The sequence below is a fragment of the Candidatus Poriferisocius sp. genome (assembly GCF_965219775.1).
Classification (GTDB): Bacteria; Actinomycetota; Acidimicrobiia; order Acidimicrobiales; family Bin134; genus Poriferisocius.
Genome location: NZ_OZ244793.1, coordinates 1 through 57,671, shown reverse-complemented (window position 1 = coordinate 57,671; position 57,671 = coordinate 1). Strand labels below are relative to the sequence as shown.

The 57,671-nt window shown below is 69.3% G+C and carries 54 protein-coding genes and 1 pseudogene (1 of these 55 running past the window's edge); 7 read left to right on the top strand and 48 right to left on the bottom strand.

From position 1 onward, the window contains the following. The 3 genes in view from ACOQPQ_RS00275 to ACOQPQ_RS00265 are tightly spaced (at most 52 nt apart) and all read right to left on the bottom strand, a layout consistent with a single transcriptional unit that may run on beyond the window. Window positions 1-708, bottom strand: partial view of a magnesium transporter gene (locus ACOQPQ_RS00275; protein ID WP_420637454.1) — the 5' portion only. The gene continues 669 nt to the left of window position 1, outside the view; only the first 708 of its 1,377 coding nucleotides appear in the window; the start codon lies at window positions 706-708; its stop codon lies off the left edge, out of view. Further along, window positions 708-1,637, bottom strand: a complete 930-nt coding sequence (locus ACOQPQ_RS00270; protein ID WP_420637453.1) for an NAD(P)H-dependent flavin oxidoreductase — start codon at window positions 1,635-1,637, stop codon at window positions 708-710. Before ACOQPQ_RS00270 ends, ACOQPQ_RS00275 begins: the two co-directional genes overlap by 1 nt. 52 nt (window positions 1,638-1,689) lie before the next feature. Then, the gene (locus tag ACOQPQ_RS00265; RefSeq protein ID WP_420637452.1) at window positions 1,690-2,853 is read right to left on the bottom strand and encodes a hypothetical protein; all 1,164 of its coding nucleotides are present in this window, start codon (window positions 2,851-2,853) and stop codon (window positions 1,690-1,692) included. A 115-nt stretch (window positions 2,854-2,968) separates the two neighbouring features. On the opposite strand from ACOQPQ_RS00265, the gene ACOQPQ_RS00260 reads away from it, so the two are divergent. Beyond that, on the top strand, window positions 2,969-4,360 hold the full coding sequence (locus ACOQPQ_RS00260) for an aromatic ring-hydroxylating oxygenase subunit alpha (protein WP_420637451.1): 1,392 nt from the start codon (window positions 2,969-2,971) through the stop codon (window positions 4,358-4,360). Between the two features lie 67 nt (window positions 4,361-4,427). Here ACOQPQ_RS00260 and ACOQPQ_RS00255 read toward each other — a convergent pair whose 3' ends face one another. Further along, on the bottom strand, window positions 4,428-5,885 hold the full coding sequence (locus tag ACOQPQ_RS00255) for an AAA family ATPase (protein WP_420637450.1): 1,458 nt from the start codon (window positions 5,883-5,885) through the stop codon (window positions 4,428-4,430). A gap of 310 nt (window positions 5,886-6,195) precedes the next feature. Between ACOQPQ_RS00255 and ACOQPQ_RS00250 the strand changes: the two genes are divergently transcribed. Continuing rightward, entirely contained in the window at window positions 6,196-10,239 is a 4,044-nt protein-coding gene (locus ACOQPQ_RS00250) for an AAA domain-containing protein (RefSeq protein WP_420637449.1), read from the top strand. 33 nt (window positions 10,240-10,272) lie between these two features. Here the strand turns inward: ACOQPQ_RS00250 and ACOQPQ_RS00245 are convergent, their stop codons facing one another. From ACOQPQ_RS00245 to infC, 4 genes are read right to left on the bottom strand one after another with little or no spacing between them, the layout of a single operon-like run. Continuing rightward, window positions 10,273-10,992 carry a TrmH family RNA methyltransferase gene (locus tag ACOQPQ_RS00245; protein ID WP_420637448.1) on the bottom strand — a complete coding sequence of 240 codons (720 nt, stop codon included), beginning with the start codon at window positions 10,990-10,992 and terminating at the stop codon, window positions 10,273-10,275. A gap of 29 nt (window positions 10,993-11,021) precedes the next feature. Continuing rightward, window positions 11,022-11,444, bottom strand: a complete 423-nt coding sequence (gene rplT / locus ACOQPQ_RS00240; RefSeq protein ID WP_420637447.1) for a 50S ribosomal protein L20 — start codon at window positions 11,442-11,444, stop codon at window positions 11,022-11,024. A 30-nt stretch (window positions 11,445-11,474) separates the two neighbouring features. Continuing rightward, the gene (gene rpmI, locus ACOQPQ_RS00235; RefSeq protein WP_420637446.1) at window positions 11,475-11,669 is read right to left on the bottom strand and encodes a 50S ribosomal protein L35; all 195 of its coding nucleotides are present in this window, start codon (window positions 11,667-11,669) and stop codon (window positions 11,475-11,477) included. 16 nt (window positions 11,670-11,685) lie between these two features. Then, window positions 11,686-12,252, bottom strand: coding sequence for a translation initiation factor IF-3 (infC, locus tag ACOQPQ_RS00230; protein ID WP_420640328.1), 567 nt, complete (start codon window positions 12,250-12,252; stop codon window positions 11,686-11,688). Between the two features lie 250 nt (window positions 12,253-12,502). Here infC and ACOQPQ_RS00225 point away from each other — a divergent pair, with 250 nt between their 5' ends. After that, window positions 12,503-12,937: a DUF1844 domain-containing protein gene (locus ACOQPQ_RS00225; RefSeq protein ID WP_420637445.1), complete on the top strand. Its 435-nt coding sequence runs from the start codon at window positions 12,503-12,505 to the stop codon at window positions 12,935-12,937. On the opposite strand, the gene ACOQPQ_RS00220 is transcribed toward ACOQPQ_RS00225, so the two are convergent. The 7 genes from ACOQPQ_RS00220 to def form a co-directional block, all read right to left on the bottom strand. Further along, complete coding sequence (locus tag ACOQPQ_RS00220) at window positions 12,912-13,148, bottom strand: cold-shock protein (protein WP_420637444.1); 237 nt, start codon at window positions 13,146-13,148, stop codon at window positions 12,912-12,914. The genes ACOQPQ_RS00225 and ACOQPQ_RS00220 overlap by 26 nt on opposite strands. Next, window positions 13,145-14,020, bottom strand: a complete 876-nt coding sequence (hisG, locus tag ACOQPQ_RS00215) for an ATP phosphoribosyltransferase (protein WP_420637443.1) — start codon at window positions 14,018-14,020, stop codon at window positions 13,145-13,147. Before hisG ends, ACOQPQ_RS00220 begins: the two co-directional genes overlap by 4 nt. Window positions 14,021-14,057: 37 nt before the next feature. Next, on the bottom strand, window positions 14,058-15,077 hold the full coding sequence (gene ribD, locus ACOQPQ_RS00210) for a bifunctional diaminohydroxyphosphoribosylaminopyrimidine deaminase/5-amino-6-(5-phosphoribosylamino)uracil reductase RibD (protein WP_420637442.1): 1,020 nt from the start codon (window positions 15,075-15,077) through the stop codon (window positions 14,058-14,060). A 29-nt stretch (window positions 15,078-15,106) separates the two neighbouring features. Beyond that, a complete protein-coding gene (locus ACOQPQ_RS00205) occupies window positions 15,107-15,595 on the bottom strand; it encodes a MogA/MoaB family molybdenum cofactor biosynthesis protein (protein WP_420637441.1) in 489 nt (162 codons plus the stop codon). 74 nt (window positions 15,596-15,669) lie between these two features. Then, complete coding sequence (locus ACOQPQ_RS00200) at window positions 15,670-16,800, bottom strand: transcription antitermination factor NusB (protein ID WP_420637440.1); 1,131 nt, start codon at window positions 16,798-16,800, stop codon at window positions 15,670-15,672. Beyond that, on the bottom strand, window positions 16,797-17,678 hold the full coding sequence (locus ACOQPQ_RS00195; RefSeq protein ID WP_420637439.1) for a methionyl-tRNA formyltransferase: 882 nt from the start codon (window positions 17,676-17,678) through the stop codon (window positions 16,797-16,799). The genes ACOQPQ_RS00200 and ACOQPQ_RS00195 overlap by 4 nt, the downstream gene beginning before the upstream one ends. Then, a complete protein-coding gene (gene def / locus ACOQPQ_RS00190) occupies window positions 17,675-18,208 on the bottom strand; it encodes a peptide deformylase (RefSeq protein WP_420637438.1) in 534 nt (177 codons plus the stop codon). The genes ACOQPQ_RS00195 and def overlap by 4 nt, the downstream gene beginning before the upstream one ends. Window positions 18,209-18,353: 145 nt before the next feature. On the opposite strand from def, the gene ACOQPQ_RS00185 reads away from it, so the two are divergent. Next, the gene (locus ACOQPQ_RS00185) at window positions 18,354-18,986 is read left to right on the top strand and encodes a class I SAM-dependent methyltransferase (RefSeq protein WP_420637437.1); all 633 of its coding nucleotides are present in this window, start codon (window positions 18,354-18,356) and stop codon (window positions 18,984-18,986) included. A 45-nt stretch (window positions 18,987-19,031) separates the two neighbouring features. Further along, window positions 19,032-19,283: a hypothetical protein gene (locus tag ACOQPQ_RS00180; protein ID WP_420637436.1), complete on the top strand. Its 252-nt coding sequence runs from the start codon at window positions 19,032-19,034 to the stop codon at window positions 19,281-19,283. On the opposite strand, the gene ACOQPQ_RS00175 is transcribed toward ACOQPQ_RS00180, so the two are convergent. From ACOQPQ_RS00175 to ACOQPQ_RS00100, 16 genes are all read right to left on the bottom strand, one after another. Next, the gene (locus tag ACOQPQ_RS00175; protein WP_420637435.1) at window positions 19,280-20,992 is read right to left on the bottom strand and encodes a hypothetical protein; all 1,713 of its coding nucleotides are present in this window, start codon (window positions 20,990-20,992) and stop codon (window positions 19,280-19,282) included. The genes ACOQPQ_RS00180 and ACOQPQ_RS00175 overlap by 4 nt on opposite strands. Before the next feature lie 8 nt (window positions 20,993-21,000). Next, window positions 21,001-22,179, bottom strand: a complete 1,179-nt coding sequence (metK, locus tag ACOQPQ_RS00170; RefSeq protein ID WP_420637434.1) for a methionine adenosyltransferase — start codon at window positions 22,177-22,179, stop codon at window positions 21,001-21,003. Further along, window positions 22,176-23,471, bottom strand: coding sequence for a bifunctional phosphopantothenoylcysteine decarboxylase/phosphopantothenate synthase (locus ACOQPQ_RS00165; RefSeq protein ID WP_420637433.1), 1,296 nt, complete (start codon window positions 23,469-23,471; stop codon window positions 22,176-22,178). Before ACOQPQ_RS00165 ends, metK begins: the two co-directional genes overlap by 4 nt. A 7-nt stretch (window positions 23,472-23,478) precedes the next feature. Continuing rightward, the gene (gene rpoZ / locus ACOQPQ_RS00160) at window positions 23,479-23,844 is read right to left on the bottom strand and encodes a DNA-directed RNA polymerase subunit omega (RefSeq protein WP_420637432.1); all 366 of its coding nucleotides are present in this window, start codon (window positions 23,842-23,844) and stop codon (window positions 23,479-23,481) included. A 45-nt stretch (window positions 23,845-23,889) separates the two neighbouring features. Then, a complete protein-coding gene (locus ACOQPQ_RS00155) occupies window positions 23,890-24,453 on the bottom strand; it encodes a guanylate kinase (protein ID WP_420637431.1) in 564 nt (187 codons plus the stop codon). Window positions 24,454-24,470: 17 nt separating this feature from the next. Beyond that, window positions 24,471-24,788, bottom strand: a complete 318-nt coding sequence (gene mihF / locus ACOQPQ_RS00150) for an integration host factor, actinobacterial type (RefSeq protein ID WP_420637430.1) — start codon at window positions 24,786-24,788, stop codon at window positions 24,471-24,473. Window positions 24,789-24,919: 131 nt separating this feature from the next. After that, window positions 24,920-25,654, bottom strand: coding sequence for an orotidine-5'-phosphate decarboxylase (gene pyrF / locus ACOQPQ_RS00145; protein WP_420637429.1), 735 nt, complete (start codon window positions 25,652-25,654; stop codon window positions 24,920-24,922). Further along, the gene (locus ACOQPQ_RS00140; RefSeq protein WP_420637428.1) at window positions 25,647-26,585 is read right to left on the bottom strand and encodes a dihydroorotate dehydrogenase; all 939 of its coding nucleotides are present in this window, start codon (window positions 26,583-26,585) and stop codon (window positions 25,647-25,649) included. Before ACOQPQ_RS00140 ends, pyrF begins: the two co-directional genes overlap by 8 nt. 7 nt (window positions 26,586-26,592) lie before the next feature. Further along, complete coding sequence (gene carB, locus ACOQPQ_RS00135; RefSeq protein ID WP_420637427.1) at window positions 26,593-29,964, bottom strand: carbamoyl-phosphate synthase large subunit; 3,372 nt, start codon at window positions 29,962-29,964, stop codon at window positions 26,593-26,595. A gap of 29 nt (window positions 29,965-29,993) precedes the next feature. Continuing rightward, window positions 29,994-31,094 (bottom strand): glutamine-hydrolyzing carbamoyl-phosphate synthase small subunit, encoded by a 1,101-nt coding sequence (carA, locus tag ACOQPQ_RS00130; protein ID WP_420637426.1) that lies wholly within the window; start codon window positions 31,092-31,094, stop codon window positions 29,994-29,996. A 58-nt stretch (window positions 31,095-31,152) separates the two neighbouring features. Then, window positions 31,153-32,424, bottom strand: coding sequence for a dihydroorotase (locus tag ACOQPQ_RS00125; protein WP_420637425.1), 1,272 nt, complete (start codon window positions 32,422-32,424; stop codon window positions 31,153-31,155). Continuing rightward, window positions 32,421-33,350 (bottom strand): aspartate carbamoyltransferase catalytic subunit, encoded by a 930-nt coding sequence (locus ACOQPQ_RS00120; protein WP_420640327.1) that lies wholly within the window; start codon window positions 33,348-33,350, stop codon window positions 32,421-32,423. Before ACOQPQ_RS00120 ends, ACOQPQ_RS00125 begins: the two co-directional genes overlap by 4 nt. Window positions 33,351-33,430: 80 nt before the next feature. Then, a complete protein-coding gene (pyrR, locus tag ACOQPQ_RS00115) occupies window positions 33,431-33,997 on the bottom strand; it encodes a bifunctional pyr operon transcriptional regulator/uracil phosphoribosyltransferase PyrR (protein WP_420637424.1) in 567 nt (188 codons plus the stop codon). 101 nt (window positions 33,998-34,098) lie between these two features. Next, on the bottom strand, window positions 34,099-34,566 hold the full coding sequence (nusB, locus tag ACOQPQ_RS00110; protein ID WP_420637423.1) for a transcription antitermination factor NusB: 468 nt from the start codon (window positions 34,564-34,566) through the stop codon (window positions 34,099-34,101). A gap of 37 nt (window positions 34,567-34,603) precedes the next feature. Next, complete coding sequence (efp, locus tag ACOQPQ_RS00105; RefSeq protein ID WP_420637422.1) at window positions 34,604-35,167, bottom strand: elongation factor P; 564 nt, start codon at window positions 35,165-35,167, stop codon at window positions 34,604-34,606. Window positions 35,168-35,214: 47 nt separating this feature from the next. Next, complete coding sequence (locus ACOQPQ_RS00100; RefSeq protein WP_420637421.1) at window positions 35,215-35,550, bottom strand: hypothetical protein; 336 nt, start codon at window positions 35,548-35,550, stop codon at window positions 35,215-35,217. A gap of 49 nt (window positions 35,551-35,599) precedes the next feature. Between ACOQPQ_RS00100 and ACOQPQ_RS00095 the strand changes: the two genes are divergently transcribed. Further along, window positions 35,600-35,992 carry a hypothetical protein gene (locus tag ACOQPQ_RS00095; RefSeq protein ID WP_420637420.1) on the top strand — a complete coding sequence of 131 codons (393 nt, stop codon included), beginning with the start codon at window positions 35,600-35,602 and terminating at the stop codon, window positions 35,990-35,992. A gap of 103 nt (window positions 35,993-36,095) precedes the next feature. Here the strand turns inward: ACOQPQ_RS00095 and ACOQPQ_RS00090 are convergent, their stop codons facing one another. From ACOQPQ_RS00090 to ACOQPQ_RS00015, 16 genes and pseudogenes are all read right to left on the bottom strand, one after another. Then, window positions 36,096-37,256 (bottom strand): M24 family metallopeptidase, encoded by a 1,161-nt coding sequence (locus ACOQPQ_RS00090; RefSeq protein WP_420637419.1) that lies wholly within the window; start codon window positions 37,254-37,256, stop codon window positions 36,096-36,098. Beyond that, the gene (gene aroQ, locus ACOQPQ_RS00085; protein ID WP_420637418.1) at window positions 37,253-37,690 is read right to left on the bottom strand and encodes a type II 3-dehydroquinate dehydratase; all 438 of its coding nucleotides are present in this window, start codon (window positions 37,688-37,690) and stop codon (window positions 37,253-37,255) included. The genes ACOQPQ_RS00090 and aroQ overlap by 4 nt, the downstream gene beginning before the upstream one ends. A 63-nt stretch (window positions 37,691-37,753) precedes the next feature. Beyond that, window positions 37,754-38,863, bottom strand: coding sequence for a 3-dehydroquinate synthase family protein (locus tag ACOQPQ_RS00080; protein WP_420637417.1), 1,110 nt, complete (start codon window positions 38,861-38,863; stop codon window positions 37,754-37,756). After that, window positions 38,860-39,390 carry a shikimate kinase gene (locus tag ACOQPQ_RS00075; RefSeq protein ID WP_420637416.1) on the bottom strand — a complete coding sequence of 177 codons (531 nt, stop codon included), beginning with the start codon at window positions 39,388-39,390 and terminating at the stop codon, window positions 38,860-38,862. Before ACOQPQ_RS00075 ends, ACOQPQ_RS00080 begins: the two co-directional genes overlap by 4 nt. Before the next feature lie 103 nt (window positions 39,391-39,493). After that, window positions 39,494-40,192: a prepilin peptidase gene (locus tag ACOQPQ_RS00070; protein WP_420637415.1), complete on the bottom strand. Its 699-nt coding sequence runs from the start codon at window positions 40,190-40,192 to the stop codon at window positions 39,494-39,496. 64 nt (window positions 40,193-40,256) lie between these two features. After that, window positions 40,257-41,108, bottom strand: a complete 852-nt coding sequence (gene aroE / locus ACOQPQ_RS00065) for a shikimate dehydrogenase (RefSeq protein WP_420637414.1) — start codon at window positions 41,106-41,108, stop codon at window positions 40,257-40,259. Next, window positions 41,102-42,244 (bottom strand): endolytic transglycosylase MltG, encoded by a 1,143-nt coding sequence (gene mltG, locus ACOQPQ_RS00060; protein ID WP_420637413.1) that lies wholly within the window; start codon window positions 42,242-42,244, stop codon window positions 41,102-41,104. The genes aroE and mltG overlap by 7 nt, the downstream gene beginning before the upstream one ends. Further along, window positions 42,241-42,675, bottom strand: a complete 435-nt coding sequence (ruvX, locus tag ACOQPQ_RS00055; RefSeq protein ID WP_420637412.1) for a Holliday junction resolvase RuvX — start codon at window positions 42,673-42,675, stop codon at window positions 42,241-42,243. The genes mltG and ruvX overlap by 4 nt, the downstream gene beginning before the upstream one ends. Window positions 42,676-42,763: 88 nt before the next feature. Further along, window positions 42,764-45,340 carry an alanine--tRNA ligase gene (alaS, locus tag ACOQPQ_RS00050; RefSeq protein WP_420637411.1) on the bottom strand — a complete coding sequence of 859 codons (2,577 nt, stop codon included), beginning with the start codon at window positions 45,338-45,340 and terminating at the stop codon, window positions 42,764-42,766. Window positions 45,341-45,350: 10 nt separating this feature from the next. Further along, a complete protein-coding gene (locus ACOQPQ_RS00045; protein ID WP_420637410.1) occupies window positions 45,351-45,599 on the bottom strand; it encodes a hypothetical protein in 249 nt (82 codons plus the stop codon). Beyond that, a complete protein-coding gene (locus ACOQPQ_RS00040) occupies window positions 45,599-47,020 on the bottom strand; it encodes a replication-associated recombination protein A (RefSeq protein ID WP_420637409.1) in 1,422 nt (473 codons plus the stop codon). The genes ACOQPQ_RS00045 and ACOQPQ_RS00040 overlap by 1 nt, the downstream gene beginning before the upstream one ends. 33 nt (window positions 47,021-47,053) lie before the next feature. Continuing rightward, window positions 47,054-48,790, bottom strand: a complete 1,737-nt coding sequence (gene aspS / locus ACOQPQ_RS00035) for an aspartate--tRNA ligase (RefSeq protein WP_420637408.1) — start codon at window positions 48,788-48,790, stop codon at window positions 47,054-47,056. 47 nt (window positions 48,791-48,837) lie between these two features. Further along, on the bottom strand, window positions 48,838-48,996 hold the full coding sequence (locus ACOQPQ_RS00030) for a transposase (RefSeq protein ID WP_420637407.1): 159 nt from the start codon (window positions 48,994-48,996) through the stop codon (window positions 48,838-48,840). A gap of 110 nt (window positions 48,997-49,106) precedes the next feature. Further along, window positions 49,107-49,904, bottom strand: a complete 798-nt coding sequence (locus tag ACOQPQ_RS00025) for a hypothetical protein (protein ID WP_420637406.1) — start codon at window positions 49,902-49,904, stop codon at window positions 49,107-49,109. A gap of 693 nt (window positions 49,905-50,597) precedes the next feature. Then, window positions 50,598-51,875, bottom strand: coding sequence for a hypothetical protein (locus ACOQPQ_RS00020; RefSeq protein WP_420637405.1), 1,278 nt, complete (start codon window positions 51,873-51,875; stop codon window positions 50,598-50,600). Next, window positions 51,872-53,097: pseudogene (locus ACOQPQ_RS00015) on the bottom strand (IS256 family transposase). Before ACOQPQ_RS00015 ends, ACOQPQ_RS00020 begins: the two are co-directional and overlap by 4 nt. Before the next feature lie 217 nt (window positions 53,098-53,314). Between ACOQPQ_RS00015 and ACOQPQ_RS00010 the strand changes: the two are divergent. After that, window positions 53,315-53,983, top strand: coding sequence for a hypothetical protein (locus ACOQPQ_RS00010; RefSeq protein ID WP_420637404.1), 669 nt, complete (start codon window positions 53,315-53,317; stop codon window positions 53,981-53,983). Between the two features lie 323 nt (window positions 53,984-54,306). On the opposite strand, the gene ACOQPQ_RS00005 is transcribed toward ACOQPQ_RS00010, so the two are convergent. Further along, on the bottom strand, window positions 54,307-57,648 hold the full coding sequence (locus ACOQPQ_RS00005) for a fibronectin type III domain-containing protein (RefSeq protein WP_420637403.1): 3,342 nt from the start codon (window positions 57,646-57,648) through the stop codon (window positions 54,307-54,309). Window positions 57,649-57,671 lie beyond the last annotated feature (23 nt).

Genomic DNA, 57,671 nt, shown 5'->3' with positions numbered 1-57,671 from the left:
GGGCAGGGTCAACACGTCGCCCGCGGCGGTCACCATGGGGGCGGTCACGTTGTCGGGGTCGAGACCCCAGCGCACCGAACCGGTGGCCATGCCCAGGGCGACCAACAACACGAACACCGAGGCCAGCGTCCCGCCCACCACCGATATCACCAGGTAGTCGGCCACGCTGATGGCCCCCTCGATGCCGGTGGCCGACGCCACCACCGAGGCCAAGATGGCCAACACCAGCGACAACACCAGCGTCAAGGCCATGGAAGCCCTCACGTTTTGGCCCACCACGGTGGACGACCGCAGTGACAGGCGGAACGTGCCGGTGTGGATGGCGGTGCCGAGCCGGCTGCCCAACGCCCCGAAGATGTTGCCCCGCAACGCGATGGCCGCCGGCACCAACAGCAACAGCCCGGGCACGTCGGCCAGGCGCTCGTGGCTGCGACCCAACACCACCCCGGCCACCACACTGGTCACCGCCAGCACGCACAGGGCCCCCAGCGATTGGCCCACCCCCCGGGGGTCGGGACCCAGCAGTCGGATCCCCGCCGGTCCCAACCGGGCCAGTGGCGTCCGCCAAGCCGCCAACCGGGACAGGCCCAACCGGGACAGCGGCGTCCGGGGCAATCCCGTCCGGGGCAGCGACGCCCGCCAAGCCGCCAACCGGGACAGGCCCAACCGGGACGACCGGGTACGGGACTGCCCGGAGAGAGACCGCATCAGCCTGCGGCGGCCTCACCCAGTCGGCGCAGGCGCGCCTGGCAGTCCTCCCAGGCCTCCGCCAGAATGTCGGCCACCGGTCGAACCTGGTCGATGCGGCCCATCACCTGGCCGCCGAAGGGAACGGCCACGTCCATCCGCCCGCCGAAGTACTGCTCCATGAGCAGGTCGAGGCCGGGCATCTGCACCTGGTCGTGATGCTCCAGTTCGGCGGTGAGTTCGGTGCGCAGCGCCCGCATGCCGGGGCGGCCGAAACGGTTCAACAGCACGGTGTCGGTCTCGGCGGCGTCCACCACGGCCTGCTTCCAGTTGGGGTGAACCGGCGACTCGGCCGCCGACAGCATCCTGGTGCCCATCTGCACGCCGTCGGCCCCCAGGGCCAAGGCGGCGGCCATCGACACCCCGTCGCAAATCCCACCCGCAGCGATCACGGGCACTTCCACCGCGGCGCACACCAGCGGGGTGAGCACCATGGTGGAGGAACCGTGGGGGTTCTTGAACCCGCCCCCTTCCACCCCCTCCACGATGAGGCCGTCCACCCCGGCGTCCACCGCCTTTTGCGCCCCTCGCAGGGTGGGCACCACGTGGAACACGGTGATCCCTGCTTCCTTCAGCACCGAGGTGAACCGGGCCGGATCGCCGGCGGAGGTGGTGACGAACCCCACACCGTGGTCGATCACGAAGTCGATGACGGTGGCGTCGGGCACCAGGAGTTGGGCGATGTTCACCCCCCACGGGCGGTCGGTGAGGTCCCGCATCCTGGCGATCTCGTCCTTGATGGCGTCGAGTTGGCCCGAGGAGGTCTCGATGATGCCCATGCCGCCCGCGTTGGACACCGCCGAGGCAAGCGGCGACCGGGCGATGTAGCCCATCGGCGCCTGCACCACGGGGATGTCGATGCCCAGCAACTCGGTGATCCGGGTCTTCATGTCGGCTGCTCCTTCACCTCGGTCACGTACTTGGTGCCCGCCCGACACGAACTCACGGGCGGCGGGCCGGGTTGTCGTTGCGGCGTCGCATCCGGTTCCAGCGCTGGATCTGGCGCAACAAGGGCGGATGAGGACGGTCGACCGGGCGATGCAGCAGGGGAATGTGGTGGTAGGGGGAGGGCCGGTCGGAACTCCACTTGCCCGGCGGCGCCGAGGTGAGCGAGCACAGCCCGATCAAACACGTGTCGTAGTTCACCCGCCAACCGGCAAAGTCGGCCCACGCCTGGGCGATGTCCTCCACCACCGGCACCCCGGCCCGCCGCAACGTCTCGTACACCTCGTTGAATTCCCGGCGGCGAACGGTGATCGGTGCGGTGGGCGCCGGGTCGGGGTCGTAGTCGATGCCCACGAAGTCGCCCACGTTGCGCAGGGCCACATAGCCCGAACGGATCATGAACGCGGCAGCCGGCGACTGGGGCACGTTCACCGTCGACAACATGATGGCCGCCGTGTCGAGCACCGCCCCCGCGGCGGTGACCCACGACCGATCGGGGCGTACCGACCGGAAGAAGGCCAACGCCGGATAAGTCTGGTGGCTCACCTCGATGTCGGTGAACCACTGCTCCCACTGGGCCCAGGTGTCGTCCATGGCCTCCAGCCCGCCGATTTCGTGGGCCAGGATGATCATGGCCTCGGGCGTGGGCGGGGTGCCCGCCCTCACGTCCAACCGGGCCACCGCCGCCTCCCGGGTGCTGAAGGCGCTGTACAGGGTGGGCAGGAAACTGATGAGCAAAGCCACGATGCCCAGGCCGATGAGCGCCTCCGCCACGGCCAGGATCAGGGTGAACAAGTCGTTGGTCTCCCGAAAGCCCAGGGTGGTGAGCGACGAACCGCTCAACACCAGCGCCTCCCGGTAGGGGCGGACGTGCAGCGCCCAGAACATCAGCGAGAACCCGTAGGTCACCCCGACCGACCACACGAAGGGCAGCACCATCAGCGTGGTGGGGGCGTAGCGGGCCAACAGGGCGTCGCGGGATTCGTAGGTCTTGCGCCGTCGGGCCAACACCGAGAACAACAACCCCATGCCCACGTACACAAACCGAATCAGCAGGCTGCGCTCGGCTCGGGGTACCACCACGGTGTGGATGGCGGCCAGCAGAGTGGTCAGGGCGATCAGGGCCCCGACGGCGAACACAACCCCCTCGGACCAGCTCATACGGGTTCCAGATTACGGGACCGCCCATCACCGATAACCTCTTGGCGACGACATCGGCTGTCGGTCCCGGCCCAGGGCTCCGCCGGCCCGATCCAACCCTGTGAAGGCACCAGCGATGGCGAGAATCCCGATCGGACCCGAGTTCACCAACGACGCCCCGGTGGGCACCGCCATCGGTGAGGTGCCGCCCCGCCGGGAGCCGGTGAAGGTGCCCACCCACCGCTACATCTCCCCGGCGTGGGCCGACCTGGAGATGACCCACGTGTGGCCCCGGGCCTGGCAACTGGCCTGCACGGTGGACCATGTGCCGTCGCCCGGCGACTGGTTCGAGTACACCGTGGGCAACCTCTCGGTGCTGGTGGTGCGGGGTGACGACGGGAGGCTGCGGGGATTCCAGAATGTGTGCCGCCACCGGGGCAACGTGCTGTGTACCGGGTCGGGGTCGGGGCTCACCGAGCTGCGCTGTCCCTATCACCGCTGGTCGTGGACCCTGGACGGCAAGCTGCGAGAGGTGCCGTCACGCCGGGGATTCGGGGCGCTGCGCAACGACGACTACCCGCTGTTCCCCGTGCAGGTGGGCACCTGGGGGCCGTTGGTGTTCGTGAACCTGGACCCGGAAGCCGAGCCCTTGGACGACTACCTCGAGGCCATTCCCGGACTGCTGGAGTGGGCTCGCCTGGAGGAGTACGTCTGCGCCTACGACCTCACCGTGCCGCTGCCCTGCAACTGGAAGACCCTCATCGAGGCGTTCAGCGAGACCTACCACGTGCAGGGCATCCACCGGGAGATGCTGCCCAGTTGCGACGACGTCAACTCGGTGAACCGCCTGTACGGTCGCCACGGCTCGTTGCACCAGCCCTACGGGGTGCCGAGCCCCCGGTTGCGCAACGGGGCCACCGACCAGGAGATCTGGGACTCCATCATCGTCACCCAGGGAGCCCGCTACGGTCAGGACTCGGAGAATCCGGGGGCGTGCCCGCCGGTACCCGATGGGGGCAGCGTGCGAGACGTGTTGGAGGGGCTGATCCGCGACGCCACCTCCGCCAAGGGCCTGGACCTGAGCGGCTTCGACCAGGCCCAGATGCTCGACTTGTTCCAGTTCAACCTGTTCCCCAACATCACGGTGATCGTGATGTGCGACAGCATCACCGTGCTGCGGGCCCGGCCCGGCCCCACCCCCGACGACGCCCTCATGGACCTGCTCCATCTCGACCGCCGCCCACCCGGTGCCGACCGTGATCGGCCCGTGCAGGCCACCATCGCCGCCGAGGACGCCTCTCTCAACCTGGTGTTCGACCAGGATCTGTCCAACCTGCAGCGAGCCCAGCGGGGTCTGCACCAGCCGGGCCTCGACCACATCGTGTTGAGCCGAGAAGAGATGCGGATCATCAACCTCCACCGCAATCTGGAGGAGTTCATCGGCGTCGACGAACTCTCCCCCGAAGCCGTCGCCGAAATCCAGGCCCTGCGATCCCAACCCCCCGCCATCGGCCCCACCCCCCACTGAGGCCCCACTCCCGCCGACCTCCTGGAACCCCTCGGAGCGGCCCCAACAGGTTCGACAGAGCGCTTGGTCAGGAGGGGTAGAGGTCTTGGAGGGTCCAGGTGATGAGGGGGTGGTGGGGGTCGGCGACTTCGTGGAAGGAGGGGGAGAATCCGGCGGCGGAGACGAACCAGAACGGGGCGTCGGGGGCCAAGGATTCTCGGGCCCAGCCAATCCCGCTGTCGGCCAGCCGTTCCAGGGCCGTGGTGTGATCGAGGTAGGTACGGGCGTCGGCGGGTCGGTTGCGGAACTTGATCGAGCCGGTGACCACAGTGCCGTCCAAGGTGCGGCCGACCAAGTCGATCTCCACCGGGCGTCGGCTGCGGTCCTGGCCCGACCATCGCCCCCATTGCGCCACCAAGGGCAGACCCTGCTCAGGACCCCAGCGTCGACACCCCTGTCGCACCACGTCCTCGAACACGTGCCGGCCAACGTAGGAGGGGAACACCTCTGGCGCGAACCGCTCCCGCCAGGCCGCTTGCGGGCCGAGCACGGCCACCGCCGACTCCGCCGGCAGCCCGATCCCGTAGTGGAAGCGAGTGGCAGGATCGGCCAGCCGGTAGCGCACCCCCCGCTGGGGCGACGCCTCGAAATTGACCTCACGCACCAGATACGCCATGTCCTCGAGCTGATCGATGATCCGCTTCAGGGGAGTGTCGGCGCTTTGGCCCATGTTGGCGGCGATCTCCCCGACGGAGCGGGCCCCCAGGCCGATGCTCACGAGCACCGCCCGGTAACGAGCAGGGTTGCGCAAGCCCTCCTCTTGGTCGATCTCGGTCAACAGGCGGGCCCGAACCACACCGTGGGGCGACAATAGGAGGTCCGCGATGTTGTCCCCCAGGGGACGGGAGTCGTCCACCGCCGCCAGGTTGCCGGCCAGCCCGCCGAAAGCGCCGTAGGCCCGTACCCGATCGGCCGGCGAGTAGCGGGCCACCATCTGCCCGGCGTCGAAGTAGTCGAAGGGCGCCAGCGGGAGCTGAGCATCGAGGCGTCCGTAGAGCGGCGACCCTCCCTTGGCCAGGGCCTCCATCGTCCGTACGGCCGAGCCGGACAGCACCACCAACAGACCACCGGTGCGGTCCAGACCCGATTCCCACACCGCGTTCAACTCCGACGCCACCTCGCGCAGCCCGCTCTCCCCGTCGGCGAGATACTGGAACTCGTCCAACACGATCACGGTCGGAAGGGCCGGGCGCAGATGAAGCAGGGAGCGAAAGACGGTACGCCACGTGGGGTGGTCGTCCAGCCGCAGCTCTTGGCCCGACCAGGTGGCCGCCATGGCCAACAACGCCTGCCGGTTGATGGCCGCGGTGGTGGACGACGCCGAGTAGTACAACACCTGTTCGGTGGGCCAGAGACGGGACAACAAGAATGTCTTGCCCACCCGGCGGCGACCGTGAACCAACGCCAGAGCCGGCTTGCCGCCGTCGAGCAACGCCCGCAGCGTGGCCGACTCGGCTTCGCGGTCGATCAACGACGTGGACACCATGCCACTACCGTAATAGTTATCTAGTATATTAGTCAACTAACACAGTAGGTAACTAATACACTAGCAGGTCAGTGGTCAGGTTCGTGGGCACGGGAACCCGCAGACGGGCGGCGTTGGCGGGCGACAAGAGTCGGGGTTGCTGAGTCGTGGTTGGCACGGTACGCTGCGCTCAGTATTCCCCGCCTGGCCTGCTCCGCAGGGCATGGCGGGGCTATTTTTTTTGGCCCACCAAGAGATAGCCGTGATTGGGGCAAGGGCAGGCGATCTCCGTGCGGGTCGCTGCTGAGCTTGTGAGTAGTCTCCCTCACCGATGAGCCGGATGCAGACTGTGGAGCGGGCCGCCGAGAAGTGGGCCAAAGACCTCACCGACGAGTCGGGGCGAAACCTGCTGCTCTACTACAAGGAACTCAAGTCGGGAACGCTGAGTTTGGACCAGGCCGACCCCAAGGCGAGGGCTCGCCTGCAGAACGGCAGAAGGATCCGGGCCCAGGATCTCTTTCCCGACGACCTCTTCGATGACGCCTTGAGGCGGATCCGTACGGTCAAACGCAAGGCCGTCTTCAACTTCGAGGAGAAGGGCATCAACACCTTGTTCGTGGGATGGGGGATGGCCACCTGGACGCCGGTGTCCTCCAGCGCCACTCCGGCGGCACCGGTGCTGTTGTCGCCGGTGTCCTTGGAGCGCACCGGGGCCAGCGAGATCGACTTCGACATCCAACTGAGCGGCGATTGGACGCTCAATGAGGCCCTCTTGTTCCACCTCTCCCACGAGTTCAAGGTGGACGTGGCCGGAGACAGCCTCTTGGACCCATTCGGGGACGGTGAGCAGATCAGCCAAGGAGAAGAGAAGGCCATTTTCGCGGAGCTGCTCCAGCGTGCAGCCCGAGTCCCGGACTTCGATATTGCGGAGAGGGTGGTGTTGGGCAACTTCATGTTCAAGAAGATGCCGATGGTCAACGACATCCGCGACAACGTGGAAGCACTTGCCCGCCACGATGTGATCGCCGCCATCGCCGGCGACGACGAAGCCGGCCAGTCGCTGCGCAACCACCACGTCAGTGCGGTCGACCCATCCCTCCCCGATCGAACGCCGCCCCGGAACGAATTCCTGGTGCTCGACGCCGATTCATCGCAGAATCTAGCCATCAATGCCGCCATGGCGGGCGAGTCGTTTGTGCTCCAGGGGCCTCCGGGAACGGGCAAGAGCCAGACCATCTCCAATCTCATCGCCACCATGATGGCGGAGGGCAAAAGCGTTCTCTTCGTGGCCGAGAAGCGAGCCGCCATCGATGCGGTGGTCAAGCGGTTGACCTCGGCCGGTCTTGATCGGTTCGTGATGGACCTGCACGGCGGAGTCTCCTCCCGCAAGAAACTCGCCGGCCAGCTCAACGACTCGCTCGCTGAGATCGCCAGAATCCCGCCGGTCGACCTCCAGGATCTCCATCGCAAAGTAGAGAACACCCGCAAGGAACTCTCCGGGTATTCCGAGGCCCTGCACCAACCGCACCCCCCATGGAACATGTCGTACTTCGATGTTCAGAAGCACCTGCTGGGTTTGGAAGCAGGTGGTAATCCCACGGAGGGGTCGCGTCAGCCGCCGATGTGGTTCCCGGCGGCGGCCCTGTCCGACCTGGGCCGCGACGCTGCCGACGGTGTTCGCCGTGACCTCAAGGATTGGGTTGACCTCTCCGAACCGCTTCGCTCGGGAACTTCTCCATGGGCTGGAGCCCGCATCACCGCCGAAGCCGAGGCCCGCAGCGCGTCCGAGACATGCCGGGAGTTGGTTGGCAACCTCATACCCCAGTGGCTGATCCAGCAGCCGCGACTGCAACAAGAGCTGGGCATCACCGAACCGGAGTCCGTGCGCGAGTGGCAAGGGCTGACTACCGACCTCCATGACCTCTCGATTGCCATCGCAAAGACAGATGCCGTGCTCTCACCGGAGGTGTTTCATCGAGACTTGGATCAACTCGTGGAGGAGGTCACCCCAGCGGCCAAACCCTGGGTGCTGCGGCTCTTCGACAAGCGATGCAAAGCGGCCATGGAGACCCTTGACAGCCTCCTGGCCCCCTCATCCACCCTCAGCAGGCGAGCAGCGGTGGATGCGGTGGTCGCGGCCCGCACCCAGGACCGCCGATGGTCCGAACTCGGATGTAGCGGTTCGCCACGAGTGTCCGCCGCAGTCGGACAGGCCCATGCCGCGTTGGCCGCGGTGATGAAGTCGGTCGACTTCTTGTCCATCTTGGTGCCGACACAGGACTTCGCCCGGCAATCCGCAGAGGACATCTTGGCGATCGTCCGACGGCTGCTCGATGACCAACAGACGTTGTTCAGCTTGCCCCAAATGGCTGAGCTGGAGCAGCGGCTGCGTCAGAAGCAGGTGGGGCCGCTGCTCGACAAGGTCAACGACGGCTCGCTGCCACCAGAAGACCTGGAACGGGCCTTCGACCACTCGTGGCTGCGATCGATTCATCAAGAACTGCATCTGAACGACGGTCGCCTGTCCGGCTTTCGGGGAACCCGCCAAACTCGCTACGTGGCCGAGTTCATGGCTGACGACAAAGCTCACCTGGGCCGCACTGCAGCCCGAGTGGCCCGACGCATCGCCGAGCATGCCGTGGCCGCGCTGAACCGCTTCCCCGATCAAGACGAGCTGATCCGAAAGGAGGCGAACAAGAAGACACGCCACTTGCCGTTGGCCAAGCTGTTCCAACAAGCGCCCGAGGCGCTTCTGGCACTGCGCCCGTGTTGGGCGATGTCACCGCTGGACGTGGCCCAGACGCTGCCGCCACGGCCGCTGTTCGACCTGGTGGTGTTCGACGAGGCCAGCCAGGTGATGCCCTGTGACGCCATCTCAGCATTGCTACGGGGACACCGAACCATGGTGGCGGGCGATTCCCGCCAGCTCCCGCCCACAACCTTCTTCGACAGTTCCGGGGGTACCAGCGACGACCTCGACGAAGACGAGGAGTCCCTGAGCGACTACGACTCGATTCTCGATGTGATGGACGCCCGACTGTCCCGTCGCCCCCTCTCCTGGCACTACCGCTCCCAAGACGAGCGATTGATCGCCTACTCGAATCAGGAGATCTACCACGGGAGCCTCACCACCTTCCCGGGGGCCAGCGCCGACCGGTGCGTGACGTGGGAGCTGGTGCCCCACCGACCGGGCATGGCCGTGGAGAAGGGCAGCAGTTCCGACGAAGTCCTTCGGGTGGTGGACCTGATGCTCGACCATGCCCAACAGCGACCCCAAGAAAGCCTCGGGGTCATCGCCATGGGCATCCACCATGCCAATCGCATCGAGGAAGCCCTCCGCCAACGGCTCCAACACGACTCCGACGAGCAACTGGAAGAGTTCTTCCATGAAGCGAAGGAGGAGAAGACCTTCGTCAAGAACCTTGAGCGCGTGCAGGGGGACGAGCGCGACGCCATCATCTTGAGCATCGGCTACGGCAAGAATGCCGACGGCCAAATGGTGTACCGATTCGGTCCGCTGAACATGCAGGGGGGAGAGCGTCGACTCAACGTGGCCATCACCCGAGCCCGCAAGCGAATGACCCTGGTGTCGTCGTTTGCCCACAGCGACCTGGATCCCGGCAGAACCACTTCCACTGGGGCAGAGATGCTGCGTGGATTCCTGAAGTTCGCCCAGTCCGGGGGCACCGAGCTGGATGGTGCCCGCGATCCAGCCGAATTGAACCCCTTCGAAATCGATGTTCGCGACAAGCTCACCGCCGCGGGGCTGGATGTCGTGCCCCAGCACGGCTGCTCCGGGTACCGCATCGACTTCGCCGTGCGCCACCCCACCAGAGGCGGTCAATTCGCCTTGGCGGTGGAGGCCGACGGCGCCAGCTACCACTCATCCCCGACCGCTCGTGACCGGGACCGGCTGCGACAAGAACACCTGGAGCGCCTCGGCTGGCGATTCTGCCGCATCTGGTCGACCGACTGGTTCAACGACCATCGTGGCGAAGTCGACCGAGTGCTATCCGCCTTCCACCAAGCGGTGGCCGACATCGACTCCGGCAAGATCACGCCGCCGGGCGCCCCTGTGCAGTCATCGCCTGCCGACCGGGGATTCGGTGTTCAGGCAACACTGCCCGAACGGGGCCCCCAACCCTTCATTGGTCGCCACGACTCGATTGCCGAGTACTCGCAAGCCAGTCTGATCCGGCTCGCCCAGTGGATCATGTCCGACGGTCTGCTGCGCACGGACGACCAGCTCTTCGAAGAAATGTTCGCGAAGTTGGGATTCAAACGCCGAGGGCCGAAGATTCGGGAGGTCATCGGGCAGGCCATCTTGGAGTACAGGGTTCATGATTCCCGGCAAGATCATGAGCGAACCAACTGATGAGGGAACCATCACGCTAGGCAACTGACGCGGTCAGAAACTCCTTGACCGGTCGTCGGGGGGTGGCGGGCGGCGTTGGCGGGCGATCTCGAAGCACAGGACGGCGGTGGCGGCGGCCACGTTGAGGGATTCCACCGTGGGGGCCATGGGGATCGACACCCATCGATCCACGGTCACCGCGGGGGCGACGCCGTGGGCCTCGTTGCCCACCACCAGGGTGAGGGGACCGGTCAGATCCATGGTGTCGCAGGGGTGGCCCCGGTGCGGGTCGGCCCCGATCCGCTCCCCCACCGGGTCGGCCACCGCCAACGGCACCCGGAACAGGGCGCCGGCGGACGCCCGCACCGTCTTGGGGTTCCAAGGATCCACCGATCCGGGGCCGAACACCACCGCTTGGGCCCCGGCGGCCACCGCGCTGCGCACGATGGCGCCCGCGTTTCCGGGGTCGCCCACCCCGGCCAGCTCGACGACAAAGTCCCCACCAACCAGCGGCCCGGGCACCGGGATGCGGGCGGTGGCCATCACGCCCTGGGGGTTGACCACCGAGGTCACCTTGGCCAACACGCCCTGGCCGACCGTCCACACCGGGGCGTCCACCGCCACAGCGAGATCGGCCCCGGCCTCCACGAACACGTCCACCAACTCCACCCCGGCGTCCACCGCTTCGGCCAACAGCCGCGGCCCGTCGATCACGAATGTGCCGGTCGCCACCCGGTCGCGGCGGCGGTTGACCAGGCGGCGCAGCTCCGCCACCCGGGGATTGCGGGCGCTGAGCAGGGGCGTTACCCCACCCCGGCGGTGTCTTTGTCGGAGGCGGCTTTGTCGGCCGCGCCCCCGTCGGAGGCGGCTTTGTCAGCCGCGTTGCGGGCAACCTCCACCAGGGCAGCGAACGCCTCCGGGTCGCTCACCGCCAACTCGGCCAGGATCTTGCGATCCACCTCCACCTCGGCCAGCTTCAGGCCGTTGATGAACCGGCTGTAGGTGGTGCCGTTCTGGCGACAGGCGGCGTTGATGCGCTGAATCCACAAGCGGCGGAACTCACCCTTGCGGGCCCGGCGGTCCCGATAGGCGTACTGGCCGCTGTGCATCAACTGCTCGTTGGCCCCTCGGAAGGTGCGGCTCTTGTTGCCGTAGTAGCCCCTGGCCCGCTTCAGGACGGCCTTGCGGCGCTTGCGGGCGGGGACGGCGCGTTTGACCCTTGCCATCGTGTTCTCCTTGAAATCGACTGTGGGGGGTTACAAGCCCAGTTGGCGCTTCACCGCCGGAGCGTCGGCGGCCGACACCGGCGACGGCCCCCGCAACTGGCGCTTGCGCTTGGGGGCCTTTTTCTCCAGGATGTGGTTCTTGTAGGCGCGGCGTCGGCGGAGCTTGCCGGTGCCGGTGGTCTTGAACCGCTTGGCTGCGCCGCGGTGGGTCTTCATCTTGGGCATGTCGTTGCTGTGCGCTTCAGGGAGCGGTATCGGTGGTTGCGGCCTCTTGGTCCGCCTGGGCAGCCGCCTTGGCGGCCTGCTTGCGGGACTTCCTCTTCGCCGGTCCGAGCACCATGGTCATGTTGCGTCCGTCGAGCCTGGGGTAGACCTCCACCTTGGCCACCTCGGCCACCTCGGTGGCGATGTCGTCGAGGATGCGGCGCCCCAACTCGGGGTGCTGCACCTCGCGGCCACGGAACATGATCGTGACCTTCACCTTGTAGCCTTCCTCGAGGAAGCTCTTCACCTTGCGGGTCTTGGTTCCGAAGTCGCCCGGCCCGATCTTGGGCCGGTACTTCATCTCCTTGACCACGATGTTGGTGCTGTTTCGCCGGGACTCCTTGGCCCGTTGGGCGGCCTCGTACTTGTACTTGCCGTAGTCCATGATCCGGCACACCGGGGGGTTCGCCTTCTCGGCGACCTCCACCAGGTCGAGGCCGGCTTCACGGGCCAAATCCAACGCCTCCGGCAGCAGGCGAATGCCTATCTGCTGGCCGTCCTGACCAACGAGGCGGACCTCTCGGGCGCGAATCCGGTCGTTGATCCTCGGCTCAGCATCAACCGAGGCTATGGCCGATCACCGCTTCGCAATGCGCATGTTCCTCTCTCTTGACGTTCGGGGCTGACGCACACTACACGGAATGCCCCCAATCGGGAGTCTCCCGCTGAGAAGTCCCCCGTCCGGGAGTCCCCCGTTCAGCAGGCTTCCGCTTGCGCGCCAAAGTTGCGGGGTAAGAGTATCAGTGTTGGGCGACAACAACGCCAAACGAGGAAGAAGGAGCCGACAACCAGCCATGAGCACATTGTGGACACCAGGCGGCGAGGTGCCGGTGGACGACGGCCGGGGACGGTCGGCGCCACCGCCACCCCAGACCCCCACCGAGGCACCCGAGGATCCCCTGGCCGGACTGAGCGACGAGGAGCGGGCCCAGGCCGAGGAACTGGCCCAGCAGCTCGCCGAGGCCCGGGAGCAGATTGCCCGGACCCCGGCGGCCGTGGTGGTGGCCAACCACGCCATGGGCCTCTACGAGCTGGGTGCCATCCATCTCAGCCAACAGCCCCCCAACCTGGAGGAGGCCCGGCTGGCCATTGACGCCCTCGGGGTGCTGGTGGACGGGTTGAAGGATCGCCTCGGCGACAACGAGGCCACCCTGAGGGACGCCCTCCACCAGATCCGCATGGCATTCGTGCAGGTGTCGCGGGCTACGGAGGGTACTGGCGAGGAGTGAGCCCGGCGGCCTCCCATTGGCCCCGATGGCCGGGCCGCAACCAGAAGATCACCTCGGCGCGGGCTGGGATGGTGCGGCTGCCGTCGGCCACGGCGGTGCAGTGAAACGGGTACTCGGTGCCGTCCTCGGCGGTGACCACGCCCCAGCCGCCGTTGTCGTCGAAGGAGGCGACCGTGCCGGTCAGAGGCGCGCCGGACTCAGGGCCGGTCAATGGACGATCTTGGCCAACGGCAACTCGATGATGTCGCCGGCCCCGGCGTCTTTGAGGTCGGGAATCAACACGTTGATGTCGGCTTTGGGCACCACCGTCTCCACCGCGTAGCCGTGGCCGCCGAACAGCTCGTTGACCGTGGGGGCCTTCATGGACGGCAGCAGGTCGATCACTTTGTCCAGACTGGCCGACGGCACGTTCATCTTCACCAGCACCTTGCCGCGGGCCTCCAGCACCCCGACCAGCAGGGTGTGGATCTGCTCCATGGCGTGGCGACGCTCGGGATCGGCGTACCCGGCGGGATTGGCCACCAACTCGGTGTAGGAGGTGAGGATGGTGTGAATGATCCGCAGCCCTGCGGCTCGCAGCGCCCGACCGGTCTCGGTGATCTCCACCACCGCGTCCACGATGTCGGGCACTTTGGCCTCGGTGGCCCCGTACGACAGGGCGATGTCGGCCTCGATGCCCAGGTCGTCGAAGAACCGCCGGGTGACGGCGGGGTACTCGCTGGAGATCTTCACCCCCTGGGGCAGGTCCTCGGCGGCCTGCCAGGGTGAATCGGCGGGTACGGCCAACACCATCCGGATGGGACGGGAGGTGTTCTTGGAGTAGCGCAGCTCCCCCAGCGACACCACCTCGCTGCCGGTCTCGACCACCCAGTCCCGCCCGGTGATGCCCAGGTCGAACAGCCCGTCGGCCACGTAGCGGGGTATCTCCTGGGGCCGGAGGATGCGGACGTCGGCGATGCGGGGGTCGTTGATGGTCGCCCGGTAGGCCACTTCGGAGCTGCGGTGGACGGTGATGTCGGCGGCGTCGAACAGCTCCAGGGTCGCCTTCTCCAACGACCCCTTGGGCAGCACCAGCGAGAGCATCCCCCCACGCTACCGGGCAGCAGTCACCGGGCCGTGGTCAATAGCAGGCGGCCCGCAGGTCCACCCGCAGGTCGGGCCCCAGGCGGCTGACGCCCTTGATCTCTCCTCGCCACACCTCCGACACGGTGGCCGCGCCGGGCCCGGCGAACATCGGGCGGCCGTCGTTGCCCCCCATCAGGGCCGGGGCCACGTACACCGCGTAGTGGTCCACCAGGCCGCTCTGGTGGAAGGCGGCCGCGGTGGTGGCCCCTCCCTCCACCAGGAGTTGGACCACTCCCTGTCGCCCGAGATCGTCCAGCACGCCCTCCAGCGGCCCGTGCATTGGTTGGGCGGGCTGCACCCGGGCGTCGGGCGGGGCGGTGCCCAGCACGACCCGCAGCGGCTGGTCGGTCCTGGGGGTCATGCCAGCGGGGGGTTGCCAGTCCCGCACGGTGAGACGGGGGTTGTCGGCCCGCACCGTGGCAGCCCCCACCAGCACGGCGTCGCTCTCGGCCCGGAGCCGGTGGACGTCGGCCCGGGCCTCGGGGCCGGTGATCCAGCGGCTGGTGGCGTCGGGGGCGGCGATGCGGCCGTCCAGGGTGGCGGCCAGCTTCAACACCACCCAGGGCCGGCCGGTGCGGCGGTGCTTGAGGTAGGGGGCCAGCAGCTCGGCGGTCTCGGGGGCCCGCACCCCCACCGCCACGTCCATCCCGGCGGCCCGCATACCGGCCAGGCCCCGGCCCGACACCGCCGGGTCGGGGTCCTCGAGGGCCACCACCACCCGAACGATGCCGGCGGCGATTACGGCGTCCACGCACGGCCCGGTGCGGCCCTGGTGGGCGCACGGCTCGAGCGTGGTGTAGAGGGTGGCGCCTTGGGCTCGTGTCCCGGCGGCGGCCAGCGCGTTCACCTCGGCGTGGTTGCCCCCCGGCGGGGCGGTGGCGCCGGTGAACTGCTCGTCGCCGGCATCCACCACACACCCCACCCACGGGTTGGGCGACGTGATCAGGCGGCAGGAACGGGCGGCCTCCAGGGCCATGTCCATCATGGCGACCGCTCGGTGCTGCTCGGACGTCAACGCTCAGCCCGTCCTCGGCCGTCCGGGATTCAGTGCTCGGTGGGTTGATCGGCCAACAGGCGCAGCGCGTGGGGGAGCATGTCGAGCACCGCGCCCAGGCACTCTACCGACCCCTTGGGGGAGCCGGGCACGTTCACGATGAGCGCCGTGCCCCGGGTGCCGGCGATGGCCCGCGACAGGCGGCCGAACGGGCTCACCAGCCGGGTGGCCTCGGCCAGGCCGTCGGCCCGACGCTCCAGCACCTCGGCGGTGCCCTCGGGGGTCAGGTCCCGAGGGCCGAATCCGGTGCCACCGGTGGTGACGATCAGCCCGGCGTACCCGTCGGCCATCTCGATGAGGGCGTCGCGCACCGACGCCACCCCGTCCTCGACCGCCCGCCGGTCGTCCACCCGGTAGCCCTCACCGGTCAGCAACTCCACCAGTGCCTCCCCCGAACGATCCTCCCGGGTGCCGGCGATGACCCCGTCGGACACCGTCAACACCTTCGCCCCCAACCCTGCCGTCTCTCGATCCGCCATCCCCTCAGGCTACCCGTGCCGGTGTTCGCCGAACGGGCCGGCGTTGCGACCTTGCCGGGCGGCTTCCGGCGGGGTCAGCTTGGGCCCGGTGTTCGGTAGCGGGCGATGAACATGGCGTCGGTTTGGTGGTGGTGGGGAAGGACCAGGGCACCTCGGCCACAGGGGCGCCAGCGGGAGTCTTCGACGGGAATGGGGACGGCCTCGGGAAACTCCCGGGCCACCACAGCGTCGATGGCGGTGGTCTCGGCGGCGGTCACGGTGCAGACGCTGTAGACCACCACGCCGCCGGGGGCGACGGTGGCGAAGGCGGCCTGAAGCAGGTCGACCTGGAGCCGGGTCAGGTCGTCGACGTCGTCGGGCTGCACCCGCCAGCGGGCGTCGGGACGGCGCCCGAGCACGCCCAGGCCCGAACACGGGGCGTCGACCAGCACCCGGTCGAAGCAACCGGGGGCGAACGGTGGGTGGCGACCGTCGGCCACCACCACGCCGCCCAGCGTAGTTCCGGTGCGGGCTGCGGCCTTCGCCACCAGGGCGGCCCGGTGCCGGCGGCGGTCGGCGGCCACCACGGTGGCCCCGCGGTGGGCCACGGCGGTGGCCTTGCCCCCGGGACCGGCGCAGAGATCGAGCACCCGCTCCCCCGGCCGGGCGTCCACCAACTCGGCCACCCACTGCGAGGAGAGGTCCTGGGTGTAGCCGTCGGGGCGCACCGTGACCGTCGGGGGGCGGTTCATCTGCTCGAGGGCGCCGTGGGCTTCGTCCACGCCCAGGTCGGCTTCCAGTCGGGACACCACCCAGTCGGGGTAGCTCAACCGGACGGCGTCGCTCGGCCAGTCGGGCACCCCGTCGGCCACCCGCCGCAACACCGCGTTGACGAACCCCCGTTGGCGACGGGGCGCGGCCCGCACGGTCTCGCTGACCGCGGCGTAGGCGGGCGTGGCCATCATGTGGAGCTGGTAGGCCCCGATGCGGAGCAGGTTGCGGGTGGCCAGTTCGGGGGCGTCGGACACGAACCGGTCGATCAGATGATCGAGGGCCCGGCGCATCCGGGTCACCCCGTAGACCACCTCGGTGATGAAGCCCGCGTCGCGTGGGGGGAGGTCGGCGGCGGCCAACACCAGATTGGCGTAGGCGCCGTCGGCCTCGATGCGCGTGAGCAACTCGGCGGCCACGGCCCGTGAGTTCGGCGCAGGGACTGCCGGGCTCACGGTCCCAGGCGATCGTCGGCCGTTGGTCGAGCGCCTCGCAGCCAGTCCTCGGCCAATTGTCGGGCCCGGCCCTCGGCCTGCACCTCCACCAGGCGAAGCCGTCCGCCACCGGTGCCCACCAGCGTGCCGTCGAGCGTGCCGGGAGGCGAGTCTCCGATGTCGGGCGCCGCCGACCAGACCTTGAGTGTCCTGCCTCGCCAGGTGGTCCACGCACCCCCCACCCTCACTTGGCGGTGCAGGTACTCGGCGGGACGGTCCCAGTCGAGCCGCCGCTCGTCGCGGGAGAGCTTGTGGGCGTAGCTCGGCGGGCCCTGTTGGGGTACGGGCTCGCCGAGGCCGTCGCGCAGGGCACCCACCAGCAGCGGCACGGCCTGGTCCACCAGTTCGGCCCGCAGCGACACCGCGGTGATGTCGGGGGCGATGGGCATCTCGGCTCGCCGGTAGACGCGGCCGGTGTCGAGCCCCTCGGCCACCTCCATCACGCACACCCCGGTGGTGGGGTCGCCCGCCAGGATGGCCCGCTCCACCGGGGCCGCCCCCCGCCAACGGGGCAAGAGCGAGAAGTGAACGTTGACCATGGCCAGCCGGTCCAGCACGTGGGGCCGGATGATCTGCCCGAAGGCCACCACCACGCCCAGGTCGGCATCGGCGGCCAGCACGTCGTCCACCTCATGGGCAACCGGGATGCCCAAGCGCTGGGCTGCGGCCTTCACCGGGTTGGGGGTGGGCTCGGCCCGCCGCCCCCGGCGCTTGTCGGGCCCGGTCACCACCAGGGCCACGTCGAAGCCGGCCTCGGCCAGAGCTTCCAGGAAGGGCACCGCCGCCCCAGGGGTGCCGAGAAAAACCAACCGGCCGATCTCAGCCGGGGGGTCGATCACGGCAGGGACAGTCCGTCTCCGGTGCCGGGGGGACGGCCGGATTGGCCGGTCACCCGCTGGCGGAGAATGCGCTTGGCGTCCCGGCGCTGGTCGTCGTCGAGGTAGTCGAGCAGCATCTTGCCGTCGAGGTGGTCGAGTTCGTGCTGGAACAGTCGGGCCTGGAGATCCTCGGCCTCGATGCTCACCTCGTTGCCGTCGAGGTCGACGGCCCGCAGGTGGATGCGGCGGGGGCGAACGATCTCCCACGACAGCTCGGGAACCGACAGGCAACCCTCGTTGTAGGTCCACTCGCCGTCGCTCTCGGCGATCTCGGGATTGGCCAACACGCCGGGACCGTCACCGAAGTCGTACACGAAGAACCGCTGCGACACGCCCACCTGGGGAGCGGCCAGACCGATGCCCGGCGCCTCGTACATGGCGGTGAACATCTGTTGGCACAACTCGGCCATCTCCCCGTCGATGTCGGTCACCTCGTCGGCCACGCGCCGCAACACCGGGTCGCCGTACACCCGTATCCGCAGGGAGGCCATGGGTGAATCGTACCGCCTGCCCCATGGGCTGCCGCACCCCGATGGGCCGACGTCACCGACCCAGCCGAGGGGTTCTTGCCGCAAAGAGCCCTCCTGGTGCCCCCGATGCGCCATGGCCGACGAGCCCAACCGATACCGTCATGTCGTGGGCCAACCGCATTATTTCAGCGACTCGCCGGCGGGCAAACACCGACCGGGTGTCGTGTCGTTGCGGGTGGGTGACCTGAACGTGGAATTGGCCACCGATGGTGGGGTGTTCGCCGCCGACGAGGTGGACTGGGGCACCCGCTACCTGCTGGCCGAGGCCCCCCGTCCCCCGGAGCACGGGCCGCTCTTGGATCTGGGCTGCGGCTACGGGGCCATTGCGGTGGCGCTCAGCCGGTGGGCGCCCCGAGCCCCCCTTTGGGCGGTGGACGTTAACCCCCGGGCGTTGGCGCTGTGCCGTGCCAACCTGGATCGCCACGCCGCCGGCAACCCCGCGGTGGTGTGCCGACCCGAGGAAGTGCCGGCCGACGTGCGCTTTGCCGCCATCTATTCCAACCCGCCCATCCGTATCGGCAAGGCCGCCCTCCACGACCTGCTGGCCACCTGGCTGGATCGCCTGACCCACGACGGGCAGGCCTTCCTGGTGGTGAACAAGCACCTGGGCTCCGACTCGCTGGCCCGGTGGCTGAACGAAGGGGGCCGGCCCACCACCCGGCTCCGATCCCGCCGCGGCTACCGCATACTGGAGGTTGCAGCCCAAACCGGGGACACCCAGTCAGAGTCCGCGCTATGATGAGATGGCTTCCCCCGAGGCGCTCCATCTGAAAGCCCGTCATTCATGGACGTTGCAACCAACATCATCCTGAGCATCTTGGGAACAGGGTTCTTGGGCCTGTTCGCCCTCCATCTGCGCCGTCTCGAGCACCGTCTCGACACCCTCGAAGCCACCATGCACCGAGGCTTCGAGGCCGTCGACCGCAAGCTCGAGCGTATCGACGCGCAGTTCGAGCGCATCGACTCCACTTTGAGCTTCCACGGGGAGCGGCTCGCAGGCCTGGAGTCACGATGGCCCCCTCGCCAGGAGGACTAGATCGCTCGGAGGGGGTCCACGTCGATGCGGAGGCGGCCGGGGGGGCGTTCCGCTGAGGCCAGCGCATCGCACAAGGTGTCGTACTCGGGCGCCCGCAGGAAGAACTGCCCACCGGGATCGGGGGCGATGCGGACCCCATCGGGCCGACCGAGACCGGCCATGAACTCATCGGCCACCGGCCCGGACACCACGGCCAGGGCCCCGTAGGGCGGCAGACCCAACTGGCGGCGACGATCCCGTTCGGACCGGGCCAGCCACGCGGGATCGGCCCGGAACGCGGCCTGCACCGCAGGGTCGTCGGGCAAACGGGTCTGCACCAGAACGCGCCCGCCGTCGTTGCGCCCGCCGGTGATCCGGGCGGCCCGGGCCACCAGAGCCAGCGCCTGCTCCCGGGCCCGGAACCGGGGGGCCAACAGTTCCTGATCGAACTCCAAGAACGCCACGGCCTCGAAGGGGCGGCCCAGGTGCAACACCGCCTCGGTGCCCACCACCACCCGGGCGGTGGGCGGACCCTCATAGCCACTGCCGGTGGACTCGGCCACTGGGGTCCGCACCAGGGCCTCCAACTCCTCGCGCACTCGGCTCACCCCAGCCCGCAGGTTCTTCATGGCCGTGCTGCCACACTCGGCGCACACCTTGGGGCGGGTGTGGCCCGCCGCCCGGCACACCAACCCCCCCTCGTCCCCCTGGCGCATCGGCGACCCGCAATCGGTACACACCACCAGTTCCCCGCACACCCCGCAGGCCAACAGCAGGGCTCGACCTTTGCGGTTCAACACGCACGCCACCCGGCCGCCCTCCCGCAGCACCCGCACCAACGACGGCGAATACAGGCCCGAGCGGCCGGCATCCTCACCCCGGCGGTCCACCACCTCCACCAGGGGCCAGCTCTCCCGTTCCGGGCCCCGGGCCGGACGCAGCACCGGCTTGGCCCGCAGGGCCTCCAGGCTGGGCACCGGCGACAGCAACACACAGGGCACCCCGGCCCGACGAGCCCGCTCCACGGCCACGTCGCGGGCGTGCCAGGTGGGCGCCGACGCCGAGCAGTAGGCCTCGTCGTGCTCGTCGATCACCAGCACGGCGGCCAACTCGGGCGCGGGCGCCCAAGCGGCCGACTGGGTGCCCACTACCGTGGCCCCCGCCGCGGCCGCCGCCCACCCGGCCGGGTGCCGCACCACCCACGCCCCCTGGCGGGCCAGCCGCCGGGTGAGGTCGTCGGCCCGGTCGTGATCGGGCACCAGAATCAGCGCCTGACCCCGAGCGGCCGCGGCCACGGCCACCGGCAGCGGATCCACCGAGGGTCCCAGCCGCAAGGTGCGACCCTCACCCTCGAACAGGTCGGCGTAGTCGCCGGTGGCCACCAATCGGGACTGCCGTCGGCGGGCGGGCGCGGCCACCATCCGGGGGGGCGAGGCCGTCCGCAGAAAGTGCGCCCGCCGCCCCGCCCAGCGCCACGCCGCCCAGGCGCTCAACTCAATGAGCCCTGCGTCGGGCCCCAGCCCGCTGAGCTTGGCCAAAGGCGCGGGCACCACCCCCTCGGGGGGCACCACGTCGAGAGCGGTGATCCAACCCCCCACCCGGCGACCGTGCAACGCCACCCGCACCATCGATCCCACCGCCAACCGGGCATCGCCCGCCAACGACTCCGGGACCGCGTAGTCGAACTCCTTGTCGATACCGATGACGTCGGTCAGAACCCGGACGTTCACATGGTCCGTCAGGAAAGGCCGAGGGCCGAGCGGAGGTCGTCCGCCCGGTCGGTGCGCTCCCAGGTGAAGATGTGCTCGGGGCTGCGCCCGAAGTGCCCGTAGGCCGCGGTGTCCCGGTAGATGGGCCGCAGAAGGTCCAGATCCCGGATGATGGCGGCGGGCCGCAGATCGAAAATCTCGTTCACCTGGTGGCTGATCTTGGCCGGGTCCACCGTCTCGGTGCCGAAGGTCTCCACCATCACCGACACCGGACGGGCGATGCCGATGGCGTACGACACCTGCACCTCGCAGCGGCTGGCGGCCCCGGAGGCCACCACGTTCTTGGCCGCCCACCGGGCGGCGTAGGCCGCCGACCGGTCCACCTTGCTGGGGTCCTTACCCGAGAAGGCGCCCCCGCCGTGGCGGGCCATGCCCCCGTAGGTGTCCACGATGATCTTGCGCCCGGTGAGGCCGGCGTCGGCCACCGGTCCGCCCCGCACGAACTTGCCGGTGGGGTTCACCAGCACCTCGTAGTCGTCGTCTCGGAAGCGCTCGGGCACCACCGGGGCGATGACCTGCTCCTTCAGGTCGTCGCACATCTCCTGCAGGTCGGTTCCGTCGCGGTGGTGGGCCGACATCAGCACGGTGTTCAGCCCCACCGCGGTGGTCCCCTCGTATTCGAAGGTCACCTGGCACTTGCCGTCGGGACGCAGATAGGGCACCTTGCCCGCCCGCCGAACCTCGGTCAGCCGCTCCACCAGCCGGTGGGCGATGTGGATGGGCAGCGGCATGAGCTCGGGGGTCTCGTCGCAGGCGAACCCGAACATCATCCCCTGGTCACCGGCGCCCTGCTCCAGCGGATCGGATCGGTCCACCCCCTGGGCGATGTCGGGCGACTGATCGTCGATCGACACCATCACCCCGCAGGTGTTGCCGTCGAACCCGTAGTCCTCCCGGTCGTAGCCGATGCCGATGATGGTGTCGCGCACCACCCGGGGGATGTCGATGTAGGCGTCGGTGGAGATCTCCCCGGCCACCACCACCAGACCGGTGGTCACCAGGGTCTCGCACGCCACCCGGCAGCCGGTGTCCTCTGCGAGCAGGGCGTCGAGCACCCCGTCGGAGATCTGATCGGCGATCTTGTCGGGGTGACCGCCGGTGACCGACTCGGACGTGAAACGGTAGCGGCTGGGGGAACCTTGGCTCATTGCTTCTCCTGGCTGTCGACCCGGTCATCGGCGTTGCGGTCGGCCACCACCAGGTTGAGCACGGCGTGGGCCACCTGCCGCTTGGAGCGCAGACCGATCGGGTGAATCCGGCCGTCGCAAGCTAGCACGAGCACCTCGTTGGTGTCGTGGACGAAGCCCGCGTTGTCGGCGGTCACATCGTTGGCCACGATGTAGTCGGCCCCCTTGCCCCGGAGCTTGGTGGCGGCATTGGCGGCCACGTCGCACGTCTCGGCGGCGAACCCCACCAGGATCTGACCCTCGGGTTTGGCCGCCCCCAACGTGGCCAGGATGTCCGGCGTGGGTTCCAGGCGAATTTCGGGAACCCCGTCGCGTTTCTTCAGCTTGGCGTCGGCGGCCTCGACAGGCCGAAAGTCGGCCACCGCGGCGGCCATGACCACCAGGTCGGCAGCCGCCGCGGCTCGGGTGGTGGCGGCGGCCATCTCCTCGGCGGTGTCCACCCGCACCACGGTGGCGCCCGGTGGGGCGGGCCGATCCACGGTGGTGACGACGGTCACGTCGGCTCCCCGGCCGGCGGCCTCCTCGGCGAAGGCGTAACCCTGCTTGCCCGACGAGCGGTTGCCGATGTAGCGGACGGGGTCGATGGGTTCCCGGGTGCCCCCGGCGGTGACCACCACGCTCAACCCGGCCATGTCTTGGGCCGACCTGTCCGGGCCGGCCATGTCCCCGGCCGACCTGTCCGGGCCGGCCATGTCTTGGGCCGACCGATCCGGGGCCAGCACCCGGGCGACTGCGGCCACGATCTCGGCGGGGGGGCTGAGCCGGCCGGCCCCCTCGTCACCCCCGGCCAGGCGGCCCGATTCCGGCCCCACCACGTGAACGCCCCGCGCCGCCAGCGTGGCGATGTTGTGGGCGACCGCCGGGTGCTCCCACATCTCGGTGTGCATGGCCGGGCAGACCACCACCGGCGCCCGGGTGGCGATGAGGGTGGCGGTGAGCAGGTCCGACGAGATGCCCGCGGCGTAGGCCCCGATCACCCGGGCGGTGGCCGGGGCCACCACGATGCAATCGGCGGTCTGGCCCAGCGTGGTGTGGGGAATGGGATCGTCGTCGTCGAACAGGCTCATCCGCACCGGCTCCGAGGCCAGGGCGTCGAACGTGGTCCGGCCCACGAACCGGGTGGCCCCCTTGGTGAGCACGGGGATCACGTGGGCACCGTCGTCCACCAGAAGCCGGCACACCTCCACCGCCTTGTAGGCCGCGATTCCGCCGCTCACGCCGAGCACAATGCGCTTGCCGGCGACCGCTGTCATGGGTTGGTCAGGACGCAGGGTCCAGATCAGCGTCGTCGGAATCGGCCTGCTCGCCGTCGGCCTGCTCGAGAGCGCCCTCGCCGGTGGGGATCATGGACTCGGCCGAGGCGGCCTCCTCCACCTCCTCGACCGGATCGGTGGCGATGATCTTGTCGGCGGCAATTTCCTCAAAGGCGATGGACAGGGGCTTGCGGGACATGGTCAGCACCTGGGGGGGAACCATGGCGCCCAATCCCTCGCCGAGCTGACCGAAGTAGGAGTTGATCTGGCAGGCCCGCAGCGCACCCAGCGTCACCAGGCGAAACTTGGATTCGGTTCGGTCCAGCAGCTCCTCGATGGTGGGATTCATCATGGTGTCGTGCTGTTCGGACATCAGCGCAGCCTTCTTCCAACGGGTTCTGGGGAGAGCGGGCTCATGCTAGCAAAGCGGGGCGCCAATTCCGTCATTGTCGGGCCGCGACCGGCGGGCCTCCTCGATGATCCCGGTGATGGCCGCCACCGTCTCGTCCAGGCGGTCGTTCACCACGTGGACGGCGTTCAACTCGTAGGCCAGCACCCGCTCGGCGTCGGCCAGGGCCAACCGCTCGGCGATGTGGTGCTCGGGGTCGCCCCGACCCCGCAGACGGGATTCCTGCTCGGCCGACGACGGTGCCTCCACGAAGATGCACAGGGCCTCGGGGTGACGCTCCCGCACCTGACCGGCACCCTGCACGTCGATCTCCAGCAGCACGTCGCGCCCCTCGGGGGGATCGGGCATCGGGGTGCCGTAGAGGTTGCCGGCGATCTCCGCCCACTCCACGAAGCCTCCGGCGGCGGCGTGGGCCATAAACTCCGCCTTGTCGACGAACACGTAGGCGGTATCGGGCTCACCGGGACGCTGCACCCGAGTGGTCCACGACCGGCTCAGCCATAGGTTGGGATCCTCGGCCACCAAGGCGGCCGCGATGGTACCCTTCCCGACCCCGCCGGGGCCGGACAGCACGATGATCAGGGCTCGAATTACTCGCTGCAGCGGGCCAGCAATGACGCCCGCTGTTGTTCACCCAGGCCGCGGATGCGACGGCTGTCGGAGATGCCGATCTCGTCCATCACCTTGCGAGCCCGAACCTTGCCCAATCCGGGAAGGGATTCCAAGACGGTGAGCACCTTGGTGCCGGCGATCACGTCGTCGGATTCCGCTTGGGAAAGCAGATCGGCCAGCGACATCGACCGCATCTTGAGCTTGGCCTTGATGTCCGCTCGCCTCCGGCGCACCTCTCCGGCTTTGGCCAGCGCCGCTTGACGCTGTTCGGCAGTGAGTTGTGGTGGTCCTGGCATCACACCATTGTAGTTTCTCCGGCCACCCAAGTCGGTCCTTTCGGTATGGTATTGTCTCACGGGGTCCGAACCGGCGTTGACCAGGGGAAATGCTCTCTACTACGGCCTGGCGGCCGCGGTCCGAGCAACCCCTAGCCGGGCCTGATCGAGTCGGCCACCGATTGCGCTTTGGTGGCCATGGCGGACAGGGCCTCCGGGAGCAAGGGCGAATCGGGCGCCAGGGATTGCACGTCGGCGGTCACGGTGCGACCCACCACCAAGACGGAGGCCCCCGCGGCGATCGCGGCGGCCGGGGTGGCCACCCGGGCCTGGTCGTGGTGGCCGGAGCCGGGCAGGCGAATCCCGGGCACCACCCGGAGCAGTTCGGGGGCCGCCGCCATCACCACGTCCAGGTCGGCGGCCGAGCAGATCACCCCGCCGCACCCGGCGTCGCGGGCCAGTCCCACCCGCTCCTCGAGCACGGCGGGCGAGCGTTCGTCCTGGCTGGTCAAGATGGTGACCCCGAGGGCCTGGGCCACCCCGCCGCTGGCCTCGGCCAAACCCTCCACCCCGGCCCGCAACATGGCGGCCCCACCCACGGTGTGCAGGGTCAGCCAGCGGGCCCCGGTGCGTCCCACCTGGGCGGCGGCCCGGCCCACCTGGGTGGGGATGTCGTGGAACTTGAGGTCCACGAACACGTCGTAATCCCGTTCGGTCATGGCGGTGACCGCCGCGGGTCCGGCGGTGGCGAACAACTCCAGGCCCACCTTGGCCACCCCCATGAACGGGGCCACCGCGTCGGCCATGGAGCAGGCCAGACCGAGATCGTCCACGTCCAGGACGATGGCCAGGCGGGGGTCGCGACGGGGGGCAACGGTCTCACCCATGGGCTGCTCCGATCAGCTCGTCCACCCGGGGTACGTCGTGGGCGACACACCAGCGGGCCAGTTCCTTCAGCACCTTGGCGGGTGCCCGGGGATCGGCGAACGTGGCCGTGCCCACCTGCACGGCCCGGGCCCCGGCCATCATCATCTCCACCGCGTGGACCCCGGTGGCGATCCCCCCCACCCCCACGATGGGCACCTCGGGCACGGCGGCGTACACGTCGTACACCGCCCGCACCGCCACCGGACCGACGGCCCGGCCCGACACCCCCCCGCCCCCGCCGCCCAGCACCGGGCGCCGGGCCTCGCAGTCGATCACCATGCCCAACAACGTGTTGATCAAGGTGACGGCGGCCGCACCCCCTTCCACGGCGGCCGCCGCGATGTCCACCAGGTCGCCGGTGGCGCTGAGCTTGGCCCACCGGGGCAGCCCGCAACCCGCGGCGGCGGCCAGGGCGTCGCGGGTGGTGTCCGCCGAGTGGGAGAACATGCGGCCCCGGTCCTCCAGATTGGGGCACGACACGTTGACCTCCACCGCCACCACGGCCGCCCGCGCCTCGGGGTCGGCCGCGGCCAAGAGCTCAGAGGCGGCGGCGTAGTCGTCGAGCGTGCGACCCCAGATCGACGCCACCACCCGGGCGCCGGTGGCGGCCAACCCGGGCAGCTCCTCGGCCAGCCAGCGGCTCACCCCCGGCCCCTGCAGGCCGACGCTGTTGATCATTCCGGCGGCCACGGGATGGACCCGGGGCGGGGGGTTGCCGGGCCACTCGTAGGGGGCCAGAGACTTGACCACCACCGCGCCCAGCGCGGCGTGGTCGAGGTGGCGGGCCAGTTCGGTGCCGTGACCCACCGTGCCCGAGGCGGCCATCACCGGATTGGGCAACCGCACCGAGCCCACGGTGGTGGCCAGCTCCGGCCCCCGACGTCGGCTCACCCCGGCCTCACAGCTCGAAGGCGAGCTGATCGCTGGTCACCCCTCGGTGATATTCCTGCAGGGTCCGCACCCGGAGCGGGTGGCGAGACCAGTCGGCCATGCCGTCGGCGGCGGCCAGCCCGGCCGAGGCGGTGGTGAGCAGCGGCACCCGGTTGCGACTGGCCGCCCTCCGGATGTGATCCCCGTCGGCCCGCGACCCCCGACCCCGGGGGGTGTTGACCACCAACTGCACCTCACCGCTGTCGATCAGCTCCACCACGTTCCCGGCTCCCCCGTCGTTGCCGGTTTCCCCGTCGCTGCCCTCCTCGCCCACCTTGGCCACCACCTGGCCCACCTCCACCCCGGCGTCGGCCAACGCCGCCGCCGTACCGGCGGTGGCCGCGATCCGCAGTCCCAACCCGGCGAACACCCGGCCCATCTCCACCCCGGCGGGCTTGTCCCGGTCGGCCAGCGACATCAGCACCGTGCCGTCGGCGGGCAGCGGCGACCCCGCGGCGATCTGGCTCTTGGCGAAGGCCAGGCCCGGACGCAGGTCGATGCCCATGACCTCGCCGGTGGATTTCATCTCCGGGCCCAAGATGGCGTCGGCCTCGGGGAACCGGCTGAACGGCAGCACCGCCTCCTTCACCGCGATGTGGTCGCCCATGGCCCGGCGCCCGAGCAGGCCCTCCTGGCGCAACTCGGCCAGGCTGGCCCCCATCATCACCCGGGTGGCCACCTTCACCAACGGCACCCCGGTGGCCTTGGCCACAAACGGCACGGTGCGCGACGCCCGGGGGTTGGCCTCCAGCACGAACACCTGGTCGGCCGCCCCCACGCCGTACCGCTTGACGGCGAACTGCACGTTGATGAGCCCGACCACCTCCAAGGCGGCGGCGATGTCCTTCACGTGGCGCTCCAACAGGGCCACGGTGGCCTCCGACAAGTGGATCGGGGGCAACATGCAGGCGCTGTCGCCGGAATGCACCCCGGCCTCCTCCACGTGCTCCATCACCCCGCCGATCAGCACCTCGCCGTACATGTCTCGGATGGCGTCCACGTCCACCTCGGTGGCGTCCTCCAAGAAGCGGTCGATCAGCACCGGTCGCTCGGCCGACAGCCCGCCCTCTCGGCCCAGCGACCCCGAGGCGGTCATCTCGTCCATGGCGGCCCGCAGATCGTCGTCGGTGTAGACGATGACCATGGCCCGGCCCCCCAGCACGTAGGAGGGCCGCACCAGCACGGGGTAGCCGATGCGGTCGGCCACGGCCAGGGCCTCGGCCACGTCGGCGGCGGTGCCCCCGGCGGGCTGGGGGATGTCGAGGCGGGCGCACAGGGCGTTCCACTGTTCCCGGTCCTCGGCCAAATCGATGCTCTCGGGGCTGGTGCCCACCACCAGGCCCACCGGCAGCACGCCCGCCAGCTTGAGCGGGGTCTGGCCCCCGAGCGACACCACCACCCCGGCGATGCCTGGCCCCCCGGCGGCCTGCGACGAGCGGGCCTCGGCGTCGATCACGTTGCGGACGTCCTCTTCGGTGAGGGGCTCGAAGTACAGCCGGTCGCTGGTGTCGTAGTCGGTGGACACCGTCTCGGGGTTGCAGTTGACCATGATGGTCTCGTAGCCCGCATCCGACAGGGCGTAGGCGGCGTGGACGCAGCAGTAGTCGAACTCCACGCCCTGGCCAATGCGGTTGGGACCCGACCCCAAGATGATGACCTTGGCCCGATCCGACGGCGCCACCTCGCCGACGTCCTCGTAGGTGGAGTAATGATACGGGGTCTCGGCCTCGAACTCGGCCGAGCAGGTGTCCACCGTCTTGAAAGTGGGCTCCACCCCGGCGGCCACCCGGGCCGCCCGCACCTCGGTGGCGGCCACCCCCCACAGGTAGGCGAGCTGCTCGTCGGAGAACCCGAACTGCTTGGCCCGCTTCCACGTCCGGGGCTCCATGGCGCCCATGCCCGCGGCGGCCAGCGCGGCCCGCTCCTCGGTGATCTGCAGGATCTGATCGCAGAACCACGGGTCCACCTTGGTGGCCTCGAAGAGCCGGCCCACGGTGACCCCCCGGCGCAACAGGGCCTCGATCTGGAAGATCCGCTCGGGCGTGGGCACGGCGGCGGCGGCCAGCAGCGCCTCGTCGCTCAGCTCCCGGTAGGCGGCCTCCCCTGGATCGGCGTTCAGCCCGAATCGGCCCAGCTCCAGCGACCGCAGGCCCTTTTGCAGCGACTCGGTGAAGGTGCGGCCGATGGCCATCACCTCGCCCACCGACTGCATCTGGGTGTTGAGCACCCCCGTCACGCCGGGGAACTTCTCGAACGCCCAGCGGGGCACCTTGGTCACCACGTAGTCGATCACCGGCTCGAAGCAGGCCGGGGTCTTCTCGGTGATGTCGTTGGGGATCTCGTCGAGGGTGTAGCCCACGGCCAGGCGGGCGGCGATCTTGGCGATGGGAAAGCCGGTGGCCTTGGAGGCCAACGCCGAGGAGCGCGACACCCGCGGGTTCATCTCGATCACGGCGTAGTCGCCGTTGTCGGGGTTCACCGCGAACTGGATGTTGGAGCCCCCGGTCTCCACCCCCACCCGGCGGATGCAGGCGAAGGCGGCGTCGCGCAGCACCTGGTACTCCACGTCGGAGAGGGTCTGGGCCGGGGCCACCGTGATGGAGTCGCCGGTGTGGACCCCCATCGGGTCGAGGTTCTCGATGGTACACACCACCACGCAGTTGTCGGCCCGGTCGCGCATCACCTCCAGCTCGTACTCCTTCCACCCGGCGATGGAGCGCTCGATGAGGATCTCGCTGATGGGGCTGGCGGCCAGGCCGTGGGCGGCCATGGCCCGGCCCTCGTCGGGGGTGTGGGCAATGCCGGTGCCGGTGCCCCCCAGGATGTAGGCCGGTCGGATGATGACGGGCAGGCCGATCCGCTCCATGATCTCGAGGGCCTCGTCCAGGGTGTTGGCGGTGGCCGAGGGGGGCACGGGCAGGCCGATGTCGATCATGGCCTGGCGGAACTGGGCCCGGTCCTCGGCGGTGGCGATGGCCGACCGGTCGGCGCCGATCACCTCCACCCCGTGCTCGTGGACCACGCCCGTCTCGATCAGCTCCATGGCCAGGTTCAGCGCCGTCTGTCCGCCGAGCGTGGGCAACAGGGCGTCGGGCTGTTCCCGCTGGATGATGGCGGTGAGCACCTCGGCGCTGAGGGGCTCCACGTAGGTGGCGTCGGCGAACTCGGGGTCGGTCATGATGGTGGCCGGGTTGGAGTTGGCCAGGATCACCCGGTAGCCCTCCTCGCGCAGCACCCGGCAGGCCTGGGTGCCGGAGTAGTCGAACTCGCAGGCCTGGCCGATCACGATGGGGCCCGACCCGATGAGAAGGATCGACTCGATGTCGGTTCGCTTACCCACGGTGGCCCCGCAGACGCTTGTCGGTTCGCCTACCCACGGGCGGTCCTGGTCATCAGCTCGTCGAACTCGGCGAACAGGTAGCGGGAGTCGTGGGGTCCGGGGCCCGCCTCGGGGTGGTACTGCACGCTGAAGGCGGCCAGGTCACGGCAGCGCAGGCCCTCCACGGTGTGGTCGTTGAGGTTGATGTGGGTGATGTCGGCGCCGGGCACCGAGGTGTCGGCCACGCAGAAGTTGTGGTTCTGGCTGGTGATCTCCACCGCCCCGGTGGCCAGGTTGCGCACCGGGTGGTTGCCGCCGTGGTGGCCGAAGGGCAGCTTGTAGGTCTCCCCGCCCAGAGTGGCGGCCAGCAGTTGGTGGCCCAGGCAGATGCCGAAGACGGGCACCTTGCCCAACAGCCCCGAGATGGTCTCCACCGCTCCCACCACCGCCTCGGGATCGCCGGGCCCGTTCGACAGGAACACCCCGTCGGGGTTGCGGGCCAAGACGTCGGCGGCCGCAGTGGCGGCCGGCACCACCTCCACGGTGGCGATGGTCTGCAGGTGGCGCACGATGGTGGCCTTCAGCCCGAAGTCCAACGCCACCACCCGGTGGGGCGCCCGACCGTCGTCGCGGGTGGTGGGGAAAAGCTCGGGCTCGGTACGGGTGACGGTGGCCACCAGATCGACGCCGTCGGTGCCGGGTTCGGCTCGGGCGGCGGCCCGCAGGTCGGACTCGGCCGCGGTCCCGAAGGCGCCGGGCATGGCCCCGGCGTCGCGGATGTGGCTGGTGAGCCGGCGGGTGTCCACCCCGGCCAGCCCGGCGATGCCCTGTTCGGCGAGGTAGGCGTCCAGGTCGTCGGTGGCCCGCCAACTGGAGCGGCGCCGGGCCATCTCCCGCACGATCACGCCCCGACAGAACGGGCGGCGGCTCTCGTGGTCGAGGGGGGTGACGCCGTAGTTGCCGATGTGGGGATAGGTGAAGGTGATGATCTGGCCGGCGTACGACGGATCGGTGATCACCTCCTGGTACCCGGTGAGCACGGTGTTGAACACCACTTCGCCCGAGGTGATGCCGTTGGCCGGGGCCGCCCCGATGGCCTCACCCTCGAACACCTCGCCGTCGCTCAGCACCAACACGCCGGGGCGGATCACGGCTGCCTCTCCGGATCCTGCCGCTCGCCGTCGCTCCGCGCCGTCACACCGGGGCCGATCATGCCCGCATCTCCTGGTCGACCACCACGGGGCGGCCACCGACGACGGTGTGGCGAACCCGGCCCCGCACCCGGCGGCCGGCGTAGGGGTTGTTGCGGGATCGGCTGGCCGAATCGCCGGGGTCCACGGTCCAGGGCTCGTCGGGATCGAACACGCACAGGTTGGCGGGCGAGTCGGGGGCGACGGGCCCGCCGTGGGTTCCGCTCAGCCCGGCGATGGCCGCCGGTCGCCAGCTCAACAGGCCCACCACCTCGGCCACCGGCAGGTTGAGCTCGGTCAACGCCAGGGCCAGGGCGGTCTCCAGGCCGAGCATGCCCGGCGGGGCCTGATCGAAGGGCCGCTCCTTGGCGTCGAGGGTGTGGGGGGCGTGGTCGGTGGCGATGGCGTCGAGGGCTCCGTCGCCCAGGCCCTCGCGCACCGCGTCACGGTCGTCGGCGGGGCGAAGCGGCGGGTTCACCTTGAACACCGGGTCGTAAGAGGCGCAGGACTCGTCGGTGAGGGTGAAGTGGTGGGTGGCGGCCTCGGCGGTCACCGCCACCCCGCCCTGGCGGGCGGCCCGCACCATGGCGATGGAACCCCGGGTGGACAGGTGCTGGAAGTGGACGGTGGCCCCGGTGAGGCGGCTGAGGGCGATGTCGCGCACCACCATCAGCTCCTCGGCCTCGGCGGGCACGCCGGGGATGCCCAGCTTGGCCGACCACTCCCCCTCGTGCATGTGGCCCCCCGCGGCCAGCGAATCCACCTCGCAGTGCTGGGCCAGCACCACCCCCAGCCCCGCGGCGTACTCCATGGCCCGGCGCATGAGGCCGGCGTCTTGCACCCCGTTGCCGTCGTCGGTGAACAGCCGCACCCCCAACCCGGCCATCTCGGCCATGGGCGCCAGCCGGTCCCCGGCCCGGCCCACGGTGATGGCCGCCGAGGTGTACACGTCGCACGGGGCTGCCCGCCCCAGGGCCAAAACCTCCTGCACCACCGCGGCGCAGTCGATGGGCGGGTTGGTGTTGGGCATGGCCACCACCGCGCTGTACCCGCCCCGCACCGCCGCCCACCCCCCGGACTCGATGGTCTCGGCCTCCTCGGCGCCGGGCTGGCGCAGGTGGGTGTGGAGGTCGACCAAGCCGGGGGCCACCACGCAGCCCGAGGCGTCCAACACCACGTCGGCGGACAGGTCGGGGCCCACGGCCACCACCCGGTCGCCGTCGATCACCACGTCGGCGGCCCGCTCCCCGGTCTGGTCGATCACCCGCCCGCCCTTGATGACGGTGCTCACGGGGCGTCCACCTCGGGGCCCAAATCGGAGCCGCCCGCCAGCAACAGGTAGAGCACGGCCATCCGCACGGCCACCCCGTGGCGGACCTGCTCGTTGAGGGTGGCGTTGGGCTGATCCAACACCTCGGGGGCGATCTCCACCCCTCGGTTCACCGGGCCGGGGTGCATCACCAGGGCGTCGGGGGCCAACCGGGCGGCCCGGTCCACGGTGAGCCCCCACTGGGCGGTGTACTCCCGCAGCGAGGGCACCAGGGCCTCGGACTGACGCTCGGACTGCACCCGCAACCCATACACCACGTCGCAGTCGCCCAGCACGTCGTCCAGGCTGAAGCCGACGTCCACCGGCCAGGATTCCACCGCGGGGGGCAACAGGGTCGGGGGGGCCACCAGGGTGACCTTGGCACCCAGGGCGGTGAACGCCATCACCCCGGAGCGGGCCACCCGGGAGTGCTTGATGTCGCCCAGGATCACGATGCGCCGCCCGGCCACCGAGCCGAGGCGGTCACGGATGGTGTAGCAGTCGAGCAGGGCCTGGGTGGGGTGCTCGTGCCAGCCGTCGCCCGCGTTGACCACGCAGGCCCCGGTCCAGCCCGCCACCTGGCGGGGCACGCCGGCCGAACGGTGGCGCACCACGATGGCGTCGGCCCCCATGGCGGAAATGGTGGCCACCGTGTCGCGCACCGATTCCCCCTTGTTGACCGAAGAGCTGGACACGTTGAAGCCCATCACGTCGGCCGACAGGCGCCGGGCGGCCACCTCGAACGAGAGCCGGGTGCGGGTGGAGTCCTCGTAGAACATCATGGCCACGGTCTTGCCCCGAAGGGCGGGCACCTTGGGAATGGGGCGCTGGGACACCTCGGTGAAGTGGTCGGCCAGTCGGCACACCTCGTCGATGCCCTCGGCGCCGAGATCGTCGATCGACAGCAGGTGCTCGGGGGGGAAGCGGTGGTCGTCGGGAGCAGACGCCGACCACGGGTCCGACGTCCGGCCGGTGACCGCCGGTTCGTTCACTTGACGAGCTCCCCGAGGTCCACGCCGTCTCGGTGGGCGTCCACCATCTCGTCGCGGCGGGTGGGCAGGTTCTTGCCCACGAAGTCGGGGCGGATGGGCAGCTCGCGGTGGCCCCGGTCGACCATCACCGCCAACTGCACGGCCCGGGGCCGGCCGTAGCTGTTCAGGGCGTCGAGGGCCGCCCGGATGGTGCGGCCGGTGTAGAGCACGTCGTCCACCAGCACCACCACCTGGCCGTCCAGGTTGAACGGGATCCGGGTGGGCGCCTCGGGCAACAGGGGCCGCAGGCCGAAGTCGTCGCGGTGAAAGGCCACGTCCAGGGTTCCCAACGGGGGCTGATCGCCTTCGATCTCGCCCAACGCCTCCGCGATGTCCTCGGCCAGCCACACCCCGCCGGTTTGCAGACCGATGATCACCACCCCGTCGAGCCCGTGGTTGCGCTCGATGATCTCGTGGGCCATGCGCCACGTTGCCCGGGTGATGTCCTCGGCGCCCATCACCCGACTGCGGGCAACGAAAACGCCCCCGTACGGGGGCGTTCGACGGCGCTCGCGTTCAGCCAAACTCAGGTTCCTCTCCGTCCGTACGGGCCTCACCGAACCCACTTCACGGTTGTCCCCGGCACTATACACCCGCCCACAACCAACCCGGCGACCACCCAGGGCTAGGGGTTGGGGGTGGGGGTGGGGGTGGGGGGGCGGGTTTGGGTGGCTACTTGGGAGAGGAGACCGTTGATGAAGCGGGAGGAGGAGGCGGTGGAGTACTCCTGGGCCAGTTCGACCGCTTCGTTGATGATCACCGCCACCGAGAGGTCGGTGCTGTGGGCCAACTCGAAGCTGGCCATGCGCAGGATGGCCCGGTCGAGGGCGGGCATCCGGGACACCGGCCAGTTCTCGGAAAGGGCCTCCAGGCGGGCGTCGATGTCGGCTCGGTGCTCGGCGGTGCCGGTGGCCAGGGTGTGGGCGTAGGGGTCGAGGGGGAGTTCCAGGCCGGCCACCAACTCGGCCATGTCGATGCCCTTCACCTCGGCCTCGTAGAGCAGGCCCATGGCCCGCTCCCGCACCTGGCGGCGTCGTGACCCGGCGACCAGCGGATCGGGGGGCTTCATCGCCGAGAACTCACCGGCACGCACCACCACCGGGGTTAGGAAGCAACGTCGACGGGGACGGTCAGGCCCGGCTGATGTACTCGCCGCTGCGGGTGTCCACCTTGATGCGCTCGCCGGGGTTCACGAACAACGGCACCTGCACCACCAGGCCGGTCTGGCAGGTGGCCGGTTTGGTGGCCCCCGACACCCGGTCGCCCTGCACGCCGGGCTCGGTGTCGGCGATGTCGAGTTCCACGGCGGCGGGCAGGTCGGTGCCCACGATCTCGGCGCCGAACATGCCGAGGATGACGGAGTTGTTCTCCACCAGGTAGTTCACCGCGTCGCCCAGCACGTCGGCGCCCACGTGGAGCTGGTCATAGGTCTCGTTGTCCATGAACACGTAGGCGTCCCCGTCGGCGTACAGGTACTGCATCTCCCGGCGGTCGATGTTGGCTCGCTCCACCTTCTCCCCGGCCCGGAAGGTGCGGTCCAACACGGCCCCGGTGCGGGCGTTTTTCAGCGTGGTGCGCACGAACGCCCCCCCTTTGCCCGGCTTCACGTGCTGGAACTCGACCACGTTGAACAGGCCGTCGTCCAGGTTCAGGGTCATGCCGTTCTTGAGGTCGTTGGTGGTGATGGTGGGCATGGCCCCAGTCTGACCCAACCGGCCTGCTCAGGCCACCGCGGACCCCGCTACACGCAGAGTTCGCCGCTCACCCCCCGGCTGCACAACAGGGTGCGCTCCACGCTCTTCAGCACGAAGCCCTCCCCCTGATCGAAGAGGTGGGCGAAAACGTGCAGCCGGTAGCCCAGAATCGAATCGTCCAGCAGGCCCTCGGCGTCGATGGTGATCTCGCCGAGGTCGCCCACGGAGGGGCCGCTCACGACCGTGTAGCGGCGCGATCCCTCCCCCTCATCGGGGACGAGGGCCCGGGCCACCACCATTCCCAACTCCCTCATCGTTCCCGCCGACGGTATCTCACCCAGGATCTGCACCACCCGCGACGTCGCATCATCGGTGCCGCCCACGAACCTCGGCACCCCATTGGTGGCCGTAGCGTACGGGGTGGCATACGGCGTGGCCGAAGCCGTGGCGTACGGCGTGGCCGAGGCTGTGGCGTACGGCGTCGAATCCGGCGTGGAGACCGGGGTCGCCACTGGGGTGACGACAGGGGTACTCACCGGGGTCGCAACTGCCGTCGCATACGGAGTGCTCTCCGGGGTGGCAACCGGAGTCGCCACCGCCGTCGCATACGGGGTGCTCTCCGGGGTGGCAACCGCAGTGGCCACCGGCGTGGAGACCGGGGTCGCTACCGGAGTTAGGACAGGGGTGGCAACCGCAGTGGCCACCGGCGTGGAGACCGGGGTCGCCACCGAGGTCGCATACGGGGTGGCGTACGGCGTGCCCACCGGGGTCGCCACCGAGGTGGCGTACGTGGTACTCACGGGGGTTCCCGCCTGCGTGTCGTAGGGCGTGCTGGAACCAGGGCCGGTCTCCATGCCCGACGGCCCGCTGTCCCCACAGGCGCCGACAACCAAGGCAAGCGTCACGCACAGGGTGGCAAGTTCAATCTTCATCCGCATGGCAACTCCAGTTCCTTGGGAGTGGTGGTGAGCGGGCGGGGGCCGGTGGGGGTGACGACCACGGTGTCCTCCACTCGGGCGCCGCAGAGTCCGGGCAGGTAGACGCCGGGTTCCACGGTGATCACGTGGCCGACCTCCAGCGTCTCGGTGGCGGTGGCCCGCACCCAGGGCTGCTCGTGGATGTCGAGGCCCACCCCGTGGCCGGTGCCGTGGACGAAGGCGTCGGCCCAGCCGTCGGCGTCGATACGGTCGCGACACGCCTTGTCCACCTCGGCGATGGCCCGGCCCGCGGCCACCTGCTCCACGCCGAGGCGCTGGGCGTCGCGAACGGTGTCGAACACCCGGCGGGCCTCGGGGTCGGGCTCGCCCACGGCCAGGGTGCGGGTCATGTCAGATCGGTAGCCGTCCACCACCGCCCCCATGTCCACGATCACCAGCTCACCCGGCCCAACGAGGCGCGCCGAGGGCCGCTTGTGGGGTAGCGCGGCGTTGGGCCCCGAGGCCACGATGGTGGCAAAGGCGCTGCCGTCGGCCCCCCGGCGACGCAGCGCGCTGTCCAACGCCAGGGCCACCTCCTTCTCGGTGGGTCCGTCGGCCAACATCGGGGCCACCTCGCCCAGCGTGGCGTCGGCGATGGCTGCGGCGGCGGCCATGCGGGCGATCTCCCCCTCGTCCTTGACCTGGCGGCACCCCTCCACCACGCCGACGGTGGCCACCAACTCGGCGGCCTCGAACCAGTCGGCGTAGCGACGCTGGTCGGCCCAGCTCACCGAGGCGGCCTCCAGGCCGATGCGCCCCACCCCGGCGGACGCGGCCACCAGCAGGTCTTTGGGGAGTTCGTTGGTGATCTCGATGCGCACATCCACCCCGGCCCCGGCGGTCTCGGCCTCGGATTGATCGGTGTAGCGGCGGTCGGTGATCAACACCAGCTCCTCGGGGCCCAACCAGGCCAACCCGGCCGAGCCGGTGAACCCACAGAGATAGCGGACGTTGGTCAGGTTGGTCACCACCAGGCCGTCGCAACCGGCCTCGGCCATGGAGGCCCTCACCCGGTCGGCCCGCCCGGCCACGTCCATGGGGGCGAGGGTGGCGACGCTGCCCCCGGCCCCGTCCGTGGGGGGGAGGTCGCGGGGGCGGGCGGGGTCGATCATGGCAGCAACCGGGCCACCGCGTCCACGGCCAACTCGTAGCCGTGGCCGCCGAAACCCACGATGGTGCCGGTGGCCACCGGGCTGACCACCGAGGTGTGACGCCACGGTTCCCGGGCGTTGGGGTTGGACAGGTGCAACTCCACCACCGGCCCCTCGAAGGCGGCCAGGGCGTCGTGGATGGCCCACGAGTAGTGGGTGAAGGCGCCGGGGTTGATGATGATGGCCGCAAAGCGCTCCCGGGCCCGGTGGATGTGGTCGATGAGGGCGCCCTCGTCGTTGGACTGGTGGTGCTCGACGCCGAGACCGTGGCGCTCGGCAGCGGTGGCCGCGGTGGCCACGTGGTCGTCGAGGGTGGCGGTGCCGTACACCTCCGGCTCCCGGTCGCCCAACAGGTTCAGGTTGGGCCCCGACAACAACAGGATGGTCCGGCTCACGGGGAATCCTTCGACTGGGTGGGGGCACGACTCATGGGGATTCCTCCGAGGGAGCTGGACCGCTCATCGCAGGGCCTCCAAGCACGCCCGCACCACGACGGGGTCGGGGGCCACCACCGGTTCGATGCCGTTCGGCCCGTCCAGCATGAAGGTCACCCCGTCCACGGCCTTCTTGTCGCGGCTGAACAGCGGCACCAGGGCGTCGACGTCGGCACCGGCGGGCAGGCGCACGGGCAGGCCGTAGCCGCTCACCACTTCCCGGTGCTCGGCCACCCGGCGGGCGTCGATGCGCCCCAGGCCGTGGGCCAGCTCGGCGGCGTACACCAGCCCGATGGCCACCGCCTCGCCGTGGCGCAGGTCGTAGCCGCCGTGGGCCTCGAGGGCGTGGGCCAGCGTGTGGCCGTAGTTGAGCACCGCCCGGCGGCCACCCTCCCGCTCGTCGGCGGCCACCACCTCGGCCTTGATGGCCACGCAGCGGGCCACCCGCTCCACCAGGCCCAGCGTCTCCAGTTCGGCGTCGGCGATGAAGTGGTACTTGGCCATCTCCCCCAACCCCGACCGCATCTCCTCGGCGGGCAGGGTGCTCAGCACCTCGGTGTCGCACAGCACGGCGGCGGGCTGCCAGAAGGCCCCCACCAGGTTCTTGCCCTCGGGCAGGTTCACCCCCGTCTTGCCCCCCACCGAGGCGTCGATCTGGGCCAACAGGGTGGTGGCCACGTACACCATGCGAATGCCCCGGTGGTAGACGGCGGCGGCGAAGCCGGCCAGGTCGGTGACCGCTCCCCCGCCCACGGCCACCACCGCGTCGGCCCGGGTGAGCCCCCAGCGGGCGAACTCCCGGCACAGGTCCTCCACCGCACCCAGCGTCTTGATGTGCTCGCCGTTGTCGGTGATGAACACCCGGTGCTCCACGCCCGGGTCCACGGTGATGGCCGCCTCGGCCACCGCCGCCTGGGTGACCACCGCCACCCGGCCCACGCCAGGGGGGATGACCTCGGCCAACCGGTGGCGCACACCGGGCCCCACCCACACGTCGTACGACCGCTCCCCCAGCTCCACGGGAACCAGAATCGGGTCGTTGGCGGCCCCGGCGGCTTCGGCGGCTTCGGTCCCGGCGACGGCGGGCGCTGCGCCATCCAGGGCCACATCCATCCGGGCGGTTCCCGCGTTCATCGCACCGCGGCCGGTCGGGGGCGGAGCTGTCGGACGCGCTCGGCCACTTGGTGGGCGCTCAGGTCGTCCACGTCGACGATGTCGTGGGCGGTCTCGGCGTACAGGTCGGCCCGGACGGCGTGAATGGCCCCCAGGTCGGCCGCGGGGTCGCCGCCCAACAGGGGTCGGTTCGCGCCACCGCCGACCCGCCGGACCAGCGTGTCCACCCCGGCTCGCAGCCAGCACACCCATGCCCGACCCCGCAGCCGGGCCCGGTTCTCGTCCCGCAGCACCACTCCCCCGCCGCAGGCCAGCACCAGCGGCTGCGGCGACGCCAGACACTCGGCCAGCTCCGCCTGCTCCAGGGTGCGAAAGCCGTCCTCCCCGTCGCCGGCGAAGATCTCGGGAATGGACCGCCCGTGGCGCTCGGCGATGGCGACGTCCAGGTCCACGAACCGCAGCCCCTCCGACTGGGCCAGCCAGAACCCCACCGTGGACTTACCCGACCCCATCATGCCCACCAGGGCCACGTGCGGCTCACCGTTCACGACTCGATCCTACCGAAGCAACGCCGCCTGCCTGGTCGCGCTTATGCCCGACCCCTGGGCTCGTTCCCGAAACGCTCAGCGGCCCCGAACCTGGGCCTTCTCCTCAGACCGCTCCGTACACGGCCAGCACCATGGCCGCCCCCCCGACCGACATGGCCGGGGCGAAGGGGAACACGGTGCGGCGGGGGTGGGAGGGGTCGGCCAGCGGGTCGGGCAGCACCTCGTTGCCCCACGCCCGCATGGCCCACACCAACAGCCCCATCACCGCCCCCAGGAGTGACGACAGCCCGAACGCCAACAGCACGGCCAAGAGCGACTCGCCGTAGCCCGATCCCACCCACCCGAGCACCAGCCCGATGGGCAGGGCCAGCTTCACGTCGCCCAGGCCCAGACTGCCCCCCGAGAACACGTGCAGCAGCGACATGGAGGCCCCGTACAGCCCGGCGGCCGCCGCGGCTTGGCCGAGGGCGCCCGGTTGGTGGCGCAACAGGGAGATGAGCGTCATCAGGCCCAACAGCACCCCCACGGTGGGAAACACGATGGCGTTGGGGATTCGGTAGTCGAACAGGTCCACGGTGGTCACCCCCACCAGGGCCACGAACAACGACCACACCGCCAGCACGTCCCAGGTGGTGCCCAGCACCCAGCCGGCCACCCCGAGCGACAGGGCGGTGAACGTGGGCACCAGCACCCGCAACGACCGGCTGTCGCGCACCCCGAGGCGCCACAGCCACACCAACAGGAAGCGTCCGGCCACCCCGCCGATCACCACTCCGGCCACCGCCATGGCCACCCGGCTCATCGGCCCACCAACCCAGCAGCAACCACCCGGCCCACCGCCCCCACCCAGCCACCAACCACCCGGCTCATCGGGACTCCAGGGCGGCGAGGGCGGCGGCGGTCATGGCCACGACGGGGGGTTCGGCCCCGGTCCAGATCCGCACCGCGTGGGCGGCCTGATGCACCAGCATCCCGATCCCGGTGGAGCGGGCCACCCCCCGGCGGTCGCATTCGGCCAACAGCGGGGTCACCACCGGGTTGTACACCAAATCCACCACGTGCTGACCCCCCCGCAGCAGCTCCACCTCCACGGGCACACCCCCCGACCCGGTGGTGGCGGCCATACCTACCGGGGTGGCGTTCACCACCAGACCGAACCGCCCCACCTCGCCCAACCCCGCGGTGGTGCCCACCGGCCCGGCCAGCGCGGCCGCCGAAGCGGCCTGCTCGGCCCGCCGGGCGATCACCGCCACCTCGGCCGCGCCCCGGCGGCCCAGCTCGGCCACCACCGCCCGGGCCGCCCCGCCGGCGCCCACCACCGCCACCGACGCCCCGGCCACCTCCACCCCGTCGGCCCCCAACCCGTCGCAGAACCCGGCCCCGTCGGTGTTGTGGCCCACCAGCCGGCCTCCCACCCGGGCCACGCAGTTCACCACCCCCAACACGGCCGCCGCCGGGCTCAGCTCGTCCACCGCGGCGGCCACGTCACCCTTGTGGGGCATGGTCACCGACAGCCCCACCATGGCCCGCTCCCGCATCGCCGCCAGCGCCGCCGCGGCCTCCCCCGGCGGCACCTCGAAAGCGGCGTAGCGCCAGGCCAACCCCAGCTCGTCGAAGGCGGCCTGGCAGATGACCGGCGACAGGGAGTGGCGCACCGGGTACCCGATCACCCCGGCGGCCACCTCGGCGTCGGCGGGCAGACCGATGGGCGTCAGCATCCCAGCTCTCGTTCCCGACAGAGGGCCACCGCCACCTCGTGCTCCTCGGCGGTGAGGCTGAAGGTGTGGGCGCCGGGCACCGGGTCGTCGGTGCGGGCGTAGAACAACCAGAAGCCCTCGGCGGGGTTCAGGGCGGCGGCCAGCGAGGCCCGTCCGGGGGCGGCGATGGGGCCGGGCGGCAGCCCGGTGCGGTTGTACACGTTGTAGGGGTTGTCCACGTCCAAATCCGACAGGGTCAACGGGTCGGTTGGCTTGTTCACGGCATACCGCACCGCGGCGTCGATCTGCAACGGCCAGCCCATGCCCAACCGGTTGTAGATCACCCGGGCGATCTTGGCCCGGTCCTCGTCGATGAGGGCCTCCTTCTCCACGAGCGAGGCCACGATGACCGCCTCATAGGGCGACACCCCCACCGTGTCGGGGGCGTCGGCCAGGCCCACCTCGGCGGCCACCGCGTCGAACTGGTTCACCAGCCGCACCACCAGGGCGGCCTCGTCGCCGGCGGTGGCGTCGTCCAGCAGGTAGGTGTCGGGGAACAGCATCCCCTCCAGTGTGCTGTTGGCCGGCTGATACTGCGACCGCAGCGGCGGGAAGGCCAGGGCCCGGGCCAGGTCGTCGGCACTGAAGGTGGCCACCTGCGACACCAACTCGGCCTGGATCTGGGCCAGGGTGAGGCCCTCGGGCAGCACCACCCGCCGGCTGTCGTCGGCCAGGCCGGGGGCGGGCCCGGCCAACAGCACGTCCTTGGCCCGCCACACCGACATGTTCTCGTGCAGGAGGTAGTTGCCGGCCTGGACGTCCCCGGCGTCCTTGAAGCGCAGGTAGTAGCGGAACACGGTGGAGTTGGGCACCACCCCCTCGTCCTCCAGGATGCGGGCGATGTCGTTGATGCCCGCCCCCGACGGGATGTTCACCACCAACTCGGGCCCCTCGTCGCCGGGCGGGTCGAGGCGGTCGTCGATCCAACCCTTGAGCCACAGCGACCCCACCAGAAGCACCACCCCCGCGCACGCGGCGATGATGAGCACCCGGGTGAGCGTGGAGGTGCGCCGGGGCAGCCAGTCCCAGTCCCCCGGGTCGTCGCCGTCGGTCACCACCACCGGGGGCCGATAGCCCGCCGGGGTCCGCTCGCTCACGGCGACCGCTCGGCCCGGTTGGCGTCCAGCCAGCCCTGCAGGATCACCGACGCCGCCACCATGTCCACCCGACGGCGCCGGGCCCGCCCGTCGAGGCCGGCCTCGGCCAGGGACCGGTTGGCGATGACGGTGGTCAGGCGCTCGTCGTGGGTCACCACCGGCACGCCCAGCGCCGAGCGCAACTGCTCCACCTCCCCGGCGGCCCCCCGGGCGGCGGGGCCCGCTCCCCCGTCGAGCGACAGGGGCAGGCCCACCACCACCACCTCGGCCTCGTACTCGGCCACCAGCTCGGCGATGCGGCGGTGGTCGCCGGGCCGACCCCCGGAGCGTTCCAGCACCACCAGCGGGGTGGCCATCCGCCCTCCGGCGTCGGAGACGGCCACGCCGATGCGGCGTTCACCCAAATCGATGCCCAGCGCCCGGGCCGACATCAATCAGGAGCCGACACGCCGCACGATCCGCCGGCGGCGGGCACGGCGCGCCGACAGCGGGGCGCCCCGGCGGGAGCCGACACGACCATCAGCCGCCGATGCCCGCGGCGGCCCGCACCTGGTCGAGCGCCTCGGCCAACCGGGACGGGTCCCGGCCCCCGGCGATGGCCAGCTTGGCGTCCTTGCCCCCGCCCCCGCCGATGGTGGCGGCCGCCTCGGCGATCAACTCCCCGGCGTGGCGGTCGCAATCGGGCGCCACCGCGGCCACCAGGGCGGCCCCCCCGCCGTCGGGGGCGGCCCCCAGCACCACCGCCTCCACGCCGGGCCGGTCCCGGGTGGCGATGGCCAGGTCGCGCAACTGGCCCCGGTCCACGCCCTCCACCAGCGCCACCACCACTCCGTCGGCGGCCTGGCCGGCCAAATCCCCCGACTGGTCGACCGAGGCAGCTTGGCGCATGTCGGCCAGCTCGGCCCGCAGGCTCTTGATCTCGGCCATGCGCTTGTCGGCCCCGGCCACGAGCTGGTCGGCGGGCACGCCCAATCGCTCGGCCACCTGGGCCAGCACCTGTTCCCGCTCGGTGAGCAGCTCCACCGGGCGGGTGCCGGCCACCGCCTCGATGCGGCGGATGTTGGCCCCGATGGAGCCCTCAGAGACGATCTTCACCGGGCCGATGTCGCCCAACGCCTGCACGTGGGTGCCGCCGCACAGCTCGATGGAGTGGGGCCCGGCCTCCAGCACCCGCACCCGCTCCCCGTACTTGTCACCGAAAAAGGCGATGGCGCCCGCCGCGGTGGCCTCGGCCATGGAGGTCTCGTAGTTGCGGGTGGCCGGGTTGTCCAGGATGTCGGCGTTGGCCAGCGCCTCGATGGCGACGATCTCGTCGGTGCTGAGCGCCTCGAAGTGGGTGAAGTCGAACCGCAGCCGGTCGTCGGACACGTGCGAGCCCTGCTGTTTCACGTGGTCGCCCAGGGTGTGCTTGAGGGCCCAGTGCAGCAGGTGGGTGGCGGTGTGGTGGCGGCGGATGGCGGCCCGGCGGTCGGCGTCGATGGCGGCGGTCACCGTCTGGCCCACCGTTATCTCGCCGTCGACGGCGGCGGTGTGGTGCAGGTGGACGTCGGGCACCACGTAGGTGGTGTCGGCCACCTCGGCCCGTCCGGTGGGCGAGGTGATGGTGCCGGTGTCGCCCACCTGGCCGCCGGATTCGGCGTAGAACGGGGTGCGGTCCAACACGATGCCGTCGTCGGTCACCGCCAGCACCACCGCCTCACAGGTGTCACCGTCGCGCCCCACGAACTCGGTGGCCCCGTGCTCGGCCACCAACCCGGCGTAGGCCGACACGTCGGCGGCCGTGGCTTGGCGGGCGTCGAAGTCCTGGCGGGCCCGGGCCCGCTGGGCGGCCATGAGCCCGTCGAACCCGTCGCGGTCCACGGCCACCTCCCGCTCCCGGGCCGTCTCCTCGGTGACCTCGAAGGGGAAGCCGTAGGTGTCGTGCAACAGAAAGGCCAGCTCCCCCGACAGGGCCTCGCCGGGGGCGAGGCGGTCGAGGGCGTCGTCGAGGATTTCGGTGCCCTGGGCCAGCGTGGAGCGGAACCCCTCCTCCTCGCGGGCCACCACGTCGCGCACGAAGCTGTGGTTGGCCACGATGTCGGGGTAGTCGGCGCCCATGATGTCGACCACCGTGTCCACCAGCCGGGGGGTGACCACGTCGGTGACCCCCAGCAGGTGGGCCCGGCGGACGGCCCGGCGCATGATGCGGCGCAGCACGTAGCCCCGGTCCTCGTTGGAGGGGAACACCCCGTCGGAGATGAGGAAGGTCATGGTGCGGGCGTGCTCGGCCAGGATGCGCAGGGTGACGTCGCTGTGCTCGGCGGCCCCGAGGCGCACCCCGGTCACCGCCGAGGCCTCCCCCACCAACGCGGCCATCTCGTCGATGTCGAACACCGACTCCACCCCTTGGATCAAGGTGAGGATGCGCTCCAGGCCGGCGCCGGTGTCGATGCTGGGCTTGGGCAGCGGCACCTGGCCGTCGGGCCGTTGGTCGAACTGCATGAACACCAGGTTCCAGAATTCCAGGAACCGCTCGTCGCCGCCGTGGGCCGGGCCGCCGTCGGGGCCGAACTCGGGTCCCTTGTCGAAGAAGATCTCCGAGCAGGGCCCGCACGGGCCGGTGTCGGCCATGCGCCAGTAGTTGTCCTCGTCCATCCGCTGGATGCGGTCGGGGGCCACCCCGGCCACGTCCCGCCAGATCTCGGCGGCCTCGTCGTCGCTCAGGTGGACGGTGACCCACAGCCGGTCGGGGTCGAAGCCCAGGCCCTCGGTCACGAACTCCCAGGCCCAGCCGATGGCCTCGGTCTTGAAGTAGTCGCCGAAGCTGAAGTTGCCCAGCATCTCGAAGAAGGTGAGGTGGCGGCGGGTGCGGCCGATCTCGTCGAGGTCGTTGTGCTTGCCTCCGGCCCGCACGCACTTCTGCACGGTCACCGCCCGGGGGTGGGGGGCGGCCTCCTCGCCCAGGAAGTAGGGCTTGAACGGCACCATCCCGGCCACGGTGAACAACACGGTGGGGTCTCGGGGGATGAGGCTGGCCGACGGCAACACGGCGTGGCCCCGCTCGCCGAAGAACGAGGTGAATGCGCTGCGAATCTCCTGGGCTCGCTTGGGGGTCACCGGGTCGACCTCACCTCTCCGGTGGATCGTCCAGGGCCCGGCGGGCTGCTTCGGCCCGGTAGCGGCGGGCCGCGGCGGTGCCCTCGGCCACGGCGGCCCGGGCCTCGGCCAACGCCGCCTTCACCCGGGTGCCGGGGTCGCTCGGCCCCCGGCGACGGGCCGCCGGTCGGGTGGCCTGATGCAGCTTGCGGCGCAGGTAGGAGGCCCCGGCCATCCCGGCGCCCGCTCCGGCCACGAACCAGGTGAATCGCCCGGCCATCAGCGCTCCCCCCGATCGGTTCCCGGGGACTTCCGGTCCGACGCCGACCGGTGTCGGTCACCCTCGGTGACGGGTGAGGCCGCCGGGTGGTCGGCCGCCGACGAGGCCGCCTCGGCGTTGATCTCGGTGTTGGTGCTGCGGTCGGTCATCTGCTGGTGAACCCCCTGTTCGGCCCCGTGCTGGGAAGGTCGGTAGTAGCGTCGCCCTTCAAACCGATCGGGGCGGTACTGCTGGGGTACCCAGCCCTGGGGATCGTCATGAGGATACACGTAGCCGGCACCGTGTCCGAGACCGGCCGCTCCCTGGTAGTGGGCGTCGCGCAGGTGAGCGGGCACCTCGCCTGAGCCGTCGGCGGCGTCGGCCCGGGCCCGGCCCAGAGCGGCGGTGACGGTGTTGGACTTGGGGGCGCAGGCCAGATACACCACGGCGTGGGCCAGGTTGAGCTGGGCTTCGGGCAGGCCCACGAACTCCACCGCCCGGGCGGCGGCGTCGGCCACCACCAGGGCGTGGGAGTCGGCCATGCCGATGTCCTCGGAGGCCAGGATGACCATCCGGCGGGCGATGAACCGGGCGTCCTCACCGGCTTCCAGCATCCGGGCCAGCCAGTAGAGGCCGGCGTCGGGGTCCGAGCCCCGCAGGCTCTTGATGAAGGCGCTGATCACGTCGTAGTGCTCGTCACGTCCGTAGCGCACCGCGCTGGCCCCGAGGGCGTTCTCGGCGTCGTCCAGCGTGACCCGCACCGCGCCGCCCGGCCGGGACGACGCCAGCGCCACCGCAACCTCCAGGCTGGTGAGGGCCTGGCGGCCGTCCCCGGCGGCCTGGTTGGCCAGGTGGGCCACGGCGTCGTCGTCGGCCTCGGCCCCCTCGGCGGCCAGCCCCCGCCCCAGCAGCTCGCCGAGGGCCTCGGTGCTCAGGGGTTCGAGGCGGAACAGGGTGGAGCGGGACCGCAGCGGGGGGTTCACCTCGAAGTAGGGGTTCTCGGTGGTGGCCCCGATGAGGGTGATGAGCCCGGATTCCACCGCGGGCAGCAGGGCGTCCTGCTGGGCCCGGTTGAAGCGGTGGACCTCGTCGAGGAACAAGATGGTGCCCTGGTCGTGCTGGCCGAGCCGGTCGCGGGCCGAGGCGATCACCTCCCGCACGTCCTTCACGGTGGCGGTCACCGCCGAGAGCTGGATGTAGGCCCGGGCGGTGGTGCCCGCCACCAGGCGGGCGATGGTGGTCTTGCCGGTGCCCGGTGGCCCCCACAAGATGGCCGACGACAGCCGGTCGCGCTCGATGAGGCTGCGCATCGGCTTGCCCGGCCCGAGCAGGTGCTGTTGGCCCACCAGATCGTCGAGGGTGCGGGGGCGGAGCCGGTCGGCCAGCGGGGCGGTGCGGGCCAGCCGATCGGTCACGGCGGCGGCGAACAGGTCGTCGGTCATGGCCCGCCTCGGTGGCGGCCCCCTGCCATCGGTCTACCCGGCGGCGGGCGGGGGCAGCAGGCGCAGCCCGAGGTCGTCGAGGTGACGGTCGGGGATCGGGGTGGGCGAGTTCGACAGCGGGTCGGCCCCCGACTGGGTCTTGGGGAAGGCGATCACCTCGCGGATGTTCTCCTCCCCGGCCAGGATGGCCACCAGCCGGTCGATCCCGAAGGCGAACCCGGCGTGGGGCGGGGCCCCGTAGCGGAAGGCGTCGAGCAAAAAGCCGAACCGCTCCTCGGCCTCGGCGTCGCCGATGCCCAGGGCCCGGAACACCGACCGCTGGATGTCGGGGCGGTGGATACGCACGCTGCCCGACCCCAGCTCCCACCCGTTGAGCACCAGGTCGTAGGCCTGTGAGCGCACGGCCAGCAGCTCCTCGCCGGTGCCGTCGAGCAGGCCCACGTCGTCGGGGTGGGGCATGGTGAACGGGTGGTGGGCGGCAATGGGGCGGCCCTGGTCGTCGATCGATTCGAACAGGGGGAAGTCGGTGACCCACACGAAGTGGAGGCCCCCCTCGGTGATGGGCGGGCGGCCCAGCTCCAGGCGCAACAGCCCCAACACGGTGCGCACCGTGGCCCGGCGGTCGGCGATCAACAACAGCAGGTCGCCGGGCTCGGCCCCCAGGGCCGGGCCGAGGGCGGCTTGTTCGTCGTCGGACATGAACTTGGTGAGGGCGCCGTCGAGGGCGCCGTCGTCGCCCACCCGGAACCAGGCCAGGCCCTTGGCCCCCCACTGGCGGCACTTGGCGGTGAGCTCGTCGATGGCGTTGCGCCCCAGGCGGTCGCTGCCCCCCTTGCAGTTGATGCCCTTCACGCACTCCACCTGGAACACCTTGGCCTCGGTGCCGGCGAACAGGTCGGTCAACTCCACCAGTTCCATGGCGAAGCGCACGTCGGGCTTGTCGGAGCCGTACCGCTCCATGGCGTCGGTCCAACTCATGTGCTGGGGCGGGTCGGGGCGGGCGCCCACCACCGCTTCCACCGCGGCGGCCACCGCCTCGGTGATGAAGGCCATCACGTCTTCTTGGCCGACGAAGCTGGCTTCGGCGTCGAGCTGCATGAACTCGAACTGCCGGTCGGCCCGCAGATCCTCGTCGCGCAGGCACCGGGCGATCTGGTAGTAGCGGTCGAGGCCGCCCACCATGCAGAGCTGCTTGAAGATCTGGGGCGACTGGGGCAGGGCGTAGAACCGGCCCGGATGCAGGCGCGACGGCACCACGAAGTCGCGGGCCCCCTCGGGGGTGGAGGCCACCAGCATGGGGGTTTCGATCTCGGTGAACCGCTGGGCCTCCATGGAGCGGCGGATGGCGCTGTTGACCGTGGCCCGCAGCGCCAGGTTGCGCTGCAGGCGCTCCCCTCGCAGGTCGACGTAGCGGTGGCGCAGGCGCACGGTCTCGTCCACTTCGGTGCGGGCGTGCAGCGGGAACGGCGGGGGCTCGGCGGTCGCCAGCACCTCCACCCGGCAGTCGCCGATCTCCACCTCGCCGGTGTCGAGCTTGGGGTTAACGGTGCCCTCGGGCCGGGGCCGCACCGTGCCGGTGATGCGTACCACGTACTCCGAGCGCAGGTCGTGACGCTCGTCCACCACGCACTGGATCACCCCGGTGCGGTCCCGCAGGTCGATGAAGGCCAGGTGGTCGCCGTGCTCCCGGCGCCGGTCCACCCAACCGCACACCGCCACCTCCCGGCCCACGTCACCGGCCCGCAGCTCACCGCAATAGTCAGTCCGCATCGTCACCCCTGCCCCGCCCCTGGTCCCGTTTCGTACACCGCCCGATGCTACCGGCCACCCATGACAATGGCGTCAACGACGTGGAACGGATCAACGGCGATCCCGGTGGAGGCGCGCAGCGACCGGATGGCTCTGCGGTAACCCTCGTAGGGGTCGATGCAGACCACCTGGACGGCCCGGGTCCACCACCGGGGTTGGGCGGGCACCCATTTGCACATTCTGAGACGCCGGTCACCTCCAAACCAAAAGCGCCGAACTCGAAACCTGAACTAACTTAAACCACCAGGGGCCTCCCGGCTCTTCGACGAACTGTCAGTCACAAGAATCGGCGAGGCCCCCACCCAGCAACGTCGCGTAGAGCCGGATAGAGTCTTTCAGAGAAGATCATTTTGTCCCAAAGCGCCTCTTTCGAATCACAAACTGGGACAACATAGTCTCTTTCTCCATTATGCCAAAAGGTTCCACAAAGTCTACCAGAACCATAATACCATCCCCCACCAGACAGCCTAGCATCCTGATACACCTTGGCTGATCCATATAGTTCCGAACTGCCCCACACTAAGGCCTTACCAAATGCTCTAGCATTACCGTAGATTCTAGTTGGAGACAGGTTAGACATTCCTCCATCCATCTTGTTCCATGTGTCCGACAAGCTTGCATCTTCTTTGGCAATTGTGGCGCCATTCCAGTCCCCAGATACATATCTGGCTTCTATCTCAGCAATAGATAGGCCCCATTCATTAGATTGGAGATGGGATACAGTCCAGACATTCAATGCAACATCACCTTGCTGAAAGACCGGACTGTAAATGGGCTCTCCATAACCGGTACGCCCTGAGATGTATTCTGACCAAGGGTAACTGAATGCCTTGGCATTGCCATAGACACGGGCGTTGCCATATACATAAGTCTGATCGAACACCTGAGCGTGCTCATAGACCCTTGCTTGGTCCGAGATCTCCGCCTCGCCGAACACTTTGGCCTGCTCGAACACCCACGCTCCGTCGGAAACGATCGCATCACCGAAGACATGCGCACCGGTACCGCCCAACCCCGCTCGCCCATGGACCGGCTCCATCCCCACTTCGCTCCACCCCTGAACCCAAGCGACCATCCTTGCCGCCTTCGCTCCCCTCCCGGCACCCGCCCAGGCGGATAGAGAGAACGCCCTGGGCACCCTTCCACACACCACCGCTTCGTCCCTGACCACAGCGTTCCCAGACACCTCCGCTCCTGAGCACACCACAGCCGCGTCCATCACCTGGGCCTCATCGGACACCTGTGCATCTCCGAAGACTCTGGTCCGCCCCGAAACCTGTGCCCGGCCCCGAACCACCGCCCCTCCGGACACCTCCGCAAAGCCGGTGACCAGCGCATCCCCCTCCACCCGGGCCCCGTCGGACACCCTGGCGCCACCACCCACCCACGCCGATCCCTCCGCGCTGAGGTTCCCTTCACCTTCCACCCAACCCCCCAGATCGCCACGTTGGGCCAGCAGGACCGGCTGGTCGTCCACCAGCAGGGTGATGTCTCGCAAGGCCCGCAACCGCTTCAGACCGCCATCACCTGCTGGGTCTGCCAATAGGCAGAACTTGTCGTTCCCCGGCGACGAGACGCACGACGCCATCTCATCCCCGTCACCCGACCCCCCACACCCCGTAGCGGCCACCATCACCAACGCGGTCAACACCCCAATCCCCCGCCGCAGTAACGCCCTCATATGGCCCCCATTCATTCGGTCTTTGAACTCTACGGCCACCTAACTTCGTCACATTGAGCCAGAAGCCATGAACCGCTCTGCGGGCTTTCAACAAGCCATGTCAGTCCCATCTCTAGAAATGCCATTGGTCCAGTAATCCTGACAGATTTGCCCATTGAATTTGGTTGAGCCTCCAGAAACACGGCTGTCTTCGAGGATCCTAGCATTTCCACTTAGGGTGACACCCCCCCAGACCCTCGAATTACCATATACTCTTGCATCTCCAAGGACTTTGGTAGGCGGTACCGTCCCGGTGTTACATTGGGATTCAGTCCCAGCATCTTTCAACATGCTTGGTTTTGGCTCTACCGTTGAAGCAAGTGGCCCATCCCCAAGCGATTCCTCTAGCAAGTTGCTTGAAATGTTCCAGACATTGGGTGGGCATATGGTATTGGTCCAGAAAACTCTAGCTACATCCTCCTGAACAAACACAGAATGGAGAGTATTCGATCCGCCACTGGATGAACCTGACACAAACTCTGAATCTGCACTCGAGAACACTAGTGCTCTCCCGTATACGGAAGCCTGACCGGAAATCCTGCTGTTGTCGAACACTTGGGCGTTCTCATACACCCTCGCCTGGTCTGAGATTTCCGCTTTGCCGAATGCCTTGGCCTGCTCGAATACCCACGCACCATCGGATATGACTGATTCCCCGAACACCTGCGCAGCCGCGGCGCCCAACCCCGCTCGTCGCAGGACCGGCTCCATACCCACCTCACCCCACCCCTGAACCCACGCGCCCATCCTTGCCACCTTCGCACCCTCCTCAGCACCCGCCCAGGCGGAAAGCGAGAATGCTCTGGGCACCCACCCGCACACCACTGCTTCCCCTCCGACCTGGGCCTGCTCGTAGACTTCGGCGCCTGAGCACACCACTGCATGGTCTTTGACCTGAGCCCAGTTGGACACCCTTGCACCGCCAAAGACCTTGGTCCTCCCCGTGACCAGGGCATCTCCCTCCACTCTGGCATCGTCAAATACCTTGGCGTCACCAGCTACCCAGGCCGAGCCTCCCGCACTGAGGTTCTCTTCACCCTCTACCCAACCCCCGAGATCGCCTCGCTGTGCCACCAAAACCGTCTGGCCGTTCTCCAGCACGGTGATGTCCCGCAAGGCCCGGACCCGCCTCAGGCCGCCCCCACCCCCTACAGGGTCCTCAACCAGACAGAACTTGTCGTTCCCCAGCGACGAATCGCACGACGCCACCTCATCACCGCCACCCGACCCCCCACACCCCGCGGCCACCAGCACCAACGCAGTCAACACCCACAGCCCCCACGGGACTGTCAGCTTTTCTGTGTATGCGGCCGTGGTGGTTTTCATTTGATGTGGTCGGCGATTCGGTCGCCGTAGTGGATGGTCAGGGTGTTCAGTATGGTTTTCCAGCCGTTGGTCTTTCCTGTGAGGTTCTCGCGGCTTTTTCGTTTGGCGGTGGCGACAAGGTAGAGGACCTTGAGGGCGGCTTGCTCGTTGGGGAAGTGGCCTCGGTGCCGCACGGCTCGTCGGAATCGGGCGTTGAGGCTCTCGACGGCGTTGGTGGTGTAGACGACCCGGCGCAGCTCGGCGGGGAACTCGAGGAACGGTGTGAACTCGTCCCAGCTGGTGCGCCAGGCCCGGATCATGGCCGACCAGGTGTGTTCCCAGTCTTGGGCGAACGCCTCGAAGTGGGTTTCGGCGGCCTCGACGGTGGGGGCGGTGTAGATGGCCCGCATGGAGCCGGTGATGGCCCCCAGTGTTTCTTTGCGGCGTAGCGCAAGCTGTTGGGGACCATGTGCACCACGCAGGTCGACACGGTGGCGTCGGGCCAGGTCATGCGGATCGACTCGGGCAGGCCCTTGAGCCCGTCGCAGCACACGATCAAGGCGTCGGCCAGGCCCCGGTTGGCGAGCTCGCCCAGCATTGTCGCCCACTGTTTGGCGCCTTCGCCGCCCGTTGGTCCCAGCCACAGGCCCAAAACGTCACGCTCTCCGCCCAGATCGACGCCGATGGCCACATAGACGGGCCGGTTGGCGACCTGGGAGTCACAGGCCTTGACGGTGATCGCGTCGATCAGCAGCACCGCATACACGGGCTCGAGGGGCCGGTTCTGCCACACGGCCATGTCGGAGACGATCACCTCGGTGATCTTCGAGATCGTCTCCCGGCTCACCGAGGCATCGCAGATCTCGGCCAAATGCGCCCGGAACTCCCCGGTGGTCAACCCCTTGGCACACAACGAGATCACATTGCCCGACAACCCGTCCAAACAGCGCCGGTGCTCGGGCACCGTCACCGGGTCGAACGTGCCCGCCCGCACACGCGGCACCCGAAGATCGATCTCGCCGATCCCGGTTCTGACCCGCTTGGGCGACGACCCGTTGCGCGAGTTCCCCGACCCGCCACCGGAGAGATCGTGGCGCACACAACCAAAATGGTCGGCCATCCCAACCTCCAACCCGGTCTGGAGCACCTGGCGCACCAGCCCCGACAACAAACCGCCGTCGCCGGTCAGCTCCACACCCTCGACACGGGCCCGCTCCACCAACAGCTCAGCCCAGTCCCCCATCGCCGCCTCACCGGCAGCCCCTACCGCCGGCGCAGCCAGCACATTCTGATCAGTCACAGACATGATCCTTCCCGGCCCGCAACACCAAACCGCGGACCCACAGACCACGCCCGATACACAAAAATCCTGACAGACCCGTCGCTGGGCCCCCACCGGCCCTCCCCGCTGTCCTCGACCCCTTTCCGCAGGACCTCAAGCCGAGCGGAAGGAGCGCAACATGAGGATCCCGCCGGCCAACGCGACCGGAGGACCCGGAACAAGCGGGCTGGTGGTCGACACCGTGGGTACCACCACCGTGGCGGTGATCACCACGATCGTGACCGCCGCCATCTGCGCCAACAACAGCGACCCGTGTACCGCCCTTGGTGAGGCGTCAATTCTTGCTGCCCACCCCAGACACAACAATCCCAACACCGCAGCGCCCATCACCGGGATGCCGATCATCACGTCGGTGTGCAACCCATTCGACCCATCGGCGGCGAACCCCAACGGTGGAGCCGTCCACAACAACAACCCGCACGACACCACCACCACCAACGCACCCGACACCGCCGGCCCGACACTCGCCTCCAACGCCACCCGACGCACCGCCCTAGCGTCCGGGGCCAACAATCTGACGGCGACGATCACCAACCCCGCCACAACAAACCCCGGGCCCGCACCCATCGTCCCCAGCGAATACACATTCGCCGCCAAGTCCAACATCGGATCGGTGCTGTTCGACCACTTCGCGAACAACGCGATCCACACCGACACCCCCGCCGCCGCCCCCAACAACAACCCCCACGTCACCCCCAACGACCACCGGCGCCCCAACAAACACAACGCCACCACCATCACCATCAAATCCACCCCGGCCACCACCACCCCACCCCCGGTGGCCTGAGGAAACGAACCGAACACCCCGTCCCCCCGCACCCAAGAGAACAACGAACCCACAAACATCACCACCGCACCAACCACCAACCACGGCTCCCACGGCCCACCACCCTCACCCAACCAAACAACCCTCGACACCACCGCCCCCTCCGACGACGCGCCCTCACCAGAGCCCGAACCGGCCCCCGAACCAACCCCAGAACCGCTGTTCACAACGTCGTCACCCATCACAACCTCCCCAAAGAAACAGGCCCGAAGCATCCCACACCCACCAACCCCCCGCAACCATCCCAGCCCACAACACCCGGCCGGGTCTGACAGACCCGGGTTCTAGCTGGAGGGGTCGGTGGTGACGGTAACTTCCACGTACGGACTCGAAGACTTGCAGCCATCGCTGTAGGCGAACACGCGGATGGTGAACGGGGTGGCGTCGGGTAACGTCGTCGCGGTCTCGTTGGCGGTGTCTGAATCGTTGAATCTCCCGTCCCCATTGAGATCCACGGGCTCGCCCGCGCTGTCCCAGTAGCCGTAGGTACTGCCGTCCTGGACGGTGGCGCTTGTGGTGGTGCTGCTGAAGCCCTCGTGGCTCTCGGCCGCATGGTAGGAAGCCAGGACATCCGGATCAGCCGTCTGGCGATGGTGGACTTTGTAAGCGCTGACGGGGCACGGACTGGTCGTCGGTGCAGCCCATGTGACGGTGAATTGCTTGCTCCCCGCCGTTCCCGGCGTGCTCACCGCCACATTGGTGGGTTGGCCCGGCCTCACGTCGGGGGTGGTGGCTCGCACAGAGACCAGGGGACTGGCACCAGTAACGTTGACGGCCATGACCTGGAACCGGTATTCGGTGTCGCTATAGAGGAGTAAGGGAGAGGTGGTGCCGAAGGTATAGGTCGTGACCTCTGCGGGGACTATGTCAAAGAACGTGCATGTGTCCCACACGGGCGAGTCAGTGGTGCCGATGTTCCTGCAAGAGCGAATTTCGTATTGCTGGGGGGCGCCACCGGTGGTGGGTGCATCCCAGTTGAGGGTGACTTGGGGAAGCATCTGCAAACCGCCGGGGGTGGCCGTCAGATTCTCCGGAGCACCGGGCAACTGCGGCACCACGGAGATGGAGATGCTCACCGTCGATGGGGCTGAATCCCCGTCCACGTCGGTCGCGCTCAACGTCAATACCGCCGGTGTCATGGTCAACGTCGTCGCAGTCCCCGAAATCTCGTTGGTCTGGTCGTCGTAGGTCAGCCCGTCCGGCAAGGTGCCCGCCAGCGTGTACGACACCGGTGTGTTCCCACCGGGATCCGGCAACGCCTCGGTCTTATCCACCCCCTGCGTCCATGTGTACGACTCCGTCGAAGACGGGAACGACGGCACCGTGTCCGCCACCACCGACACCTTCAACTCGATGGAGTCGCTGTCCCCATTCGAGTCCGTGGCGGTCATCGTGTACGTTTCCTCGGCCACGGGAGATGCCGGCGCTTGGGTGCCCTCCAGTTTGGGGCCGCCGGCACCGGCGGCGTTGAACGTCAGCCAGCTCGGCAACGCCGGAGTCGCAGCCAGGGTGTAGGTGACCGGGTCGTTCCCCTCGGAGGCCGTCGGCAATGACCGGTCTATCGGCCGCCCTGCCGACAACGCCACCGTGAAGTCGTCGGCCGCAAAGCTCGGGCTGGTGTCTTCCTCGTCGGTGGTGACGTTGGGGACGGAGATCCCATCGCTCCAACTGTTGCAAATGTTACTGAAGGAGAAGATCTCCATGGCGAACTCTGTGTCGTAGGGCAGGGTCGCTGCTGTCTCGAGCAAGACGTCGGAACCGTCGATCACCAAATCCCCATTGACGTCCAAATACTGACCGGTGCTGGTGAAGGCACCGTAGGTGCTGTTGAGCTGCACGGTGAAACTTGTGGTGGTGCTGTCCAAATGCAGGTGGCTCCCGGCGATGCGCCATCCGGAAATGACGTCACGATTTGCAGGAGGTGTGTAGTACCGCAATTGGTATGTGTTGATTGCGCACACGCTGTTCGTGGGTGCGTCCCACGTGACGGTGAATCCCCTGCTACCCGGCGTACCCGGCGTGGTCACCGCCACGTTGGCCGGTGGGTCCGGCTTCACGATGGGAGCTCTGTCCTGCACGGCAACCGAATCACTTACACCGACGGTGTTGCCGGCCCGAACCTCGAACCCGTAGAAGCCGTTACTTGCGAGGCCAGTGACGGCATAAGTCGTGACGGCCCCGACATCCACCCAATTGGACCAAGGCCCCCATGGGACCGGATTGGCGTCGGGAGCCCAACTGAATCGGTGGCGGACCTCGTAGTAGGTGGGGGTCCTGCCAATGGTGGGGGCGTCCCAGGCCAGACTCATCTGGGGGTGCCCATTCACGTCGGTGCTGGGCGTGGCCGCCAGATTCTTCGGAGTATCAGATGCCTTGACCGTGATGTTCACCGTCAACGTGTCGGTATCGCCGTCCACGTCGGTCGCCGTGATCGTGACCGTCGCCGTCCCCACACCCGCATCGGTCGGCGGCCCCGAGATCCTGTTGGTCGCCGTGTTGTACGTCAGCCCGGCCGGCAGATTGCCCGTCAGCACAAAGGTCACCGGGTCGTTCCCACCGGGGTCGGGCAACTGCTCGTCCCTGGCCTCATCCAAGAACCACATGTACGAACGCGTCTTCGGCGACGGGAAGCTCAAGCCGGTGTCGGCCTCGTCGGTGGTGACCGTTGCCTCCGCGTTCGGACTCGAAGTGTCGCAGCCGGTGCTGGAGCTGGACACCCGGACGGTGAACGGAGTGCCGTCGGGCAACGTCGTTTCGGTTTCGGCCTGGGTATCCGATGCGTCGATATCGCCATCCCCGTTGTCATCCACGGGATTGCCGCTGCTGTCCCAGTAGCCGTAGGTGCTGCCGACCTGGACGGTGACGCTTGTGGTGGTGCTGCTGAAGCCCACGTGGCTCCCGGCCGCATGGTAGGAAGCCAGAACGTCCGCATCCGCTGTCTGGCGATACCGGACGTGGTAGGCGTTGACGGGGCACGGGCTGCTCGTCGGCGCACTCCACGTGACGGTGAATTGCTTGCTGCCCGGCGTACCCGGCGTGGTCACCGCCACGTTGGTCGGTTGGCCCGGCTTCACGTCGGCCGTGGTGGCTTGCGCGGTGACCGCAGCACTGGCACCAGCAGCGTTGCGGGCTCGAACTGCGAACTCGTATTCGGTGTCACTCCTGAGCCTGGTGCCGACGGTAGTGCCGACGGTATGGGCGGTGACGTTGCCGACATCCACCCACGCTGTCCATGAATCCCAAATGGGCGCACCGCTCGTGCCGGAGTTCCGGCGATAGCGGACCTCGTAGCTGCTGGTGGTGCCGCCGGTAGTGGGCGCACCCCAGGCGAGAGCGACTTGGGGAATCACCTGCAGGCCACCAGGCGTTGCCGTCAGATTCCCCGGAGAACCCGGAGCCGCCGCCACCACCGTGATTGTCACCGTCTGCGTCCCCGTGTCACCGTCCGCGTCGGTCGCCGTCAAGGTCAACACCGCCGGGGCCACCGTCACCGTCGTCGCGGTACCCGAAATCGTGTTCGTGCCGGCCGTGTAAGACAACGCCAGAGGCAGAGTACCCGTCAACGCATAGGAGATGGGCGCGTTCCCAGACGGAGTGTCCAACACGATGTCGTTATTGTCACCCACTACCAATTCGTACAACCGAGAAG

Coding starts and splice junctions, on each gene's coding strand:
- ACOQPQ_RS00270 (WP_420637453.1), bottom strand. CDS start 1,637: ATGAAGACCCGGATCACCGAGTTGCTGGGCATCGACATCCCCGTGGTG.
- ACOQPQ_RS00265 (WP_420637452.1), bottom strand. CDS start 2,853: ATGAGCTGGTCCGAGGGGGTTGTGTTCGCCGTCGGGGCCCTGATCGCC.
- ACOQPQ_RS00260 (WP_420637451.1), top strand. CDS start 2,969: ATGGCGAGAATCCCGATCGGACCCGAGTTCACCAACGACGCCCCGGTG.
- ACOQPQ_RS00255 (WP_420637450.1), bottom strand. CDS start 5,885: ATGGTGTCCACGTCGTTGATCGACCGCGAAGCCGAGTCGGCCACGCTG.
- ACOQPQ_RS00250 (WP_420637449.1), top strand. CDS start 6,196: ATGAGCCGGATGCAGACTGTGGAGCGGGCCGCCGAGAAGTGGGCCAAA.
- rplT (WP_420637447.1), bottom strand. CDS start 11,444: ATGGCAAGGGTCAAACGCGCCGTCCCCGCCCGCAAGCGCCGCAAGGCC.
- rpmI (WP_420637446.1), bottom strand. CDS start 11,669: ATGCCCAAGATGAAGACCCACCGCGGCGCAGCCAAGCGGTTCAAGACC.
- ACOQPQ_RS00225 (WP_420637445.1), top strand. CDS start 12,503: ATGAGCACATTGTGGACACCAGGCGGCGAGGTGCCGGTGGACGACGGC.
- hisG (WP_420637443.1), bottom strand. CDS start 14,020: ATGCTCTCGCTGGTGCTGCCCAAGGGGTCGTTGGAGAAGGCGACCCTG.
- ACOQPQ_RS00205 (WP_420637441.1), bottom strand. CDS start 15,595: ATGGCGGATCGAGAGACGGCAGGGTTGGGGGCGAAGGTGTTGACGGTG.
- def (WP_420637438.1), bottom strand. CDS start 18,208: ATGGCCTCCCTGCGGATACGGGTGTACGGCGACCCGGTGTTGCGGCGC.
- ACOQPQ_RS00180 (WP_420637436.1), top strand. CDS start 19,032: ATGGACGTTGCAACCAACATCATCCTGAGCATCTTGGGAACAGGGTTC.
- metK (WP_420637434.1), bottom strand. CDS start 22,179: ATGAGCCAAGGTTCCCCCAGCCGCTACCGTTTCACGTCCGAGTCGGTC.
- ACOQPQ_RS00165 (WP_420637433.1), bottom strand. CDS start 23,471: ATGACAGCGGTCGCCGGCAAGCGCATTGTGCTCGGCGTGAGCGGCGGA.
- rpoZ (WP_420637432.1), bottom strand. CDS start 23,844: ATGTCCGAACAGCACGACACCATGATGAATCCCACCATCGAGGAGCTG.
- mihF (WP_420637430.1), bottom strand. CDS start 24,788: ATGCCAGGACCACCACAACTCACTGCCGAACAGCGTCAAGCGGCGCTG.
- pyrF (WP_420637429.1), bottom strand. CDS start 25,654: ATGGGTGAGACCGTTGCCCCCCGTCGCGACCCCCGCCTGGCCATCGTC.
- efp (WP_420637422.1), bottom strand. CDS start 35,167: ATGCCCACCATCACCACCAACGACCTCAAGAACGGCATGACCCTGAAC.
- ACOQPQ_RS00090 (WP_420637419.1), bottom strand. CDS start 37,256: ATGATCGACCCCGCCCGCCCCCGCGACCTCCCCCCCACGGACGGGGCC.
- ACOQPQ_RS00080 (WP_420637417.1), bottom strand. CDS start 38,863: ATGAACGCGGGAACCGCCCGGATGGATGTGGCCCTGGATGGCGCAGCG.
- ACOQPQ_RS00070 (WP_420637415.1), bottom strand. CDS start 40,192: ATGAGCCGGGTGGCCATGGCGGTGGCCGGAGTGGTGATCGGCGGGGTG.
- aroE (WP_420637414.1), bottom strand. CDS start 41,108: ATGCTGACGCCCATCGGTCTGCCCGCCGACGCCGAGGTGGCCGCCGGG.
- ruvX (WP_420637412.1), bottom strand. CDS start 42,675: ATGTCGGCCCGGGCGCTGGGCATCGATTTGGGTGAACGCCGCATCGGC.
- ACOQPQ_RS00045 (WP_420637410.1), bottom strand. CDS start 45,599: ATGGCCGGGCGATTCACCTGGTTCGTGGCCGGAGCGGGCGCCGGGATG.
- ACOQPQ_RS00040 (WP_420637409.1), bottom strand. CDS start 47,020: ATGACCGACGACCTGTTCGCCGCCGCCGTGACCGATCGGCTGGCCCGC.
- aspS (WP_420637408.1), bottom strand. CDS start 48,790: ATGCGGACTGACTATTGCGGTGAGCTGCGGGCCGGTGACGTGGGCCGG.
- ACOQPQ_RS00025 (WP_420637406.1), bottom strand. CDS start 49,904: ATGGTCGCTTGGGTTCAGGGGTGGAGCGAAGTGGGGATGGAGCCGGTC.
- ACOQPQ_RS00020 (WP_420637405.1), bottom strand. CDS start 51,875: ATGAAAACCACCACGGCCGCATACACAGAAAAGCTGACAGTCCCGTGG.
- ACOQPQ_RS00010 (WP_420637404.1), top strand. CDS start 53,315: ATGAGGATCCCGCCGGCCAACGCGACCGGAGGACCCGGAACAAGCGGG.